Annotated in this window: 57 protein-coding genes, 1 tRNA gene and 2 pseudogenes; 42 read left to right on the top strand and 18 right to left on the bottom strand. The window is 62.4% G+C overall.

Going from position 1 to position 55096, the window contains the following annotated elements; all coding sequences use genetic code 11:
* Positions 1-90: 90 nt before the first annotated feature.
* Complete coding sequence (locus FJ979_RS27475; protein ID WP_140515292.1) at positions 91-2667, top strand: response regulator; 2577 nt, start codon at positions 91-93, stop codon at positions 2665-2667.
* Positions 2668-2722: 55 nt separating this feature from the next.
* Here FJ979_RS27475 and FJ979_RS27480 read toward each other — a convergent pair whose 3' ends face one another.
* The gene (locus tag FJ979_RS27480; protein ID WP_140584350.1) at positions 2723-3349 is read right to left on the bottom strand and encodes a TetR/AcrR family transcriptional regulator; all 627 of its coding nucleotides are present in this window, start codon (positions 3347-3349) and stop codon (positions 2723-2725) included.
* Between the two features lie 50 nt (positions 3350-3399).
* Between FJ979_RS27480 and FJ979_RS27485 the strand changes: the two genes are divergently transcribed.
* From FJ979_RS27485 to FJ979_RS27495, 3 genes and pseudogenes are all read left to right on the top strand, one after another.
* A complete protein-coding gene (locus FJ979_RS27485) occupies positions 3400-4242 on the top strand; it encodes an oxidoreductase (RefSeq protein WP_140584351.1) in 843 nt (280 codons plus the stop codon).
* Positions 4243-4324: 82 nt separating this feature from the next.
* Positions 4325-4444: pseudogene (locus tag FJ979_RS27490) on the top strand (IS5/IS1182 family transposase); the annotation flags it as partial.
* Between the two features lie 156 nt (positions 4445-4600).
* A complete protein-coding gene (locus FJ979_RS27495; protein WP_140515295.1) occupies positions 4601-5323 on the top strand; it encodes a DeoD-type purine-nucleoside phosphorylase in 723 nt (240 codons plus the stop codon).
* A gap of 70 nt (positions 5324-5393) precedes the next feature.
* Here FJ979_RS27495 and FJ979_RS27500 read toward each other — a convergent pair whose 3' ends face one another.
* Positions 5394-5699: a ribbon-helix-helix domain-containing protein gene (locus tag FJ979_RS27500; RefSeq protein WP_140498878.1), complete on the bottom strand. Its 306-nt coding sequence runs from the start codon at positions 5697-5699 to the stop codon at positions 5394-5396.
* Between the two features lie 246 nt (positions 5700-5945).
* Here FJ979_RS27500 and FJ979_RS27505 point away from each other — a divergent pair, with 246 nt between their 5' ends.
* The 3 genes from FJ979_RS27505 to FJ979_RS27515 all read left to right on the top strand — a co-directional run bounded on the left by FJ979_RS27505 (position 5946) and on the right by FJ979_RS27515 (position 8563).
* A complete protein-coding gene (locus tag FJ979_RS27505) occupies positions 5946-6341 on the top strand; it encodes a VOC family protein (RefSeq protein ID WP_140498876.1) in 396 nt (131 codons plus the stop codon).
* 72 nt (positions 6342-6413) lie between these two features.
* Positions 6414-6944, top strand: coding sequence for a gluconate 2-dehydrogenase subunit 3 family protein (locus tag FJ979_RS27510; RefSeq protein WP_140515296.1), 531 nt, complete (start codon positions 6414-6416; stop codon positions 6942-6944).
* A 47-nt stretch (positions 6945-6991) separates the two neighbouring features.
* Positions 6992-8563 (top strand): GMC family oxidoreductase, encoded by a 1572-nt coding sequence (locus tag FJ979_RS27515; RefSeq protein WP_140564484.1) that lies wholly within the window; start codon positions 6992-6994, stop codon positions 8561-8563.
* 66 nt (positions 8564-8629) lie between these two features.
* Here the strand turns inward: FJ979_RS27515 and FJ979_RS27520 are convergent, their stop codons facing one another.
* Complete coding sequence (locus FJ979_RS27520; RefSeq protein ID WP_140498872.1) at positions 8630-9028, bottom strand: hypothetical protein; 399 nt, start codon at positions 9026-9028, stop codon at positions 8630-8632.
* Positions 9029-9341: 313 nt separating this feature from the next.
* On the opposite strand from FJ979_RS27520, the gene urtA reads away from it, so the two are divergent.
* The 6 genes from urtA to FJ979_RS27550 all read left to right on the top strand — a co-directional run bounded on the left by urtA (position 9342) and on the right by FJ979_RS27550 (position 15526).
* Positions 9342-10652, top strand: coding sequence for an urea ABC transporter substrate-binding protein (urtA, locus tag FJ979_RS27525; RefSeq protein WP_140498870.1), 1311 nt, complete (start codon positions 9342-9344; stop codon positions 10650-10652).
* A 106-nt stretch (positions 10653-10758) separates the two neighbouring features.
* Positions 10759-12375 carry an urea ABC transporter permease subunit UrtB gene (gene urtB / locus FJ979_RS27530; RefSeq protein ID WP_140584352.1) on the top strand — a complete coding sequence of 539 codons (1617 nt, stop codon included), beginning with the start codon at positions 10759-10761 and terminating at the stop codon, positions 12373-12375.
* Positions 12372-13601 (top strand): urea ABC transporter permease subunit UrtC, encoded by a 1230-nt coding sequence (urtC, locus tag FJ979_RS27535; RefSeq protein ID WP_140584353.1) that lies wholly within the window; start codon positions 12372-12374, stop codon positions 13599-13601. The genes urtB and urtC overlap by 4 nt, the downstream gene beginning before the upstream one ends.
* Before the next feature lie 6 nt (positions 13602-13607).
* Positions 13608-14354 carry an urea ABC transporter ATP-binding protein UrtD gene (gene urtD, locus FJ979_RS27540; protein ID WP_140584354.1) on the top strand — a complete coding sequence of 249 codons (747 nt, stop codon included), beginning with the start codon at positions 13608-13610 and terminating at the stop codon, positions 14352-14354.
* A gap of 69 nt (positions 14355-14423) precedes the next feature.
* Complete coding sequence (urtE, locus tag FJ979_RS27545; RefSeq protein ID WP_140525360.1) at positions 14424-15119, top strand: urea ABC transporter ATP-binding subunit UrtE; 696 nt, start codon at positions 14424-14426, stop codon at positions 15117-15119.
* 230 nt (positions 15120-15349) lie between these two features.
* Positions 15350-15526: a hypothetical protein gene (locus FJ979_RS27550; protein ID WP_140498860.1), complete on the top strand. Its 177-nt coding sequence runs from the start codon at positions 15350-15352 to the stop codon at positions 15524-15526.
* Positions 15527-15577: 51 nt separating this feature from the next.
* Here FJ979_RS27550 and FJ979_RS27555 read toward each other — a convergent pair whose 3' ends face one another.
* The 9 genes and pseudogenes from FJ979_RS27555 to FJ979_RS27595 form a co-directional block, all read right to left on the bottom strand.
* Positions 15578-16729, bottom strand: a complete 1152-nt coding sequence (locus FJ979_RS27555; RefSeq protein ID WP_140525359.1) for a GGDEF domain-containing protein — start codon at positions 16727-16729, stop codon at positions 15578-15580.
* A 112-nt stretch (positions 16730-16841) separates the two neighbouring features.
* A pseudogene (locus tag FJ979_RS33190) lies at positions 16842-17099 on the bottom strand (hypothetical protein).
* Between the two features lie 138 nt (positions 17100-17237).
* Entirely contained in the window at positions 17238-18050 is an 813-nt protein-coding gene (locus FJ979_RS27565) for a DUF72 domain-containing protein (RefSeq protein ID WP_140515303.1), read from the bottom strand.
* 42 nt (positions 18051-18092) lie between these two features.
* Entirely contained in the window at positions 18093-18563 is a 471-nt protein-coding gene (locus FJ979_RS27570; protein ID WP_140498852.1) for a GNAT family N-acetyltransferase, read from the bottom strand.
* A gap of 28 nt (positions 18564-18591) precedes the next feature.
* The gene (gene uvrA, locus FJ979_RS27575; RefSeq protein WP_140498850.1) at positions 18592-21513 is read right to left on the bottom strand and encodes an excinuclease ABC subunit UvrA; all 2922 of its coding nucleotides are present in this window, start codon (positions 21511-21513) and stop codon (positions 18592-18594) included.
* Positions 21514-22221: 708 nt separating this feature from the next.
* Complete coding sequence (locus tag FJ979_RS27580; protein WP_140560963.1) at positions 22222-22503, bottom strand: hypothetical protein; 282 nt, start codon at positions 22501-22503, stop codon at positions 22222-22224.
* 96 nt (positions 22504-22599) lie between these two features.
* Positions 22600-23205, bottom strand: coding sequence for an ATP-dependent Clp protease proteolytic subunit (locus FJ979_RS27585; RefSeq protein ID WP_140498846.1), 606 nt, complete (start codon positions 23203-23205; stop codon positions 22600-22602).
* A 31-nt stretch (positions 23206-23236) separates the two neighbouring features.
* A complete protein-coding gene (locus FJ979_RS27590) occupies positions 23237-23740 on the bottom strand; it encodes an SRPBCC domain-containing protein (protein ID WP_140584355.1) in 504 nt (167 codons plus the stop codon).
* Positions 23737-24051 (bottom strand): metalloregulator ArsR/SmtB family transcription factor, encoded by a 315-nt coding sequence (locus FJ979_RS27595; protein WP_140498842.1) that lies wholly within the window; start codon positions 24049-24051, stop codon positions 23737-23739. Before FJ979_RS27595 ends, FJ979_RS27590 begins: the two co-directional genes overlap by 4 nt.
* Positions 24052-24287: 236 nt before the next feature.
* Between FJ979_RS27595 and FJ979_RS27600 the strand changes: the two genes are divergently transcribed.
* Genes FJ979_RS27600 through FJ979_RS27610 form a run of 3 tightly spaced genes read left to right on the top strand, consistent with a single transcriptional unit; the run spans position 24288 to position 25699 of the window.
* Positions 24288-24797 carry a single-stranded DNA-binding protein gene (locus tag FJ979_RS27600; protein ID WP_140584356.1) on the top strand — a complete coding sequence of 170 codons (510 nt, stop codon included), beginning with the start codon at positions 24288-24290 and terminating at the stop codon, positions 24795-24797.
* A gap of 40 nt (positions 24798-24837) precedes the next feature.
* Positions 24838-25251 carry a DUF2306 domain-containing protein gene (locus FJ979_RS27605; protein ID WP_140584357.1) on the top strand — a complete coding sequence of 138 codons (414 nt, stop codon included), beginning with the start codon at positions 24838-24840 and terminating at the stop codon, positions 25249-25251.
* Positions 25252-25273: 22 nt separating this feature from the next.
* Entirely contained in the window at positions 25274-25699 is a 426-nt protein-coding gene (locus FJ979_RS27610; protein ID WP_140584358.1) for an OsmC family protein, read from the top strand.
* Between the two features lie 5 nt (positions 25700-25704).
* Here the strand turns inward: FJ979_RS27610 and FJ979_RS27615 are convergent, their stop codons facing one another.
* Positions 25705-26334, bottom strand: a complete 630-nt coding sequence (locus tag FJ979_RS27615; protein ID WP_140498833.1) for a MarC family protein — start codon at positions 26332-26334, stop codon at positions 25705-25707.
* A gap of 173 nt (positions 26335-26507) precedes the next feature.
* Positions 26508-27044 (bottom strand): hypothetical protein, encoded by a 537-nt coding sequence (locus tag FJ979_RS27620; RefSeq protein WP_140498831.1) that lies wholly within the window; start codon positions 27042-27044, stop codon positions 26508-26510.
* Positions 27045-27131: 87 nt separating this feature from the next.
* Between FJ979_RS27620 and FJ979_RS27625 the strand changes: the two genes are divergently transcribed.
* Positions 27132-27962 carry an AraC family transcriptional regulator gene (locus FJ979_RS27625; RefSeq protein ID WP_140584367.1) on the top strand — a complete coding sequence of 277 codons (831 nt, stop codon included), beginning with the start codon at positions 27132-27134 and terminating at the stop codon, positions 27960-27962.
* Positions 27963-28145: 183 nt separating this feature from the next.
* Positions 28146-30944 carry a DNA gyrase subunit A gene (gene gyrA / locus FJ979_RS27630; RefSeq protein WP_140557758.1) on the top strand — a complete coding sequence of 933 codons (2799 nt, stop codon included), beginning with the start codon at positions 28146-28148 and terminating at the stop codon, positions 30942-30944.
* A gap of 67 nt (positions 30945-31011) precedes the next feature.
* Here gyrA and FJ979_RS27635 read toward each other — a convergent pair whose 3' ends face one another.
* Positions 31012-31164, bottom strand: a complete 153-nt coding sequence (locus tag FJ979_RS27635) for a hypothetical protein (protein WP_140498827.1) — start codon at positions 31162-31164, stop codon at positions 31012-31014.
* 194 nt (positions 31165-31358) lie between these two features.
* Between FJ979_RS27635 and coaD the strand changes: the two genes are divergently transcribed.
* The 7 genes from coaD (at position 31359) to tgt (ending at position 35936) form a co-directional block, all read left to right on the top strand.
* Positions 31359-31859 carry a pantetheine-phosphate adenylyltransferase gene (gene coaD / locus FJ979_RS27640; protein ID WP_140498825.1) on the top strand — a complete coding sequence of 167 codons (501 nt, stop codon included), beginning with the start codon at positions 31359-31361 and terminating at the stop codon, positions 31857-31859.
* A 110-nt stretch (positions 31860-31969) separates the two neighbouring features.
* Entirely contained in the window at positions 31970-32464 is a 495-nt protein-coding gene (locus FJ979_RS27645; RefSeq protein ID WP_224518951.1) for a peptidylprolyl isomerase, read from the top strand.
* A gap of 27 nt (positions 32465-32491) precedes the next feature.
* Entirely contained in the window at positions 32492-33004 is a 513-nt protein-coding gene (locus FJ979_RS27650; protein ID WP_140498821.1) for a peptidylprolyl isomerase, read from the top strand.
* Positions 33005-33016: 12 nt separating this feature from the next.
* The gene (locus FJ979_RS27655) at positions 33017-33466 is read left to right on the top strand and encodes a DMT family transporter (RefSeq protein WP_140515312.1); all 450 of its coding nucleotides are present in this window, start codon (positions 33017-33019) and stop codon (positions 33464-33466) included.
* A complete protein-coding gene (queA, locus tag FJ979_RS27660) occupies positions 33466-34554 on the top strand; it encodes a tRNA preQ1(34) S-adenosylmethionine ribosyltransferase-isomerase QueA (RefSeq protein ID WP_140584359.1) in 1089 nt (362 codons plus the stop codon). The genes FJ979_RS27655 and queA overlap by 1 nt, the downstream gene beginning before the upstream one ends.
* Positions 34544-34813 (top strand): hypothetical protein, encoded by a 270-nt coding sequence (locus tag FJ979_RS27665; protein ID WP_140498815.1) that lies wholly within the window; start codon positions 34544-34546, stop codon positions 34811-34813. The genes queA and FJ979_RS27665 overlap by 11 nt, the downstream gene beginning before the upstream one ends.
* Positions 34806-35936 (top strand): tRNA guanosine(34) transglycosylase Tgt, encoded by a 1131-nt coding sequence (gene tgt, locus FJ979_RS27670; RefSeq protein WP_140584360.1) that lies wholly within the window; start codon positions 34806-34808, stop codon positions 35934-35936. Before FJ979_RS27665 ends, tgt begins: the two co-directional genes overlap by 8 nt.
* 4 nt (positions 35937-35940) lie before the next feature.
* Here tgt and FJ979_RS27675 read toward each other — a convergent pair whose 3' ends face one another.
* The gene (locus FJ979_RS27675; RefSeq protein ID WP_140515316.1) at positions 35941-36360 is read right to left on the bottom strand and encodes a DUF4864 domain-containing protein; all 420 of its coding nucleotides are present in this window, start codon (positions 36358-36360) and stop codon (positions 35941-35943) included.
* A 264-nt stretch (positions 36361-36624) separates the two neighbouring features.
* On the opposite strand from FJ979_RS27675, the gene FJ979_RS27680 reads away from it, so the two are divergent.
* From FJ979_RS27680 to FJ979_RS27755, 16 genes are all read left to right on the top strand, one after another.
* Entirely contained in the window at positions 36625-36861 is a 237-nt protein-coding gene (locus FJ979_RS27680; RefSeq protein ID WP_010909609.1) for an Lrp/AsnC family transcriptional regulator, read from the top strand.
* Between the two features lie 170 nt (positions 36862-37031).
* Positions 37032-38444, top strand: a complete 1413-nt coding sequence (locus tag FJ979_RS27685) for a circularly permuted type 2 ATP-grasp protein (RefSeq protein WP_181165357.1) — start codon at positions 37032-37034, stop codon at positions 38442-38444.
* Positions 38445-38576: 132 nt separating this feature from the next.
* Positions 38577-39518 carry an alpha-E domain-containing protein gene (locus tag FJ979_RS27690; protein ID WP_140498807.1) on the top strand — a complete coding sequence of 314 codons (942 nt, stop codon included), beginning with the start codon at positions 38577-38579 and terminating at the stop codon, positions 39516-39518.
* A gap of 7 nt (positions 39519-39525) precedes the next feature.
* The gene (locus FJ979_RS27695) at positions 39526-40320 is read left to right on the top strand and encodes a transglutaminase family protein (protein ID WP_140498806.1); all 795 of its coding nucleotides are present in this window, start codon (positions 39526-39528) and stop codon (positions 40318-40320) included.
* 133 nt (positions 40321-40453) lie between these two features.
* A complete protein-coding gene (locus FJ979_RS27700) occupies positions 40454-41185 on the top strand; it encodes a peptidase (RefSeq protein ID WP_140498804.1) in 732 nt (243 codons plus the stop codon).
* Between the two features lie 99 nt (positions 41186-41284).
* Entirely contained in the window at positions 41285-42694 is a 1410-nt protein-coding gene (locus tag FJ979_RS27705; RefSeq protein ID WP_140584361.1) for an aspartate aminotransferase family protein, read from the top strand.
* Between the two features lie 128 nt (positions 42695-42822).
* Positions 42823-43590, top strand: coding sequence for a DeoR/GlpR family DNA-binding transcription regulator (locus FJ979_RS27710; protein ID WP_140515319.1), 768 nt, complete (start codon positions 42823-42825; stop codon positions 43588-43590).
* A gap of 124 nt (positions 43591-43714) precedes the next feature.
* Positions 43715-45241, top strand: a complete 1527-nt coding sequence (gene glpD / locus FJ979_RS27715) for a glycerol-3-phosphate dehydrogenase (RefSeq protein ID WP_140498798.1) — start codon at positions 43715-43717, stop codon at positions 45239-45241.
* A 36-nt stretch (positions 45242-45277) separates the two neighbouring features.
* Positions 45278-46357, top strand: coding sequence for an ABC transporter ATP-binding protein (locus tag FJ979_RS27720; protein ID WP_140584362.1), 1080 nt, complete (start codon positions 45278-45280; stop codon positions 46355-46357).
* A 10-nt stretch (positions 46358-46367) separates the two neighbouring features.
* Positions 46368-47435, top strand: a complete 1068-nt coding sequence (locus FJ979_RS27725) for an ABC transporter ATP-binding protein (RefSeq protein ID WP_140584363.1) — start codon at positions 46368-46370, stop codon at positions 47433-47435.
* Positions 47436-48302: a sugar ABC transporter permease gene (locus FJ979_RS27730; protein ID WP_140498792.1), complete on the top strand. Its 867-nt coding sequence runs from the start codon at positions 47436-47438 to the stop codon at positions 48300-48302. It begins immediately after the preceding gene.
* A 1-nt stretch (position 48303) separates the two neighbouring features.
* On the top strand, positions 48304-49224 hold the full coding sequence (locus FJ979_RS27735) for a carbohydrate ABC transporter permease (RefSeq protein WP_140498790.1): 921 nt from the start codon (positions 48304-48306) through the stop codon (positions 49222-49224).
* 2 nt (positions 49225-49226) lie between these two features.
* A complete protein-coding gene (locus tag FJ979_RS27740) occupies positions 49227-49514 on the top strand; it encodes a DUF2160 domain-containing protein (protein WP_140498788.1) in 288 nt (95 codons plus the stop codon).
* Positions 49515-49596: 82 nt separating this feature from the next.
* A complete protein-coding gene (locus FJ979_RS27745; RefSeq protein WP_140498786.1) occupies positions 49597-51321 on the top strand; it encodes an ABC transporter substrate-binding protein in 1725 nt (574 codons plus the stop codon).
* A 93-nt stretch (positions 51322-51414) separates the two neighbouring features.
* Positions 51415-52908 (top strand): glycerol kinase GlpK, encoded by a 1494-nt coding sequence (gene glpK / locus FJ979_RS27750; protein ID WP_140584364.1) that lies wholly within the window; start codon positions 51415-51417, stop codon positions 52906-52908.
* 26 nt (positions 52909-52934) lie between these two features.
* A complete protein-coding gene (locus tag FJ979_RS27755) occupies positions 52935-53402 on the top strand; it encodes a DUF6882 domain-containing protein (RefSeq protein ID WP_140498781.1) in 468 nt (155 codons plus the stop codon).
* A gap of 99 nt (positions 53403-53501) precedes the next feature.
* On the opposite strand, the gene FJ979_RS27760 is transcribed toward FJ979_RS27755, so the two are convergent.
* Complete coding sequence (locus FJ979_RS27760) at positions 53502-53972, bottom strand: BA14K family protein (protein ID WP_140669967.1); 471 nt, start codon at positions 53970-53972, stop codon at positions 53502-53504.
* 300 nt (positions 53973-54272) lie between these two features.
* Here FJ979_RS27760 and FJ979_RS27765 point away from each other — a divergent pair.
* Positions 54273-54348, top strand: a tRNA-Lys gene (locus FJ979_RS27765).
* A 44-nt stretch (positions 54349-54392) separates the two neighbouring features.
* Here the strand turns inward: FJ979_RS27765 and FJ979_RS27770 are convergent.
* The coding region (locus FJ979_RS27770; RefSeq protein ID WP_140584366.1) for an integrase core domain-containing protein at positions 54393-55096 on the bottom strand (704 nt) is incomplete at its 5' end.

The raw sequence follows: 55096 nt of genomic DNA on the forward strand, positions 1-55096 counted from the left end.
CCAGGAGAATATGATTCAACCCGACAGGGGCGGGCGTCGGCACACATTGCGGCGAGTATCGGAACACCGGACTTCAAGAGCAGGGGGCACATGGCCAAGGAAACGCGCGGCGATTTCTATCCGGTACCGATCGTCGATCAGAACACGCGGCCGGGCGCCGTTACCCGGCTCGTCATCTTCATTGCCGTCCTGACGGGGGCCGCGATCGTTTTCGGCCTGTTTCGCGAGCGGCTCGGCGACCCTTTCCTGCTGGGCATGCTCGGCGTGCTGGCGATGATCGGCGTCGGCTTCCTGTTCGCCACGGCGATCGGCTTCGTGCAGATCACTCCGCGCTCGACGGGCGACGAACTGTCGAAGGCATTCGTCGATTCGATGTCGCAGGGTCTTCTGGTCACGGACACCAAGGGCCGCGTGGTCTATGCCAACCGCGCCTATGCCGACATGACCGGAGCCTCTTCCGCGGCCGACCTGAAGACGGTCGAAGGGCTGCTTTCGGATGTTCCGGAAGCTTCGGTCACCATCTACCGACTGGCCTCCGGCCTGCGTGACGGCCAGCCGGGCGACGGCGAGTTCCGGCTCGCGCAGTCGATCAAGCCTGGCGCTGAGCCAGGCGCGCGCTGGTATCGCGCCCGCGCCCGCGCTTTCAGCGTGCCGGGCCAGCGGCCGCCGATGCTCGCCTGGCAACTTGCCGACATTTCGCAGGAACGCGCCGAGCAGGAGCGTTTCTTCCTGGACCTGCAGAAGGCGATCGATCATCTCGACCACGCGCCCGCCGGCTTCTTTTCCGCCGACCAGGAAGGCCGCGTCACCTATATCAACGCCACGCTCGCCGAATGGCTGGGCATCGACCTTGCCAGCTTCACGCCCGGCGCCGTCTCCCTGCCGGAGATCGTCGCCGGCGACGGCATGGCGCTGGTGCGCTCGGTCAAGGCCGACCCCGGTACGACGCGCAACGCGGTCATCGATCTCGACCTCACGACAATGACGGGCGAGGCGCTGCCGGTGCGCTTCATGCATCGCGTTTCAGCCAGCCGCGAAGGCCTCAACGGTCCGACGCGCACGATCGTGCTCAACCGCACGCAAGGCGAGGACGCCTCGGCGGACCTGCGCGCTTCGGAAGTGCGGTTCACCCGCTTCTTCAACTCGACGCCGATGGCGATCGCCGGCGTCGACGCCAGCGGGCGCATCCTGCGCACCAATGCGCCATTCCTTTCGCTGTTTTCATCGGTCGTCGACCGGGACGCCGTCGACCGCCGCATGCGGCTCGACACGGTCATCCACGAACGTGACCGCCCGGCCTTTGCCGCGGCCTTCGAAAAGGCACGGCAGCGGCAGGCCGATATCGAGCCGATCGACACGCTCCTGCCCGGCAATGAGGAGCGCCACATCCGTTTTTACGTCAATGCGGTCGCCGACGGCACAGGCGGCGAGGGGGCCGAGGAGTCGGCCATCGTCTACGCCGTCGAGACGACGGAGCAGAAGGCGCTCGAAGGGCAGATGGCGCAAAGCCAGAAGATGCAGGCCGTCGGCCAGCTTGCCGGCGGCATCGCACACGACTTCAACAATGTGCTGACCGCCATCATCATGGCGTCGGACCTGCTTCTGACCAATCATCGGCCGTCGGACCCATCCTTCCCCGACATCATGAACATCAAGCAGAATGCCAACCGGGCAGCCTCGCTGGTGCGGCAGTTGCTGGCCTTTTCGCGCAAGCAGACGCTGCGGCCGGAAGTGCTGAACCTTACCGACGTGCTCGCCGATCTCAGGATGTTGCTCGCCCGTCTGGTCGGCAACGACATCAAGCTGAAGATCGACCACGGTCGCGATCTTTGGCCGGTCAAGGTCGATATCGGCCAGTTCGAGCAGGTGGTGGTCAACCTGGCGGTCAACGCGCGCGATGCAATGCCGGCGGGCGGCGACCTCACGGTGCGCACCCGCAATGTGACCGCCGAGGAGTGCAAGACCTTTCCCTACCGGGAACTCACTCCGGCGGACTATGTGGTGGCCGAGGTCGAGGACACCGGCAGCGGCATCGCGCCCGACGTGCTGAAGAAGATATTCGAACCGTTCTTCACCACCAAGGAGGTCGGCAAGGGCACCGGCCTTGGCCTGTCCATGGTCTACGGCATCATCAAACAGACCGGCGGCTTTATCTTCTGCGATTCCGAGGTCGGCAAGGGTTCGGTCTTCCGCATCTTCCTGCCGCGCCACATCGCCGAGGCAAAGAAGGCAGGCGAACCCGGGGAAGCACCGGCAGCGGTGCCTGCCAAGTCGGCAGAGACAGGCAAGGATTTGTCCGGGTCGGCCACGGTGCTGCTGGTCGAGGACGAGGATGCGGTGCGCATGGGCGGCATGCGGGCACTGACCTCGCGCGGCTATACCGTGCACGAGGCGTCCTCCGGAGTCGAGGCGCTGGAAGTGTTCGAAGCGCTCGGCGGCAAGGTCGACATCGTGGTTTCGGATGTGGTGATGCCGGAGATGGACGGGCCGACGCTGCTCGGCGAACTGCGCAAGCGCCAGCCGGACATCAAGTTCGTCTTCGTGTCCGGCTATGCCGAGGATGCATTCGCCAGGAACCTGCCGGCGGACGCGCATTTCGGATTCCTGCCGAAACCGTTTTCGCTCAAGCAGTTGGCAACGATCGTCAAGGACATGCTGGAGTCTTAGGCCGTGAACCCGTAACTCGGTAAATGGCCGAGATTGGCGGTTCCCGAACGGCAGCTTAGGAGGCGGAATCGCCGAATAGCGGCCGTTCAGCAAATCCGAGCAGCAAGGTTTTTGCGATTTCTCGCGCCTTCCAGGCAAGCGCCTCATCCGGCAGTTCGCCGGCGGTCCAGAATGACAGGACCCCACGAAAGGCAAATGCGAGCTGTTCCGGCAGACTGCGCAGCGCCTCCTGCCTGCTGGCTGCGATCAAGCCTTCGCCCGCTCCAAGGGCCAGCGACCACAAGGTTGTGGAGTGCGCCAGGACCTTTCCGGGGGACGGGCCGGCCGTGCCGATCCATCCCATCACGGCCCGGTTAATCCCCGGCTCCTCCAGCATCACCTCGACCGCCGTATCGATGGCCAACAGCACGCGGCCTGCGGCATCGGCAGGCGGTGACATCCCGGCAAAGCGCTGGACCATCGTATCGATCCGCCGCCCCGAAAGGGCATGCATGATCGCGGCCTTGCTCCCGAACTGATTGAACGGCGTCGCGAAACTGACTCCGGCTTCGGTGGCGAGGTCGCGCATCGAGAAACCGGCCTTACCCTGTCGGAGCAGTCGCTCCGCCGCATCGATCACACGCCGGCGAAGCGGCTCACCCCGCGTGGCGGTCGGAGCAACCTTGGTCTTGTTTGGTGTCATGCTGTTATCTATATCATGATATAGTTTTCAATCATAGCCCGGAGTGAACCATGACTTCCACCCCTAAGACATTCCTCATCACCGGTGTCAGCTCCGGGCTGGGGCGAGCATTTGCAAGAGGCGCGCTTGAAGCGGGCCATCGGGTGATCGGCACCGTGCGGCGGGAAGCCGACGCCGAGATCTTCGCCGCGCTCGCGCCCGATCGCGCCCACCCGCTCTTGCTGGACGTGACCGATTTCGAGACGGTCCCGGCGGCTGTCACCGCGGCGGAACGGCAGGCGGGTCCAATCGACGTGCTGGTGAACAACGCCGGTTACGGCCATGAGGGCGTGCTGGAGGAGTCGTCCCTGGACGATCTCCAGCGCCAGTTCGCCGCCAACGTCTTCGGGCCCGTCGCGATGATCAAGGCGGTGCTGCCGGGCATGCGCGAGCGGCGTCGCGGCCATATCATCAACGTCACGTCCATGGGCGGCTTCATCACCATGCCCGGGATCACCTTCTATTGCGGAAGCAAATTCGCGCTCGAAGGCATTTCCGAAGCGCTCGGCAAGGAAGTGGCAGGCTTTGGAATTCGGGTGACGGCGCTCGCTCCCGGCCAATTCCGCACGGATTGGGCCGGACGCTCGATGGATCGCACGCCGCGCAGCATTGCCGACTATGACGCGGTCATGGACCCGATCCGCGCCGCGCGACAGGCCAAGAGCGGCAACCAACCGGGCGATCCGGCCAAGGCCGCGCAGGCGTTGCTCGTGCTGGTCGATGCCGCGAACCCGCCGGTACGGCTGTTCCTGGGCGACGATGCGCTGGGGCTGGTCGACCAGAAGCTCGACGCGATGCGGAGCGAAATCAGCGCGTGGGAGGAGCTTTCGCGATCAACCAGCTTCGCATCATGAGCGCTTGGAGTGCGTCGGCTGATGAAGACGCGCCGCGCGTTTTCATCAGCCTGCAATTGGGGCGGCTCGGCCTGACTGCCGGCCGAACATCCCGCCGAAGAGCAACCAAGTGAAGCCTTGCTTCAGCGGGCGGCTCTATCGCGAGCGCAACCTGATCGAGCGGTTCTCCTCCAAGCTGAAGCACTTCCGGCGTGTCGCCACCGCTACGACTTTGATAGAGTCGCCGACCGGTTTAACTCTTTGTTTTCGTGATATTGTCGTCCTGAAACGAAGTTTCCGTGTATTAGCGTTCCCGAATGCCTCTTGCGCAATACCGCGACAAGGCCATGATTGTGGATGAAACGGCAGGGACGAGCTGTTGACGCCACACATCGAAGCCAGCAAGGGTGACTACGCCGACATTGTGCTGTTGCCGGGCGACCCCCAGCGCGCCGAATGGATGGCCATGACATTCCTGGAGGCCCCACGCTGCATCAACCGCCGGCGCGGTGCCCTTGGCTTCACTGGCCTGTTTCGTGGTCAGCCGGTCAGCATCCAGGCGACCGGCATCGGCGTATCCTCCTTTCTGATCTATGCGCATGAGCTGCTGGACGGCTACGGTGTGCGGACTTTGATCCGTACCGGCACCTGCGGCGGGCTGACCGCTGAGGTAAAACTACGCAGCCTCGTCATCTCGCAATCGGTGCGGCCCGAAAGCGCCCGAAGCGGTCAGGTTTTCGGCCTCTATGACGCTGCAGCCGGGCCGGACCCGGCGCTGTTTGCTCGCGCATTGGCGAAGGCGGCCGAACTCGGCATCGACCATCGTGCCGGGCTGACGGCATGCAGCGACGTCTTCCACCATCCGCAGGGACGCGCCCGTTTTGCCGATGCGCAGGCAGCCGGCGCGCTGGCCGTGGACATGGAGACCAGTGCGCTCTATCGCATTTCCAGGCATTTCGGGGCCCGTGCGCTATCGATCTGCACGGTGGTCGACGATATCGACAGCGGCGAACAGACCCAATATGCGGAACGCCAGGATCTTTTTACCGACATGACGCGGCTGGCGCTGGAAATCGCCGCCGCCGATCGGCCCGGTGCGTGATAGGCCCGCCGAGCCGCCCCAGTTCCTGATGCATTCCGAACACAAAGCCGGGGGGCACTTTTCTGGATCTTCAGGCGGCTTCCCATTTCGGCGGCATCTGGTCTTCCATGCCCGGCCGGTGGCTGCGCAGATAGAGCGCGCAGGTGGTGCGCAGCATGGAGGCGAAGTTGGGAATCTCGCCATTGATCTCGATGGCCTCGTCATAGAGTTTCGAGATGAATTTCGGCGTCGTCAGGTCCTGGCTTTCGGCGATTTCGTCGAGCAGTGCCCAAAACGTCGCCTCAAGCTGGATGCTGGTCGAATATCCGTCGATGCGGATCGACCGGTTGATCTGACGATAACCTTCGGGGTCCTGGGCCGCAAATACCCTGCACATCCGACAACCTCCCACGTTCGTTGATTTTTGGCGTTGATTTTGGGTGGACAGATGCTTTTGCCGCCAGAGGCGACGCGGCCTTTGTCCCCGACAGCATTCTCCGGCAAAATCGGCTGAACAGCAATCGGACTTTCGTCCTTGCGATTGTCAGGCGAGTCGATCTTCGGAGCGTGGTAACCGGCTGCCACCATCTTTTGCCGTCGCCGCGCATAATCATCTTCGAAGCATCGAGTGGCGAGGACTGATTTGGCGAAGGCAATCCACACCATGATCCGGGTTCTCGACGAGACCCGCTCCGTCGATTTCTACAGAAATGCCTTCGGCCTCGATGTCGCCGAAAGGCTGGATTTCGACACGTTCACGCTCATCTACCTCAGCAATGCCGAGACGCAATTCGAAGTCGAACTGACCGTGAACAAGGGTCGGCAGGAGCCTTATGCGCTTGGCGATGGCTACGGCCATCTCGCGGTTTCGGTCGTCGATCTCGACGGCGAGCACGACCGGCTCGGCGCGCTCGGCCTCAACCCGAAGAAGATCGTCGAATTCAACCGTGACGGTTCGCTGATCGCACGCTTCTTCTTCATCGAGGATCCGGACGGCTACAGGATCGAGGTTCTGCAACGAGGAGGCAGGTTCCAGTAGAGATGGCGGCCGCGTGTGCGCGGCGCCAGCCAAGGCATCCCGTGGATGCAACCAGCAAGCAGGGAGGAAAATATGGTCACGATCTATGAAAGCAGGCCCGGGCTTTCGCGGCGCGAGCTTCTGAAGCGCGGCGGCGTCGGAGCCTTGCTCGTCATTTCCGGCAGCGCGGTCATCAGCCCGGAACATGCCTGGGGCCTCGAAACGTCGGCGCTGAAGCCGGAGACGATGGCGACGCTGATCCAAATGGGGCGGGACGTCTACCCGCACGATCAGCTTCCCGACAAATATTACGCCATCGCGGTCAAGAGCCATGACGATCAGGCCGGCAAGGATGCCGCACATAGGGATCTCATCGAGAACGGCATCGCCGATCTCGACAAGAGGTCCGGCAAGGGCGGCTACCGGAACCTTGGTTGGGAGGATCAGCGTGTCGCAGTGCTGAAGCAGGTCGAAGCCACGCCTTTCTTCCAGGCGGTGCGCGGGGGCCTCGTCGTCAGCCTCTACAACCAGAAGGAGGTCTGGCCGGTCTTTGGCTATGAGGGCGAATCCTATTCCAAGGGCGGCTATATCGCGCGCGGCTTCGACGACATCGAGTGGCTCTGAGCCGCTCCTCTCGCCACCCAGCAAAATCGAAATCATGGGAGGAAACCATGGCAGCAGCATTTGATCTGAAAAACGACAATTTGGTCGTCATCATCGGCTCGGGAGCCGGCGGCGGCACACTCGGCAATGAACTCGCCCAGAAGGGCATCGACGTCGTGATCCTGGAGGCCGGCGCTCGCCACGAATTCGACGACTTCATCAATGACGAGTGGGACTCCTTTGCCCAACTCGCCTGGAAAGACAAGCGCACGACTTCGGGCGACTGGCGCGTAGCCAGGGATTTTCCGAACCTGCCGGCCTGGATCGTGAAATCGGTCGGCGGCTCGACCACGCACTGGGCCGGCGCTTCGCTGCGCTTCCAGGAGCATGAGTTCAAGACCGCCTCGACCTACGGCAAGGTGGAGGGCGCGAACCTGCTCGATTGGCCGGTGACACTGGCCGAGATGGAGCCTTATTACGCCAAGGCCGAAGCCAAGATGGGCGTCACCGGCACCAATGACTGGCCGAGGCTGCCGGGCAACAATAATTTCAAGCTGTTGAAGGCTGGCGCCGACAAGCTCGGCTACAAGGAATGCCACACCGGCAACATGGCGATCAATTCGGTCGAGCGTGACGACCGGATGTCCTGCCAGCAGACCGGCTTCTGCTTCCAGGGCTGCAAATGGGGCGCCAAATGGTCGACGCTCTACACCGAGATCCCGAAAGGCGAAGCGACAGGCCATCTCGAGGTGAGGCCGAACGCCATGGCCGTCAAGATCAACCATGACGCCTCGGGAAAGGTGACCGGCGTCGTCTATGCCGACAAGGACGGCAAGCTGCAGGAGCAGAAGGCCCGCATCGTCGCCGTCGCCGGCAATTCGATTGAAAGCCCGCGCCTGCTGCTCAATTCGGCTTCGAGCAAGTTCCCTGACGGCCTCGCCAATTCATCGGGGCAGGTGGGCAAGAACTACATGCGCCACACCACCGGCTCGGTTTATGCCATCTTCGACAAACCGGTGCACATGTATCGCGGCACCACGATGGCCGGCATCATCCGCGACGAGGCGCGGCATGATCCATCGCGCGGTTTCGTCGGCGGCTACGAATTCGAGACGCTTTCGCTCGGCCTGCCGTTTATGGCGGCCTTCCTCGATCCCGGCGCTTGGGGCCGCTCCTTCACCACCGCACTCGACCACTACGACCACATGGCAGGGCTGTGGATCGTCGGCGAGGACATGCCGCGCGAAGAAAACCGCATCACGCTGCATGCCGACGAAAAGGACGAGCACGGCATGCCGATCGCCGATGTGCATTTCGACGATCATCCCAACGATACGGCGATGCGCGATCATGCCTACAAACAGGCCACGGCGCTCTACGATGTGGTTGGAGCGACGCGTACTTTCCCGACGCCGCCTTATCCTTCCACCCATAATCTCGGCACAAACCGGATGAGCGAGAAGGCGGCCGAAGGCGTCGTCAACAAGCACGGCCAGACGCACGACATCAAGAACCTGTTCGTTTCCGACGGCAGCCAGTTCACGACAGGCGCGGCCGAGAACCCGACGCTGACGATCGTCTCGCTGGCGATCCGGCAGGCCGATTACATCGCCAGCCAAATGTCAGCGAGAAGCATCTAGTTCCACCTCCCGACTGCCTGCTGGCGCGGAGCCCCGACCGGGGTTCCGCGCCATTTTTCTCGACTTTCAGCCCTTGGTGCAGGTCGAGGCGGTGAAGGCGCCGTCGGGCTGTCTCATGATGATGTCGAACGAGGGCGGGCCCTGACCATCCAGAGTTGCCTGAGTGAGGGACAACGAGTTGCCGCCGGCGGTGTAGCCGCCGAGCGGTCCCAGCCAGGAGATCACCCCATTTGCGTCCATCTGGTAATTGTAGCCCTGCTGGGCGGTCCCGAAGGTGACTGGGCCGGTATAGACGTTTCCCTTGATGGTGATGTCGCCGAGGTTGAGGAACATGCCGAGCAGGTAGACCTCGCAATGATAAATGCCGTCGGGCATCTTGCCGTCGCTGAAGTCGGCTCGCGCCGCCCCGGTCGCCGCCGCCAGAAACAATAGGCCGGTAGAGATGCGTGAAATTCCGGATGCCATGACGTCGCTCGGTTGAGGGGCGAACTTGCCCCATTTGTGTGCCGTACCGCAATATTTGTCGCGTGCGGCCCGCTTCCGGAGATCAAAATCTAGGCATTTGGAGAAATTGGACGAAAATTAGGCAAAAACCGTGTGCGCTGCGCAAATTTCCCTCAACCAATTTTTAACCGGCCCTCACGCTTTCTCTAAGCACGATATGTCAATCCACTGATAATATTGAGCATTAACTCCTTCCACGAAACCGCCTCGGCGATTGGCATGGGGGTTGCTTCGTAGTGTTGCGTTGCAATCAATCAGCTTGGGAGTGTCAGGCATGAGGGGTAATTTCTCGACAATAACAAAAATGTTTTCGGCGGGCGTGGTCGCTGCCGGCCTGTCGATGTCGGCGCCCGCGAAGGCGGCCGACGACACGATCAAGGTCGGCATCCTCCATTCGCTGTCCGGCACGATGGCGATTTCGGAGACGACGCTGAAGGATGCCATGCTGATGCTCATCGACGAGCAGAATGCCAAGGGCGGCCTGCTCGGCAAGAAGCTCGAAGCGGTCGTCGTCGATCCGGCGTCCAACTGGCCGCTCTTCGCCGAGAAAGCGCGCGAGCTGATCTCCAAGGACAAGGTCGCGGCGGTGTTCGGCTGCTGGACCTCGGTGTCGCGCAAATCGGTGCTGCCGGTGTTCTCGGAACTCGACAACATCCTGTTCTATCCAGTCCAGTATGAGGGCGAGGAGAGCGAGCGCAACGTGTTCTATACGGGCGCGGCGCCGAACCAGCAGGCCATTCCGGCCGTCGACTATCTGATGAGCGAGGATGGCGGCTCGGTGAAGCGATGGGTGCTGGAAGGCACCGACTATGTCTATCCCCGCACCACCAACAAGATCCTCGAGGCCTATCTGAAGGCCAAGGGCGTCGCGGCGGAAGACATCATGGTCAACTACACGCCGTTCGGTTTCTCGGACTGGCAGACCGAAGTCTCGGCAATCAAGAAGTTCGGTTCGGCCGGCAAGAAGACCGCCGTCGTCTCCACCGTCAACGGCGACGCCAACGTGCCGTTCTACAAGGAACTGGGCAACCAGGGCATCAAGGCCGAGGACATCCCGGTCATGGCCTTCTCGGTCGGCGAGGAGGAGCTTGCCGGTCTCGACACGGCGCCGCTGGTCGGCCATCTCGCCGCCTGGAACTACTTCGAGAGCGTCGACACGCCCGAGAACAAGAAGTTCATCGCCGACTGGCACAAGTTCATCAAGAACGACAAGCGCACCACCAACGACCCGATGGAGGCCCACTATATCGGCTTCAACATGTGGGTGAAGGCGGTCGAGAAGGCCGGCACCACCGATCCGGACAAGGTGATTGACGCCATGGTCGGCGTCTCGGTGCCGAACCTGACCGGCGGCTATTCGACGATGATGCCGAACCATCACATCACCAAGCCGGTGCTGATCGGTGAAATCCAGGCCGACGGCCAGTTCGAGACGGTCTCGCGCACGCCGGGGCTGGTGATGGGCGACGAGTGGTCGGATTACCTGCCCGACTCCAAGGACTTGATCTCCGATTGGCGGGCGCCTCTGTCCTGCGGCAACTTCAATGTCGCCACCGGCAAATGCGGCGGCAAGGGCACAAACTGATCCTCCCGGGCTGGACCTTCAGGTCCATGCCCATGACCGCGAGCGTCCGGACGGTTCCTTCGCCGTCCGGACGTCCAACTCAACCCTGAAGAGTCGCCTGACGCCGATGAACCTTTTCCGCGCACTTGGCCTGACACTGCTGTTCTTGCTGGCGACGCTGTCGTCATCGGGCGCCGGCGAAGCCGATCTGCGTGGCATCATCGCCAAGTTCGCCGCCGCCAAGGGTTTTTCGGAGACGGGAGCTGTCGTTCACGACCTGGCGGCGACCGGCGATCCGGCAGTGGAGCGGCCTCTTGCGGCACTCGCCGATGGCAATCTCTACATCCACAAGATCGATTCCCTGGTCTTCGTCGGCAAGGAAGGCGGCGAACGGGTCCAGCTTTTCGACCCGCTGAGCGGTGAGCCATCCGGTGAAGCAGCCAAGGACGACATCACCAAGATCAAGGTCAACAACACGCTGCGCCGCACCATCCGCGATGCGCTGGGCACGCTGACGCTTGGCGCCAAGGATCCGGCCGTGCGGCTCGCCGCCGCCGACACCATGTTCAAGACGCCCGATTCCGCAAACATCGAGCCGCTCGACGCTGCGATCGCCAATGAGACGGTCGCCAGTGTCAAGACCTTGCTGGAACAGGCTCGTGCCGCGTCGATCCTGAGCTCGGATCGGCCTGATGCCGACAAGCTCGCGGCAATCGCCCTGATCGGCGCGCGCGGCGACCGCGATGCGGTATCGCTGCTCACCTCGGCAGGGGCCAATGCCTTGGGCGCAGTGCAGGAAGCCGCGACGGCGGCTATCGCCAACATCAATTCGACGCTGGCCCTGTGGGACGCCGGACAGAACATCTGGTATGGCATTTCGCTGGGCTCGGTGCTGCTGCTGGCAGCGATCGGGCTTGCCATCACCTTCGGCGTCATGGGCGTCATCAACATGGCGCATGGCGAGATGGTGATGCTCGGCGCCTACACGACCTTCGTCGTCCAGCAGGTGATCCGCACGTCGTTTCCCGGCCTGTTCGACTGGTCGCTGGTCATCGCGCTGCCACTTGCCTTCCTGGTCGCGGGGCTTGTCGGCCTCGCCATCGAGCGCGGCATTATCCGCTTCCTCTACGGCCGGCCGCTGGAGACGCTGCTGGCGACATGGGGCGTTTCGCTGATCCTGCAGCAGGCAGTGCGCTCGATCTTCGGGCCAACCAACCAGGAGGTCGGCAATCCCTCCTGGATGTCGGGTTCGTTCGATGTCGGCCAGCTTGCCATCACCTGGAACCGGCTCTGGATCCTGGTCTTCGCGCTTAGCGTCTTTGCCGTGCTGCTCTATGTGATGAAGCGCACCCCCTGGGGCCTACAGATGCGCGCCGTCACCGCCAACCGCCGCATGGCCGCCTCCATGGGCATCAGGACGCCACGGGTCGACGCGCTGACCTTCGCGCTCGGCTCCGGCATTGCCGGCATTGCCGGCGTGGCGCTCAGCCAGATCGACAATGTCTCGCCCAATCTCGGCCGTGGCTACATCATCGACAGTTTCATGGTCGTCGTCTTCGGCGGCGTCGGCAATCTGTGGGGCACGCTGGTCGGCGCCTTTTCGCTGGGCATCGTCAACAAGTTCCTGGAACCCTATGCCGGCGCCGTGCTCGGCAAGATCGTCGTGCTGGTGCTGATCATCCTGTTCATCCAGAAGCGCCCGCGCGGCCTGTTCGCGCTCAAGGGCAGGGCGGTGGAAGCATGATGTCGGGACGCTTCTTCGCCGCGGGCGCGGACCGCCGCATCGCCATCACCATCCTCATCCTGCTGGCGGCGGCCATCATCGTGCCGCTGCTCAATCTTGCGGTATTACCGACGAGCGCCTTCTACATTCCGCCCTATATCGTGGCGCTGACCGGCAAATATCTCTGCTACGCGCTGCTTGCCTTGGCGCTCGATCTTGTCTGGGGCTATTGCGGCATCCTCTCGCTCGGCCACGGCGCCTTCTTCGCGCTCGGCGGCTACGCGATGGGCATGTATCTGATGCGCCAGATCGGCTCGCGCGGCGTCTATGGCAATCCGGTCCTGCCTGATTTCATGGTGTTCCTGAACTACAAGGAACTGCCCTGGTTCTGGACCGGCTTCGACCATTTCTGGTTCGCCGCGATCATGGTGCTCGCGGTGCCTGGCCTGCTCGCCTTCGTCTTCGGCTGGTTCGCCTTCCGCAGCCGCGTCACAGGCGTCTATCTCTCGATCATCACACAGGCGATGACCTATGCGCTGCTGCTCGCCTTCTTCCGCAACGACATGGGCTTCGGCGGCAACAACGGCTTGACCGATTTCAAGGACATTCTGGGCTTCAACGTCCAGGCCGACGTGACCCGCTCGGCGCTGTTCGCGGCCAGCGCGGTGATGCTTGCGCTCGGCGTCTTCGTCACCTGGGCGATCGTCGGCTCCAAATACGGCAAGCTGCTGATGGCGGTGCGCGATGCCGAAAGCCGCACCCGCTTCCTCGGCTGGCGGGCTGAGAATGTGAAGTTGTTCGCCTTCACGGTTTCAGCTGTCATGGCCGGCGTCGCGGGCGCGCTTTACGTGCCGCAGGTCGGCATCATCAATCCGGGCGAATTCGAACCCTCCAATTCGATCGAGGTGGTGATCTGGGCCGCGGTCGGCGGGCGCGGCACCATCATCGGGCCGATCATCGGTGCGCTGCTGGTCAACGCCGGAAAATCCTGGTTCACCGGCGTGCTGCCTGAACTGTGGCTGTTCGCACTCGGCGGCGTGTTCGTCGCCGTGACGCTGCTCTTGCCGAAAGGCATCATCGGCATGTGGGATAGCTGGCGCGGCAACGCCAAGGCGCTGCGCGCGGCATCGTTGGCCGAGGAGGCCGGCGCCGATGGTGAAATCGCGCCGTCCAAAGTCGTGCAGGCGGCGGCCAGAACACCCGGCGAATGGTCCTCGTCCAGCCTCGAACCACAGCCGGCGGAGTAACGAGCGATGTCGAAGTCGAACACCATTCTCTATCTCGACGGCGTCTCGGTTTCCTTCGACGGCTTTCGCGCCATCAACAATCTGTCGCTGGTGCTGGACAAGGGCGAGATGCGCGCCATCATCGGCCCCAACGGCGCCGGCAAGACCACGATGATGGACATCGTCACCGGCAAGACACGGCCCGACGAGGGCGAGGTGTTCTTCGACGGCCAGGTCGATCTCACCCGCCATGACGAGGCCGAGATCGCCATGATGGGCATTGGCCGCAAATTCCAGAAGCCGACGGTTTTCGAAAGCCACACCATCGAGGAAAATTTGATGCTGGCGCTGAAGGGGCCGCGCTCGATCTTCCCGGCGCTGTTCCATCGACGCTCGCCCGCCGAGACGCGGCGGATCGATGACATCCTCGGGACCATCCGGCTCGGCGACAAACGCGACGAGCTCGCCGCCTATCTCAGCCATGGGCAGAAGCAGTGGCTGGAGATCGGCATGCTCCTGGCGCAGGACCCGAAGCTGCTGCTGGTCGACGAGCCGGTCGCCGGCATGACCGACGCCGAAACCGAGGAAACCGCGCGCCTGCTCAAGGAGATCGCCCGCGACCATTCAGTGATCGTCGTCGAGCATGACATGCATTTCGTGCGCGAGCTCGGCGTCAAGGTCACCTGCCTGCATGAGGGCTCGGTGCTTTCAGAAGGCACGCTCGATTTCGTATCTGCCGATGAACGCGTCGTCGAAGTCTATCTGGGGAGATGAGCATGGTTTGGCGGGTGCAATTCCATCGCTTCGATCTTGCCTTCCTTCGGTTCTGGAGAAGGCGCTGACATGCTCGAAGTTTCCGATGCCACGCTCCACTACGGCGCCGCCCAGGCGCTGCGCGGCGTGTCGCTGAAGGCGGGCGCCGGCAAGATCACTTGCGTGCTCGGCCGCAATGGCGTCGGCAAGACCAGTTTGATGAGATCGATCGTCGGCCACCACAGGCTGACGAGCGGAAGCGTTGCCTTCGAGGGGAAGGCGCTCGACCGGAGCGCGGCGTATGACCGCGCCCGGTCGGGCATCGCATTCGTGCCGCAGGGTAGGGAGATCTTTCCGCTGCTCAGCGTGCGGGAAAACCTTGAATCAGGATTCTCGCCCCTGAAACGGGCCGACCGCAACGTGCCGGCGCATGTCTTCGAATTGTTTCCGGTGCTCAAGCAGATGCTTGGCCGCCGCGGCGGCGATCTCTCCGGCGGCCAGCAGCAGCAGCTCGCCATCGGCAGGGCGCTGGTGATGCGGCCCAAGCTTCTGGTGCTCGATGAGCCGACGGAAGGTATCCAGCCGTCCGTTATCAAGGACATCGGCCGCGCCATCCGCTATTTGCGCGACCAGGTCGGAATTGCGGTTCTTCTCGTGGAGCAATATCTCGACTTCTGCCGCGAACTCGCCGACGAGGTCAACATCATGGACCGCGGCCAGATCGTCCATACTGGTCCTGCCGAAGATCTCGACCGGGCGGATGTCAGGAAGTTCCTGACGGTGTAAATCCATCTCCTGATGAAAGATTGCTCAATCTTTCTTCAACACCCGCTGGCACGCTCAATACTACATGCTAGTCTTCTGATGGCTTTGTGAGTCGGCCGCTTCCGTATCAGTCTGGTTTGTCGCAGATCGAGGTGGGCGACGGGCAAGTTCCGCGCAAGCATGCGTTCCTAGCATCCTCCCTGCGATCTCTGTCGTTCAACGCGTTTGGGCATACAGGCCAAGGGGCAGCCATGGAACGTTACGTCGAGGACTACCAGAAGCGGCGGCTCACAGAGCGCGTCGACATCATCACAGCCATCAACATTCTGAAGTCCCAGGGCTATGACCACGACGAGCTGATCGAGGAGATCACCAAGGTCTTCTATGTCGACCTCGATGCCTTCAATGAAATTGTCATGGCGGCGTAAAAGCCGCATTCGGCCATTCAACAATGATGGGCACGGCATTGATGCGCTTGGTCAGCTAGCGCGCCGGAATGGAGAGGCGGTGACGCGGTTGCGGCCGCCGCGCTTGGCGGCATAGAGCGCCTTGTCGGCGGCGCTGAGCACCTTGTCGAAGCTCAGGCCCTCTTTGGTGCCGAAAGCAAAGCCGGCGCTGACGGTGCACGTCAGGGGACCGTTCTCGGTGTCGATGCGGCGCGCGGCGAATGAGGTTCGTATCGCCTCGGCCGTGTTTTCCACTGTTTCGGGCAAAGTCCGCTTCAACACCACCGCGAACTCCTCGCCGCCCATGCGCGCGGCGACATCGGTGGGGCGAAGGTTGCCGGCAAGCTCCTTGGCGAACACTTTCAGCACCTCATCGCCCGTCGCGTGGCCGAACTGGTCGTTGATGGCCTTGAAGCTATCGAGGTCGAACACGACCACGGCGGTGAAGGCGCCGACGGGAGAATCGCCAAAGAGGTCGAACAGCGCGCGGCGGTTGAGCAGCCCGGTCAGCTGATCCGTCAGCGCGTTGCGGCGATGATGCCCCGCCAGACGCCCCTGGTTGAGGGCCAGCGACAAGGCGCCGATGCCGGTCATGCTGGCGATGACGACGATGAGGCTGAGATCCTCGGCCCAGTTCCTTGGCGCATGGCTCAGGATCAGCTTGCCGTCCCATGCCAAAACCGTCGCGCAGAGCAGGAAGGACATGGCGGTCGCCGAATAGAGTGCGGCGGCGCCGATGGTAAGCGCTGGGGCCTCGGCGCGGCCCTTCCAGTATTCGGCGGCGGTTGCGAACAGGAGCAGGGCCGCGAACAGATTCTCGAACATGAAGCCGAGCCCGTCATAGCCGAGAGCCATGGGCGGCAGCGCCACTGCCAGCGAAATGCCGCTGCCGATCAAAACTCTGGGGATCGGCGAGCCGCCGCTTCTGAATTGGTATGCGGCGCCCAGCATCATGGAGAAGCCGACCAGCAGCAAGGTGAAGGTGGCGATGCCGAGGCCGCGCCTGGGCGCGTCGATATAGGCGTCATAGGTGAAGACCTCGCCCACCACCAGCATGGCGCTGAGCGCCCAGGTGAGCAGGAACTTGTCGGTGCGGGCGGTGAGCCATGTGCCGAACAACGTCAGGCTCAGGCAGGCAGCGGAGAAACCGACCGCCAGCAGAAGTGAGTTGTAGTCGAGCGACATGCCCCTCGTTCCTTGCCCGCGACGACCCTGCAGCCTGACGTTGCTGGAGTCATGACGCAAGGAAGTGTCGATAAGGTTACGATCGCGGCGAAAAAGCCAAGCTTGCACGGCGTTAGAGGACTACCGCCGACAGGAGCAGAACGGCACCGACCGCCATCATCAGCAGACCCGGCCAATTCTGTGACACGCCTAGGAAACCGAGGCCGCGGCGGCGTGGCTCAAGCGTCGGGGCCTACGTTGCGAGATTTGGCATCCGTCGATCCGAAGCTGCAGGTGCCGGATCGCTGAGCCGTCCACGCCTGAGAGCTGCGCCCGCCGTATACACAACGCCGGCGACGATGAGAAACGCACCGATAAGGATGACAGCCATCCTTCCTCGCTTTTCTGCTGGTTTTCCCGCGCGGGAACCCGCCACCAAGGCAAAACGACGATGACGCCTTGAGGTTCCGACAGAGGCTGTTGACGCCGGCAATTCATGCAAATGGAAATAGCCGCAGAGGCTTGCCGCTTAGCTGGTTTCTGTCACTCGCTTCATCAGCGCCATGGCGCCGAAGGGCGCGCGCACCTTGCCCTCGGTGATGAAGTAGACGAACACGTCGCGCGGTTGCACCGGCGCGTCGGTAGCAGGGTCGGCGCGCCGCAAATCGGCCGGCTGCTTGCCTTCCGCCCAGACCTTGGCCCGCGCCGCCCATTCATCGAGGCCTTTTGGCGTGTAGCAGTCGGGATTGTCATCCGAGCCGGTCTGCAGCCGCGCATAGATGAAATCGCCGGTGATATCGGCGATATCAGGATATTTTGCGTGATCGGCATAGACGATGGCCGCCTTGTATTTGCGCGCGAGCGCCGGGAATTCCGGCACGATGAAACTGTCGTTGCGAACTTCGAGCGCGTGGCGCAACGCGACACCGTCTTGGCTTTCCGGCAACAACTTCAGAAACGCCTCGAAATCGTCGGGATCGAATTTCTTTGTCGGCGCGAACTGCCAAAGGATCGGTCCAAGCTTGTCGCCGAGCGCGGCGACGCCGGAGCCAAGGAAACGCATCATCGATTCACCGGCTTCGCCCAGCACGCGGCGGTTGGTGACGAAGCGGTTGCCCTTCAGCGAGTAGACGAAACCGTCGGGGGCCTCATTGGCCCATTTGACGAAGGTCGGTTCCTTGAAGCTGGAATAGTAGGTGCCGTTGACCTCGATGCTCGGTACCTGCCGGCTGGCGTATTGCAACTGCTTGGCCTTGGGGAGTTTTTCCGGGTAGAAGGACGTGTCCCACGGCTCGAAGGTCCAGCCGCCCATGCCGGCGCGGATTGTTCCCGATTTGCTCATTGTCGTCCTCCCGTTTCAGAAATCTGGCCGCGTTCAGAAAAATCAGGCCGCCGTGACCTCGTCGACCGGCTTGGCCATGTCGACGAGCACCCATCCTGGCCGGTAGGGATTGGGCCGGCGACCCGTTTCGCGATAGCCGTAGGCCAAATAGAGCGCGATGTTGCGCTCCATTTTCGCATTGGTGTAGAGCCGCACCTCCGGCACGCCCCACAGGCGCGCCTGCTGATCCGCATGTTTCAACAATGCGATGCCGAAGCCCTTGCCCTGAAATCCTGGCGCCACCGCGACGGAGAAGATCATCGCGTGGTCTTCGTGCCGCTCCAGGACGATCAGCCCGGCCAGGTCGCCGCCGCTCTCCAGCAGCCAGGCCTCGCCGCGTTCGATGCGTGGCGCATAGTCTTCGGTGACCGGGATCGGCGGCGCGCCCAACAGCGCGGTGTAGGGTGCGTAGGCATCCGTGGTCAGAGTCATGACGGCGGTGACATCCGGGGCGAGGGCTTTCCTGATCTTCATTCCGGAGATTCCCAACGCCAGCCCGCCATCACTCCGCTGCTTCGCGCTTGCCTCCGGGGCGTCGCTCCAGCAATTCCTTGAGGAATTGGCCGGTGTAGCTGCGTTTTTCGCGCACGATCGCTTCCGGCGTGCCGGAGGCGACCAGTTCGCCGCCGCCATCGCCACCCTCGGGGCCGAGGTCGAGCACCCAGTCGGCGGTCTTGATCACTTCGAGATTGTGCTCGATGACCACCACCGTGTTTCCCTGGTCGACCAGTTCGTGCAGCACTTCCAGCAGCTTGGCGACATCGTGGAAGTGCAGGCCGGTTGTCGGCTCGTCGAGAATGTAGAGCGTCTTGCCGGTCGCCTTGCGCGACAGCTCCTTGGCGAGTTTTATCCGCTGCGCCTCGCCGCCCGACAACGTGGTTGCCTGCTGGCCGATATGGATGTAGCCGAGGCCGACCTGCTTCAGCGTGTCGAGCTTGTCGCGCACACCGGGCACCGCGGCGAAGAAATCAACGCCTTCCTCGACTGTCATGTCGAGCACGTCGGCGATCGACTTACCCTTGAACAGCACGTCGAGCGTCTCTCTGTTATAGCGCTTGCCGTGGCAGACGTCGCAGGTGACGTAGACGTCGGGCAGGAAGTGCATCTCGATCTTGATGACGCCGTCGCCCTGGCAGGCCTCGCAGCGGCCGCCCTTGACGTTGAAGGAGAAGCGGCCCGGTTGGTAGCCGCGCGCCTTGGCTTCCGGCAGGCCCGCGAACCAGTCGCGGATCGGCGTGAAGGCGCCGGTATAGGTGGCGGGGTTGGAGCGCGGGGTCCGTCCGATCGGCGACTGGTCGATGTCGATGACCTTGTCGAGGAATTCCAGGCCCTCGATGCGGTCGTGCTCGGCCGGATGCTCGCGCGAGCCCATGATGCGGCGCGAGGCCGCCTTGAAAAGCGTTTCGATCAGGAAGGTCGATTTGCCGCCGCCCGATACGCCGGTGACGGCGGTGAAGGTGCCGAGCGGAATTTCGGCGGTGACGTTCTTCAGATTGTTGCCTCGCGCGCCGACGACTTTCAGGCGGCGGTTCTTCTTCGCCTCGCGGCGAACCGCTGGTGTCGCCACTTCGAGCTCGCCCGAAAGGTATTTGCCGGTGATCGAATTCGGGTTGGCCATCACCTGCTGAGGCGTGCCCTGGGCAATGATTTCGCCGCCATGGATGCCGGCGGCCGGGCCGATGTCGACGACGTAGTCGGCATGCAGGATGGCGTCCTCGTCATGCTCGACCACGATGACCGTGTTGCCGATGTCGCGCAGGTGCTTCAGCGTGTCGAGCAGGCGTGCATTATCGCGCTGGTGCAGGCCGATCGACGGTTCGTCCAGCACGTAGAGCACGCCGGTGAGGCCGGAGCCGATCTGCGATGCCAGCCGGATGCGCTGGCTCTCGCCGCCCGACAGCGTGCCGGAATTGCGCGACAGGGTGAGATAGTCGAGGCCGACGTCGTTGAGGAAGCGCAGCCGCTCGCGGATTTCCTTGAGCACGCGCACGGCGATCTCGTTCTGCTTGTCGTTGAGCTGCGCCGGCAGGTCGGTGAACCACTGGTCGGCCTTGCGGATCGACTGTTCGGTCACTTCGCCGATGTGCTTGCCGGCGATCTTCACCGCCAGCGCTTCCGGCTTCAGCCTGTAGCCACGACAGGCCGGGCAGGGGGTGGCCGACATGAAGCGCTCGATTTCCTCGCGCATCCAGGCGGATTCGGTCTCTTTCCAGCGCCGCTCGAGGTTGGGGATGACGCCCTCGAAGGTCTTGGTCGTTTTGTAGGAGCGCAGGCCGTCATCATACTGGAAGGTGATCTCGCGCTCGCCGGTGCCGCGCAGGATGGCTTCCTGGGCTTCCCTGCTCAAATCCTTGAACTTGTCGCCGAGCTTGAAGCCGTAAGCCTTGCCGAGCGCCTCCAGCGTCTGCACGTAGTAGGGCGAAGTCGATTTCGCCCATGGGCTGACGGCGCCATCGCGCAGCGAGACGTTCTCGTCGGGAACGACCAGATTGGGATCGATGGCGCGCTGGCTGCCCAGCCCGTCGCAGGTCGGGCAGGCGCCGAACGGGTTGTTGAACGAGAACAGCCTGGGCTCGATCTCGGGAATGGTGAAACCGGAGACCGGACAGGCGAATTTTTCCGAGAACAGGATGCGCTCATGCGTCTCGTTCTTCGACTTGTTGACCGAATCCTCGCCCGTCTGACTGGCATCGAGCGGCTTATCGGCGAACTCCGCCACCGCCAGCCCCTCCGCGAGCTTCAGCGCGGTCTCCATGGAATCGGCAAGGCGCGTTGCGAGGTCGCCACGCACGACGATGCGGTCCACGACCACGTCGATGTCGTGCTTGTATTTCTTGTCGAGTGGCGGCACATCAGCGATCTCATAGAAGACGCCGTCGACCTTGACGCGCTGAAATCCCTTTTTCTGCAGCTCGAGCAATTCCTTGCGGTACTCGCCTTTGCGGCCGCGCACGATCGGCGCCAGGATGAACAGGCGCGTGCCTTCCTCGACCGCCAGCACGCGATCGACCATCTGCGACACCGTCTGGCTCTCGATCGGCAGTCCGGTGGCGGGCGAATAGGGTACGCCGACACGCGCGAACAGAAGCCGCATGTAGTCGTATATCTCGGTGACGGTGCCGACCGTCGAGCGCGGGTTCTTCGAAGTGGTCTTCTGCTCGATGGAGATGGCCGGCGAAAGGCCGTCGATCTGGTCGACATCCGGCTTCTGCATCATTTCGAGGAATTGCCGCGCATAGGCCGACAGGCTCTCGACATAGCGGCGCTGGCCTTCGGCATAGATGGTGTCGAAGGCAAGCGACGATTTGCCGGAGCCCGACAGGCCCGTCATGACGATCAGGCTGTCACGCGGCAGGTCGAGATCGACATTCTTCAGATTGTGTTCGCGCGCCCCGCGAATGGAAAGATATTTATGGTCGGCCATTGCCGGTCGCCGCCTCAGATCTGGAATTTGTGGGATCGGCGGGTTTTCCCCGGCCGTCCCCTATGTAGGTATTTTTGCCGCCGCGTCGAGAGACGCCACAATTCTCGACCAAGTCGTTTAACCGTCTTTCGCACGAACGGGCAAGCGGAAAGAACAAAGACCGAACACGCTCCTGACAAAAGCGGTGGAGCAGGCGGCGTGGTTCCCATCAGGGGATATCTCGCTCGATCACATTTTTTCCGATCGGACATCGAGCGGTTGACGTCCCTGGCTGAGGGGAGCAGACTCCACACGTCAATGAAGCCGGCTGTCTTTCGATGGCCTCGCCGCCCAAAGGCGGTCTGCGAGACGCCGCGGGCTATTGCGATCAGTGCTTCTGACGACGATTGTCGCAATGGACACAGGAGTGGAGCATGACGCCACCGGACAGTCCCTTGAGGCTCCAGCAGTGACTGGAGCCGCGGCAGGCATGAATGCCAGGGAGACGCGAGCGCCTTCCGACGTGACCCTGCCGGATGCACCAAAATCAGAGACTACTGGTCGGATCGTCGGCTGAACGCCGCGAAGCATCCGAAATCGAAAGCCGGTAAAACATTCCCGGCGAAAGATTGGATTATAGATCCAGAAAAGCCCCGTCCGTTTGCTAAAAGCACGGCGGGGCTGCTCTTTTGGGGGAACGCGCAGGTACTGACGGCCCCGACATGTCAGCTACCGCGGCGGTTTGATCCCGCCGGCGCCGACATCGACCGTGATGCTGCCGGAAATCCTGACATCGGTATCGCCGATCTTGAACCGGCCGTTGCCGTTGGCGGGGAAGGCGTCATCGGGTTCGGGCTGCGGGGCCGGCTTGGCGATGCGATAATCGCCGGCCACACCGGGCAGGCTGCCTTTCTGGCTGTCGTTGGCAAAGGCGCCGCCGGCCAGCATGAGCGCACCGGCGAAAATAGTGACGGCAAGACGCCAAGGTTGGAATAAGCGGCTGTCGATCATCGGCCGGTTATAGCGCCGCCCCGCCGAGGTGGCCAGACCGGCGGTCATCAAATCGCCGGACGGCGGGGCCGTCGCAATTCATCGTGCTTGTGCCGGTCACGCCGCCTTTTTGCGGGTATCGTAGACATGATCGACGAGACCCCATGCCTTCGCTTCCTCGGCGGTCATGAAATAGTCCCGGTCGAGCGTGCGCTCGACCTCTTCATAGGTGCGGCCGCAATGGCGCGCATAGAGCTCGGTCATCTGCCGCTTGGTGCGCAGGATGCCTTCGGCGTGACGCTGGATGTCCGATGCCTGACCCTGGAAGCCGCCAAGCGGCTGGTGCAGGACGAGGCTGGCGTTGGGCAGCGCGATGCGCCGTCCCGGCGTGCCAGCCATCAGCAGGAACGAAGCCATCGAGGCGGCAAAGCCCATGCACACCGTCGACACCGGACAGCTGACATATTGCATCGTGTCGTAGATGGCGAAGCCGCTGGTCACCACGCCGCCAGGCGAGTTGATGTAAAGCGAGATCTCCTTGTCGGGATTATCCGATTCCAGCGACAGAAGCTGGGCGCAGACCAGCGCCGACATGCCGTCGTTGATCTCGCCGTTGATAAAGACGATGCGCTCGCGCAGCAGCCGCGAGAAAATGTCGAAGGCGCGCTCGCCGCGGCTCGATTGCTCGATCACCATCGGCACCAGATTGGCAAAACCGGTCATCGTCTCTCTCCGTTTCTCATGTGTCGGCCACTCAAGCGGCGCGCTGCAGAAGGCAAAATGAATTGGCGGCGGCCGTACGGCCGGAGGCGCTCGCAGCGAATGAAAGCCGGCAGCCGACACCTGCCATGGTCACCATGGGCCTGGCGGCGGATGTCGCCACACGGGCAAAGCCTTCATGGATAATATGCAGATGCGTGCCGCCCGAAACGGTGCGGGCGAGCGTGAAGGTGACGATGCTGTCGAGCGGGTTCCGTTCCTCGTCGGGCCGCGGCTGTTCCCGCCAGGAATAGCGAAGCCTTTTTCCGGGCTCGGCATCGAGGATCTCGCATTCGATCGGCGCATCCGGCCCGGCAAAGGCGAAATTGCTGCCGATCTCAGGATTGATGTCGTTGGGCATCATCCAGGCCGCAAGCAATTCGGGCACGGTCAGCGCCCGCCATACCTTTTCCGGCGGCTCGGGGAGATCGCACTCGAACTCGATCGCGTCGGGGGCGGTCCGCGCATGGCTTTCGCCGGTCACTGGTGCGTGCGTCATTGGTCCATGTCCTTGAGAACCGTCTTCAGTTTTTCGATGCGCTCGGGCCAGAAGGTCCGGTAGCGTTCGATCCAGCCGAGCAGCGGGTCGAGCCCTTGCGGATCGGCGCGGTAATAGGCATTGCGGCCCGCCCGCCGTTCGACCACCAAGCCTGCGCCGCGCAGCACCGCCAGGTGCTGCGACACAGCCGGCTGCGATACCGTCATGCCGGTGCGCAGCTGCGACACCGTCATCTCGCTGGTGGCGAGGCGTTCATAGACGGCGCGTCGGGTGGGGTCGGCCAGCGCCCGGAAAATTTCCGCTTCGATCATGGTGAAAGCATAAGTCGATACTTATTGGTTTGGCAAGCGGTCTTTTGCGGCCCATATAAAAGGAAGCTGGCGGCTCCGGCATTGCTGCCAATCCTTGACAATGAGCGGCGATGCATATAGGAACGAAAAGAGAACAAAAACCTTGTGGGAAAAGGCAGCCACAGCAGGCAACGGGTGTGCGCAACCTGTAAGGTGCTGCGACAAAAATTTGTTTCGGACGAGCGCGGAGAAGTATCATGGCGGGTAGCGTCAATAAGGTCATTCTGGTCGGCAATCTCGGAGCGGACCCGGAGATCCGCCGCCTGAATTCTGGCGAGCCGGTCGTCAACATCCGCATCGCAACATCGGAAAGCTGGCGCGACAAGAATTCCGGCGAGCGCAAGGAAAAGACCGAGTGGCATAATGTCGTCATCTTCAATGAGGGCATCGCCAAGGTCGCCGAGCAGTATCTGAAGAAGGGCATGAAGGTTTATGTCGAGGGCCAGTTGCAGACACGCAAATGGCAAGACCAGACCGGTGCCGACAAATACACGACGGAAGTCGTGCTGCAGAGATTCCGCGGCGAGCTGCAGATGCTCGACGCGCGCGGCCAGGGCGAAGGCGGCCAGGTCGGCGGTTATTCCGGCGGCGGCAGCCGTGGTTCCGATTTTGGCCAGTCCGGCCCGAACGAAGGCTTCAATCGTGGCGGCGGTGCTCCCAAGGGCGGCGGTTCGTCGCGCGAGCTGGACGACGAAATTCCGTTCTGAGCGTCGACACGGCGTGACGGGCATTTGAGGAGAGGGCGCGATGTCGCTCGGACCGCTCCTATCGGCACGTCCTCCGATCCCATGGCATGCGCTCGCGGCCTTTGCCGCGCTGGCGATAGGCGGCGTGCAGCTGGCGCTGCCGAAAGGCACGCTGCGCCACCGCGCGATAGGCTATCTCTGGGCGGCGCTGATGCTGGCCGTCGCCATCTCGAGTTTCTGGATCCAGCAGATACGGCTCCTTGGCCCTTTCAGCCCGATCCATCTCTTGTCGATCCTGGTGCTGGTCACGGTGCCGCTGGCGGTCTGGCATGCACGCAATCACCGTGTCGCCAAGCACCGCAAGGCGATGATTGCGTTGTATATCTTTGCACTGGTGGGTGCCGGTGTCTTTACGCTCGTGCCCGGCAGAATCATGCACGACGTGGTCTTCGGCGTCGCGCAAGCCAGACCGTGATCCCGAGTGGAAGGAATATCAGTTGAAAGCACGCATCAAATGGGTCGAGGAACGCACCTTCGTCGGCGAGTCCGGCACAGGCCATAAGGTCGTACTGGGGACCGCGTTCGGCCCTGAAGGGAGAACGCCGGGGCCGAGCCCGATGGAGCTGGTGTTGATCGGCACCGGCGGCTGCTCGGCCTATGATGTCGTCCATATCCTCGAAAAGGGGCGCGAAGCGGTCGAGGACTGCATTGTTGAACTCGACGCCGATCGGGCCGAAACGGACCCCAAAGTGTTCACCCGCATCCATATGCATTTCATCGTCAAGGGCAGGGCGCTGTCCAGCGACAAGGTCAGGCGGGCAATCGACCTGTCGATCGAAAAATACTGTTCGGCTTCCGCCATGATGGCCAAGACCGCCGCGATCACCCACGATTTCGAAATTATCGACACGACGGCAAAATAAGCGGCCTATGAGGCCATCAGCGCCTTGATGCCGTCCGCCACGAACTGCACGGCAAGTGCCGCCAGGATGACGCCGAGCAGGCGAGTCAGGATCGAGCGGCCGGTCTGGCCGAGGATGCGGTCGATGCGCTCCGACAGCACGAACACCAGATAGGTGATGGCGAGGCAGACGAAGATGATGCCGACCAGTGCCGCCTGGGCGCCAAAGCCCTGAAACGAGCCGGAGAGCAGGACAGTCGCCGAAATCGCGCCGGGGCCGGCGATCAGCGGGATCGCCAGCGGGAAGGCGGCGATGTTGTGGATCATGTCCTTGGTGATGGCGACGTCGCCGATCTTCTCCTTGCGGTCCTGCCGGCGCTCGAACACCATTTCGAAAGCGATGAAGAAGAGCAAAAAGCCGCCGGCGACCCGGAAGGCCGGCAGCGTGATGCCGAACACCGACAGGATCGAGGCGCCGGCAACGGCGAACAGCGCCATCACCAGGAAGCCGATGACCGAAGCGCGGACCGAGACCTGCTGGCGCTCCTCGCGGTTCATGCCGCGCGTTATCGCCAGAAACAGCGGCGCCAGCCCGGGCGGGTCGATGGTCACCAGAATGGTGACGAAGGCGTTGAACAGGCTGTCGAAACTCGGCATCTCTCACCCCTCCCGCCGGGCCGAGCCCGCATCCCGACATTGGTAGAGCAAAGCAGGGACGGAGGAAACCGGCTGGGGAGAGGCGGCTCGCGAACTCTGCGAAAGCCGGCTGGGCCGAGGGAGACGCGAAAGAACGCAGGGAGTGCCTGAGTTTGCGTCGCGGGCTTGCTTGATCAGGTACGGCCAGAGCGCCGCGCCAGGAACTCCACTTCGAGCCGCCATGTCGCGCCATTGTCGTGCGAGCGCTCGCCGAGCCAGCGGAAGGAATTTTCGGTTATTCGTGAAAAGCTCCAACGTACGGAGGAACCGGTGCCGTCGGCGCCCACTTGGACAATCGTGTCGCCTTCGGCGCGACCGAGTTGGCGGCTGTAATACTGGTTGCGCGGATCGCTCCAGAAAATATGCCAGGCATTTGCGCCGGGATCGTAGACGCGCAAGGTCGTGCCATAAAAGGTCCATTTGCCGAGAGAAGGCGAGGGGCCGGCATCGCGCGCGGGCAGGATCCAGACGTCCTGAATCGCGCGGCCTTCCAGCACCCAGCCGAAATGCACCTCGCCGCGTCCGGTCAGCACGGTGCCGTCCTCGAGATGACGGCTGGCATCGAAAGTCCAGGCGCCGACGAAGCGGCCGTAGAGATCCAAATTCTCGGCAAAGCCGGGGGCTGGCCCGTCGCTGTGCAGGGCTTCGGTAAAAGTGGGCTGGTTGGTCATGGCTGGTGCCTTCATGCTGTCAGGAGGCCGCAAGCGATAGGCCGGGGCAGGGTTCTGCGCTTGGGAAAAATTGCTATCTTTCAGGCTATGACGACGAGCCACAGGATCATTGCCTCGGGGCCAGGCTGGCAGGTGTCGGACGTGGTGTGCACGGCCGGCGCCGGCGACCGGCCGTTCGAGGAGGAGCACCGGACATTCTGCGTCGCCGCGGTGACCAGCGGCACCTTCCGCTATCGCGCCAGCCAGGGTACCGCGATGCTCGCGCCAGGCGCGGTGCTGCTCGGTAATCCCGGCACATGCTACGAATGCGGCCACGAGCACGGCGCCGGTGACCGCTGCCTCTCCTTCCATTTTGCTCCGGCCTATATGGAACGGATCGTGGAGGACGTACCGGGCGCCAGAATGCTGGCCTTCAAGACGCCGCGCTTGCCGCCCCTGCCGGCGCTGATGCCGCTGCTGGCCGAAGCGGAGGCCGCGCGCGATGTGGGCGAAACCGCTGCTTTCGAGGAACTCGGCTTGCGCATTGCCAGCGCAGCAGTCGCCGCAAGCTCAGGGCGCACCAAGATGGCGCGGACACCCAGCGGCCGCGACCAAAAACGGGTCGCGGAGGCGGTTCGGCGTATCGAGATCGATGCCGATCAGCCGCTTTCGCTGGCCGTGCTGGCCCGGGAGACGGCGACCAGTCCGTATCATTTCCTGCGCACATTCCGGCAGATTGCCGGAATGACCCCCTACCGGTTTCTGCTGAGGACCAGGCTGCACCGGGCAGCAGTGCGGCTCCACGCTTCGGACAAGGCGATCTCGACGATCGCCTTCGAGGCGGGCTTCAACGACCTGTCAACTTTCAATCGCCGCTTCCGGCGCGAAATGGGCGAGACGCCCGGCAGCTATCGCGCCCGCCGCGCGGGCCGCCGCTAACACGAGATGGCGGGCCTTTGCGTCGACGGCTCCGAAAAGCACATCGGCCATATCGTCGCAATCACCGGTATCCTTTTGAAATCACCGCCAAAATCGACACTGGAAAAGTGCCGTCGACATTGGAGTTTCGGCCCGGCTTCCTATATATACGGCAAGTGATTCCTGTTTAGATTGTGATCCGATTTGACCGACCAAAAAACACCGCGCGGCGCCGACGGCGGCCCCACCGGCATCGAGCCGATTTCGATCATCGAGGAGATGCAGCGATCCTATCTCGATTACGCCATGAGCGTGATCGTCAGCCGCGCGCTGCCCGACGTGCGCGACGGCCTGAAGCCGGTGCATCGCCGCATTCTCTTCGCCGCGCATGAGAGCGGCTATCACTGGAACCGCAAATATGTGAAGTCGGCGCGCCCGGTCGCCGACGTGATGGGTAAATACCATCCGCATGGCGACGCCTCTATCTATGACGCCCTGGTGCGCATGGCGCAGGACTGGTCGCTGCGCGTGCCGCTCATCGACGGGCAAGGCAATTTCGGCTCGATCGACGGCGATCCGCCGGCGGCCATGCGCTACACCGAGTCGCGGCTGACCAAGGTCGCGCATGAACTGCTGGAGGATATCGACAAGGATACGGTCGATTTCCAGGACACTTACGATGCTTCCGGCAGCGAGCCGAAGGTCCTGCCGGCGCGCTTTCCCAATCTGCTGGTCAATGGCTCGGGCGGCATCGCCGTCGGCATGGCCACCAACATCCCGCCGCACAATCTGGGCGAAGTCTGCAACGCCGCGATCGCGATCATCGACAATCCGGCCATCGACCTGCCGGCGCTGATGGAAATCATTCCGGGGCCGGATTTCCCGACCGGCGGCATCGTGCTCGGCCGCTCCGGCATCTACAGCGCCTATTCGACCGGCCGCGGCTCCATCGTCATGCGCGGTAAGGTCAACATCGAGGCCCGCGGCAATGACCGCGAATCGATCATCATCACCGAAGTTCCCTACCAGGTGAACAAGTCGTCGATGATCGAGAAGATGGCCGAACTGGTGCGCGACAAGCGCATCGAGGGCATTTCCGACATTCGCGACGAGAGCGACCGCCAGGGCTATAGAGTCGTCGTCGAGCTGAAGCGCGACGCCGTGGCCGACGTCATCCTCAACCAGCTCTATCGCTTCACGCCGCTGCAAACCTCTTTCGGCGCCAACATGGTGGCGCTCAATGGCGGCAAGCCCGAACTGCTGACGCTGACCGACATGCTGAGAGCATTCGTGTCCTTCCGCGAGGAGGTGGTCACCCGACGCACGAAGTTCCTGCTGCGCAAGGCGCGCGACCGGGCCCACGTGCTGGTCGGCCTCGCAATCGCAGTCGCCAACATCGATGAAGTGATAAAACTGATCCGCACCGCGCCGGACCCGCAGACCGCGCGCGAGCAGTTGATGGAGCGGCGCTGGCCGTCCGGCGACGTCGAATCGCTGATCCTCCTGATCGACGACCCGCGCCACCGCATCAACGAGGACGGCACCTACAATCTGTCCGAGGAACAGGCGCGCGCGATCCTGGAGTTGCGCCTGCAGCGCCTGACGGCACTCGGCCGCGACGAAATCGCCGATGAGTTGAACACGATCGGCGCCGAGATCGTCGATTATCTCGATATCCTGTCGTCCCGCGCCCGCGTCCAGCAGATCGTCAAGGACGAGCTCGCGGCCGTGCGTGACGAATTCGGCACGCCGCGCCGCACCGAGCTGAGCGAAGGCGGCGCGGACATGGAAGACGAGGACCTGATCCAGCGCGAAGACATGGTCGTGACGGTGAGCCATTCCGGCTACATCAAGCGCGTGCCGTTGTCGCTCTACCGGGCGCAACGCCGCGGCGGCAAGGGTCGCTCGGGCATGTCGACCAAGGAAGAGGATTTCGTCACCCGCCTGTTCGTGGCCAATACGCACACGCCGGTGCTGTTCTTCTCCTCGCGCGGCATCGTCTACAAGGAGAAGGTCTGGCGCCTGCCGATCGGCAATCCGCAGTCACGCGGCAAGGCGCTGATCAACATGCTGCCGCTGGAGCAGGGCGAGCGCATCACCACAATCATGCCGTTGCCGGAAGATGAGACGAGCTGGGGCGAGCTCGACGTGATGTTCGCCACCACGCGCGGCACGGTGCGCCGCAACAAGCTCTCTGACTTCGTCCAAGTCAACCGTAATGGCAAGATCGCCATGAAGCTGGAGGAGGAGGGCGACGAGATCCTCGGCGTCGAGACCTGCACCGACAATGACGACGTGCTTCTGACCGCCAGCTCCGGCCAGTGCATCCGCTTTTCCGTCGGCGATGTGCGCGTCTTCCAGAGCCGCAACTCGGTCGGCGTGCGCGGCATCGCCATGGCCGAAACCGATCGCGTCATTTCGATGGCTGTCATCGAGCATGTCGATGCGCCGCCGGCCGAACGCGCCGCCTATCTGAAGCGCGTGGTGGCCGAACGGCGCCTGGCCGCCGGCATCCCGGCAGGTGAGGAGGAAGAGATCGCGTTGACCAACGAAGAGGTCGGCGAGGAGGCGGAGCTGTCGGACGAGCGCTATGAGTTCCTCAAGGCGCATGAGCAGTTCGTGCTGACGGTGACGGAATACGGCTACGGCAAGCGCTCATCGTCCTATGATTTCCGTCTGACCGGACGCGGCGGCAAGGGCATTCGGGCCACCGACGTGTCGAAGACGGCCGAGATCGGCAGGCTGGTGGCAACCTTCCCGGTCGGCAATGACGACCAGATCATGCTGGTGTCCGACGGCGGTACCGTTATCCGGGTGCCGGTCAATGGCATCCGCTTCGCCAGCCGCGCCACCAAGGGCGTGACCATTTTCAACACGGCGGAAGGCGAGAAGGTGGTTTCGGTCGAGCGGATTTCCGAGCCGCAATCGGACGAGGAAGAAATCGTCGAGGTTGGTGCCGAGATCGATCCGGCGGCCGATGCCGGCCTGGATGATGCGCAATAAGTCTGGCTTGGACAGACATGGCAACGCCGGCCAATCGGCCGGCGCGTCGCAACAAATTCAGGCTAACTCAATAGTGACGGTGAGGCTTGCGGGGCCCGAACCCTTCGAAGCGTTTGGCGTTGGTCTTGATGCGGACGCGCTGGGCCTCCTGATGCAGCCCGAATACAGTGGCGATCAGCATGGCGACGGTCATTGCAGTGGCGAGCATGTAGATCAGCATGTGCGTGTTCTCCTGCGCTCTACAACGCTTACATGGGACTTTGGTTTCATCTTCTTAAAGGGGCAAGGTAGTGAACGCTGCGTGAAGCGTTCGTGATCGGCGCATTCATCTGTCGTTCATCCCTGCAAAAAGGTTCAAGGGGATCGCATCAATGAGATTTGCCTTCCGTCCGCGCGCCCGTTAGAAGCACCGGCATGACCGAGCGCATCGCCCTTTATGCCGGCTCCTTCGACCCGTTGACCAACGGCCATCTCGACGTGCTGAAGGCGTCGCTGGCCGTGGCGGACATCGTCTATGCGGCGATCGGTATCCATCCCGGCAAGAAGCCGCTGTTTTCCTTCGAGGAGCGGGTCGAACTCATCGAGGCCGCGACCAAGGCCGAATTCGGCCGCGACGGCACACGCATCAAGGTGGTCGCCTTCGACGGGCTGGTCATCGATGCGGCCAGGAAACAGGGAGCCTCGATCATGATCCGCGGCCTGCGCGACGGCACCGATCTCGACTACGAGATGCAGATGGCCGGCATGAACGAAACGATGGCGCCTGAGCTGCAAACGGTTTTTCTGCCCGCCAGCCCCTCGGTTAGAACCATTACCGCCACACTTGTCCGCCAGATTGCCTCGATGGGCGGCGACATCCGCCCCTTCGTGCCGGCCGCGGTCGCCGGTGCGCTCACCGCTAAATTCGCAAAATAGGTTTCTCGGAGAAGACCATGCAGCTGAAAAAGCTCGCCTCGTTCCTCGTCGTGCTTGCCGGTCTCGTGACCGCATCGGTCTCAGCCTATGCCGCCGACCCGGAAAACACCATGATCATAACGTTGAAGGACGGCGACGTGACCATTGCACTGCGTCCCGATCTCGCGCCCAAGCATGTCGCGCAGATCAAGAAGCTGGTGCGCGAGCATGCCTATGACAACGTCGCCTTCCACCGCGTCATCGACGGCTTCATGGCGCAGACAGGCGACGTCAAATTCGGCAACATGAACAAGGGCTTCAACGCCCAGGCTGTCGGTACCGGCGGCTCCGACCTGCCGGACCTGCCGGCGGAATTCTCGCAGACCGAGCACTACAAGCGCGGCGTGGTCGGCATGGCACGCTCGCAGGATCCGAACTCGGCAAACTCGCAGTTCTTTATCATGTTCGCGCCGGCGCCGCCGCTCGACGGCCAGTACACCATCGTGGGCAATGTCGTCAGCGGCATGGAACTCGTGGACCACATCAAGAAGGGCGACGAGGCCGACAACGGCACGGTCACCGATCCCGACCGGATGATCAAGGTGCGCATCGCCGCCGACAAATAGTTCTGTTTTTTGAAAAGGATATCAGACATGGCCGACATCAAGGATCGCGAAAACGCGCTCATCATGGAAACGACCAAGGGCAAGGTCGTCATCGAAATGCTTCCCGACCTGGCGCCCGGCCATGTCGCCCGCATCAAGGAACTGGCCCGCGAAGGCGCCTATGACGGCGTGGTCTTCCACCGCGTCATCGAGGGCTTCATGGCGCAGACCGGCGACGTCAAGTTCGGCAATTCGAGCAAGCCCTCTTTCGCGCCTTCCCGCGCTGGCATGGGCGGTTCCGACAAGCCGGATCTCAAGGCCGAATTCTCCAATGCCAACCACAGCCGCGGCACCTGCTCGATGGCGCGCTCGCAGAATCCGAACTCGGCCAATTCGCAGTTCTTCATCTGCTTCGACGATGCAGCCTTCCTCAATCGCCAGTACACGGTCTGGGGCCAGGTCATCGAAGGCATGGACAATGTCGACAAGATCAAGCGCGGCGAGCCGGTGCAGGATCCCGACAAGATCGTGTCGCTGAAGGTCGCGGCCGACGTCAAGTAAGGCGGCAGGACAATGATGGGCGTCGTCTGGTCGCTTCTCGGCATCTTGTCCGGCGCCTTCATTGCCATTCAGGCGCCGATCAATTCGCAGTTGGCGCGCGGCCTGGGGCTCCCGGTCGCGGCTGCCGCGTTTTCGTTCCTGTCGGGCGCCATCGTGCTCGGCATCATTGCCGTCGCGGTGGTGAGGCTGCAAGGCATCTCGCTCGACTGGAAGGCGCCCGCGCCGTGGCTGTTCATCGCCGGCGGCATGCTGGGCGGCTTCTACGTCACACTGTCCACCATCCTGACGCCACGCATCGGCGCCGCCGCGCTGATGGCGTTCCTGGTGGCGGGCCAGTTGCTGGCGGGCATGCTGATCGACCGCGTCGGATTCCTCGGCGTCGCGGTTCGCGAAATCTCGCTCGGCCGCGTGGCCGGCGCGGTGCTGCTTCTGGCCGGGGCGCTGCTTATCAGGCTCTTCTGATGCGTGTCGATCTGTTCGATTTCGACCTGCCGGAAAAGCGTATCGCGCTTCGCCCGGCAGAGCCGCGCGACAGCGCAAAGATGCTGGTGGTCAGGCCCGGCGAGGGGGTTTCGAACCGGGCGGTCAGCGACCTGCCTTCCCTGCTCCAGGCCGGCGACGTGCTGGTCTTCAACGACACCAAGGTTATCCCGGCGCAACTCAAAGGTATCAGGCGGCGCGGCGAGGCGGCGGCGCAGGTCGAAGCCACATTGCACATGCGGATGGCGCCGGACCGTTGGCTGGCCTTCATGCGGCCGGGCAAGCGCGTTGCCGTCGGCGACCGCATCCATTTCGGCCATGACGGCAATTCCTGCTTCCTCGGCCAGCTTGACGCCACGGTGATCGAAAAGGGCGAGGCGGGCGAGGCGCTGCTCGGCTTCGACCTGTCGGGCCCTTTCCTCGATGAGGCGCTGCATGCGGTCGGCCACATCCCACTGCCGCCCTACATCGCCTCGAAGCGGGATGACGACGAGCGCGATCGGGCCGATTATCAGACCATCTATGCCCGGGAGGAAGGTGCCGTAGCGGCGCCGACGGCCGGTCTGCATTTCACGCCGGAGCTGTTTGCCGCACTCGACGCAAAGGGGATCGAACGCCGCTTCGTCACGCTCCACGTCGGCGCCGGCACGTTCCTGCCAGTGAAGGTGGACGACACCGCCGACCACAAGATGCATGCGGAGATCGGCTCAGTCAGCGAGGCAACAGCCGACGCGTTGAATGCGGCAAAGGCGAGGGGCGGGCGCGTCATTGCCGTCGGTACGACCTCGCTGCGCCTGCTGGAAAGCGCCGCGCGAGAGGATGGCGTGCTGGCTGCATGGTCCGGCCCGACCGACATCTTTATCACGCCCGGCTACCGTTTTCGCACCGCCGACATGCTGATGACCAATTTCCATCTGCCGCGTTCGACGCTGTTCATGCTGGTTTCGGCCTTCAGCGGCCTCGATACGATGCGCGCCGCCTATGCACACGCCATTGAGCACGATTACAGATTTTACTCCTACGGAGATGCAAGCCTGCTGTATCGAGCGGAGATGAGCGATGGACGATGACCTCGACAGGCTGGACCGGAGCAGTTTGATCGCCGAAGTCAAAAAATTGCGCGCCGGCATTCGCCAGCATCGCGATGCATCGGGGCACGATCTTTGCTGGCATCATCCCGATTTGTGGGACCTGCTGCCCGAGAAGATCGATCCGGCAATCGCCGTGCCGCCCTGGCCAAAATTCATGCGCGGCTGCATCCATTATCGCCAGTCGCTGGACGAACAGGCTCCGGGCGCACCGGCACACGACAAGGAATTCAATGGCTGAGACGTTCACCTTCAAGGTGCTGGCGACCGAAGGTAAGGCGCGGCGCGGTTTGATCAGCATGCCGCGCGGCGAAATCCGCACGCCGGCCTTCATGCCGGTCGGCACCGGCGGCACGGTCAAGACGATGTACATGGATCAGGTGCGCGGCGTCGGCGCCGATATCATCCTGGGCAATACCTACCATTTGATGCTGCGGCCCGGCGCCGAACGCGTGGCGAAGCTTGGCGGCCTGCACGAATTCGCCCGCTGGCCGCATCCGATCCTGACCGACAGCGGTGGCTTCCAGGTGATGTCGCTGTCAAAGCTTCGGAAATTGACCGAGAAGGGCGTCACATTTCGCTCCCATATCGATGGCGCTGCATACGAAATGTCGCCGGAACGTTCGATCGAGATCCAGGGCCTGCTCGATTCAGACATCCAGATGCAACTCGACGAATGCACGGCGCTACCGGCCGCGCTCAAGGAGATCGAGCGCGCCATGGAATTGTCGCTGCGCTGGGCTGAGCGCTGCAAGACGGCGTTCGGCGACCAGCCCGGCAAGGCGATGTTCGGCATCGTGCAAGGCGGCGACAATGCGGATTTGCGCGTGCGTTCGGCGCAGGCGCTGAGCGCGATGGATCTGAAAGGCTATGCGGTTGGCGGTCTTGCCGTCGGTGAACCGCAGGCGGTCATGCTCGACATGCTCGACATCACCTGCCCGGAACTGCCCGATGACAAACCCCGCTATCTCATGGGGGTCGGCACGCCGGACGACATCTTGAAATCGGTGGCGCGCGGCATCGACATGTTCGACTGCGTGATGCCGACGCGGGCCGGCCGGCATGGGCTTGCCTATACAAGGCGCGGCAAGGTCAATCTGCGCAACGCCCGCCATGCCGACGATCCGCGCCCCCTCGACGAGGAAAGCGACTGCCCGGCGGCACGCGATTATTCCCGCGCCTATCTGCACCATCTCGTGCGCTCGCAAGAGGCGCTCGGTGCGATGCTTCTGACCTGGAACAATCTGTCCTATTATCAGAAGCTGATGCAGGACATACGCGCCGCGATAGAGACCGGCACTTTCGAGGCACGCGCTGCCGAAATTACCGAGGGCTGGGCGAGGGGCGATATCCCAGCGCTGTAACGGTTCAGGTGCTCAGCGAATTCGACGCGCGCAGGCTGCAGCCGGTGATTTGGAACTTGCCGTCGGGCTGTCGCTCCAACGTGTAGACAGCTTCGTAGTCCTTGCCGTCAGGGCCGACGATCAGCACCTGCTGGATGATCGAGGTCGGACCCGTCTCCTCGACCTTGCCGAACGAGTAGCTCCGTGGGTTGCGCACCGGCGCGTAGCCGTTGGTCACCATGTTCATGAAGGTGTCGACGGTCGGGAAGATCCGCTTCACGTTCGGTGCGGCGAAGCTGTAGGCCGTGACGCCGTCATCGGCCAGGAACGCTCTCAGCTGGCCGTCAATGGCCGCTTGCGCCGCCTTGATCTCGGCCTCGCCGGCAAACGCCGACAAGGGCAGGAGGAGAGGAAGGAATGCGAATGCGAAAAGCGTGCGGCGCATAGCCTGTTTCCCTTGTCTTTCGAGAACTTGCCTTTCGAAAAATCCTGCCCGTGCAGGCATCCTAACATACGTTTGGTGGCGCTTCAGGGTTTCACCGGCGGCGAATATTCAGTGTTGTCGCGCGACGAAGTCCAGGCAGCCTTGGCGGAATTGCGGGAGGCGTGGCCAACGCTCGAACCGGCTAAGTACCGTTCCAGCGCTTGAAAGCCCGCCTCCAGTCTGCCAGAAGGGCCGCTTGGATTGGACGTTTAGCAGGGCGGAGCCATGAAGGCGTTTTTCGTGCAGATCAAATGCGAACTGGGCAAGTCGTATGAGGTTGCCAGCGCGCTCGCCGACGCCGAGATCGCCTCGGAAATCTACTCCACTGCCGGCAATTACGATCTGCTCGCCAAGTTCTATGTCGACGACGAGGAGGATGTCGGCCACTTCGTCAACGAGAAGGTGCAGATTCTCCCCGGCATCAAGGACACGTTCACCGTCGTCACCTTTCGCGCCTTCTAGCGTCGGAGCCCATTGCCCGAGCATGAGGCAAAGCGTGACCAAGCTCATATTTCCGCTGCCTCAATTTTAGGCAGGGGCGACATACTGATCGCCCGCATCCCTCAAATCACCGATTGCGCTTGATTTTCTCCGGCGGCGCCAGTGAAATGGCGTCACAGGGGAGTATGCGATTGGCAGCGTTCGATGAAATGCTTCCGGAGGTCTCCGGACTTAGAAGACCGTATTCGGCTTACGATCGCTGGCTGAAAGAGCAGGACCCGGCCAGGCTTACCGAGAAAATGCAGGATGCCGAACGCGTCTTCCGCAAGACCGGCATCACCTTCGCCGTCTATGGCGAGCAGGAAGCCTCCGAGCGGCTTATCCCCTTCGACATCGTTCCGCGCATCATTTCTGGCAATGAGTGGCGCCGCCTCACGCAAGGCATCGAGCAGCGCGTGCAGGCGCTGAACGCCTTTCTCGACGATATCTATCACCGCCAGGAAATCCTGCGGGCCGGACGCGTTCCCCGTGACCTGATCGCCAGGAACGAAGCCTTCCTGCCCGAGATGATCGGGGTCAGGCCGCCCGCCGGCGTCTACACCCACATCATCGGCGTCGACATCGTGCGCATCAGCGAAAACGAGTTCTACGTGCTGGAGGACAATGCGCGCACCCCATCGGGCGTTTCCTACATGCTGGAAAACCGCGAGACGATGATGCAGCTCTTCCCCGAGTTGTTCCAACAAATCAAGGTGCGGCCGGTGGAGAACTATCCGCAGCTTTTGCGCCAGTCGCTGGCGGCGGTGCGGCCGCAGAACGCCAAGGGCACGCCGACCATCGCCGTGCTGACGCCCGGCAGCTACAACTCCGCCTATTTCGAACATGCCTTCCTGGCCGATCAGATGGGGGTGCAATTGGTCGAGGGGCAGGATTTGCGCGTGGTGGATGGTCATGTCGCGATGCGCACGACCGAAGGCTACAAGCAGATCGACGTGCTCTATCGCCGGGTGGACGATGCCTTCCTCGATCCGCTGACTTTCCGGCCGGACTCCGCGCTCGGCGTGCCTGGCATCATGGATGTCTACCGGGCCGGCAACATTACGATCGCCAATGCGCCGGGAACCGGTATCGCCGACGACAAGGCGATCTATTCCTACATGCCCGAGATCGTCGAATTCTACACCGGCCGCAAGGCGATCCTCGGCAATATTCCGACCTGGCGCTGTTCGGAGCCGGACAGCCTGAAATATGTACTCGAACACATCGATGAGCTGGTGATCAAGGAAGTGCACGGTTCAGGCGGCTATGGCATGCTGGTCGGACCGGCGGCGACCAAGAACGAATGCCAGGATTTCGCCAAGAAGCTGCAGGCCAAGCCGTCCAATTACATCGCCCAGCCGACGTTGGCGCTCTCGACCTGTCCGATCCTGACCGAAAAGGGCCTGTCGCCGCGCCATGTCGATCTGAGACCCTATGTGCTGGTCTCCGACCGCATCCAGATCGTGCCGGGCGGGCTCACGCGTGTCGCGCTTAAGGAGGGCTCTCTGGTGGTCAATTCCTCGCAAGGCGGCGGCACGAAGGATACCTGGGTGCTGGATGATTGAGATGAGTAGTCAGTAGGCAGTAGGCAGTAGTTGGTATCAGAGGGGACAGAACGATGCCGTATCCAATCGAAATTCGAACATTCCCTACTCGCTACTCACTATTCCCTGCTCACTAGCCCGAAGGGCCACTCCATGCTTCTCGGCCGCACCGCCAACGGGCTCTACTGGATGAACCGCTATATCGAGCGGGCGGAAAACATGGCGCGTCTGGTCGATGCGGGCCTGCGCATGGCGCTGACGCGCACGCAGAGCGCGTCGGAAGAGTGGAATTCGGTGCTGCTCAGCGCCGGCTCCGACGTCGCCTACACGCAGAAGTATCAGGACTATACGGCGGCCGATGTAGCCGACTTCTTGTTGCGCGACACGTCGAACCCGTCGAGCACGATGTCGTCGATCGAGACGGCACGCAACAATGCCCGCATGGTGCGTACCGCGCTGACGCGGGAGACCTGGGAAAGCATCAACGAGGCCTGGATGGCGCTGAAGCGCATGCTGGCAAGGCCGATCGACGAGCGTGACCTGCCAAACGTGCTCGATGCGATCAAGCGCGAAACGGCGCTGATCCGCGGCTCGTTCTACGGCACCATGCTGCGCAACGAGATCTTCGATTTTTCGCAGCTCGGCACCTATGTCGAGCGCGCCGACAATACGGCGCGCATTCTCGACGTGAAGTACTACGTGCTCTTGCCGTCGATCTCCTGGGTCGGCTCGACGCTCGACAATTACCAGTGGGAATCGATCCTGCGCTCGGTATCGGCGCACCGCTCCTACCGCTGGGTCTACGACGCCGACTACAAGCCGACCAACATCGCCGACTATCTGATCCTCAATGTGCGCATGCCGCGATCGCTGACCTTCTGCTATCGCTTCCTGGCCGAGCACCTGAAGTTCCTCGGCGACGACTATGGCGGGCGCCATCCCTGCCATGCGACGGCGGAAAAGACCCAGGCCATGCTGCAGGCAGGCTCGATCAAGGATATTTTCGACGCCGGCCTGCATGAATTCCTTGCCGGCTTCATTCGCGACAACACCAGGCTCGGCGACGAGATCGCGCAGGATTACAGGTTCTATTGAGGAGGCCATGCGGCTCAAGATCACCCATCGGACCGAATACCGTTACGACGCACCGGTGCAGTACCTGCTGCAGCGGCTGCGGCTGCTTCCGGTGAGCGGGCGCACGCAGACCGTGCTGTCCTGGGCCCTGAAGGTAGAAGGCGCGCGCGAGGAAGTGCGATTTGCCGACCACTACGGCAATGACACCCGATTGTTGAGCGTCGAGGGTGACCATGATTTCATTACGGTCGAGGCGTCAGGCGAGGTGGTGACGCGCGATACATCGGGGGTTTGTGGGCCGCATCAGGGATTCGCGCCGCTCTGGCTGTTCGCACAGGAGACGCCTTTGACCATGATCGGCGATGGCATTCGCGCACTCGCCGAGGCAGCCGGCAAGGGCACCGATATCGAAAGACTGCACCGTCTGATGGCTATCATCTCCGAGCGGGTCGCCTATGCGCCGGGCACCACCAATGCGACGACCCCGGCTGAAGAGGCTCTCGCGCTGAAAACCGGGGTCTGCCAGGATCATAGCCATATCTTTGCCGCCACCGCCCGCGCCATGGGTTTCCCGGCACGCTATGTCAGCGGCTATCTGATGATGGACGCGGCCATCGAGCAGGCGGCAAGCCATGCCTGGGCCGAAGCGCATGTTCAGGGCCTCGGCTGGGTTGCCTTCGACCCCTCCAACGGTATCTCTCCTGATGAGCGCTATGTGAGAGTGGCGACGGGGCGCGACTATCGCGATGCGTCGCCGGTTTCGGGGATTCTGCTGGGAGAGGCGCAAGAGCGGCTTGCCGTCACCGTCACGGTGGAGCAGTAGTCACCCGATGCAGGTCGTCCAACGCCACCTTGGTTTGGGTGACGACATGCATGAAAACAAGGACCTGAGCGCGCCGCATGGATCCGTTCCGACGCGACGCGGTTTTTACGGTTCGCTGCCGGAAGAGTAAACCATGACCTATTGCGTCGGCCTCAAGATCGATCGCGGGCTCGTGTTCATGTCGGACACGCGCACCAATGCCGGCATGGACTCGATCTCCACCTTCAAGAAGATGCATGTCTGGGAAGATCCCGGTGAGCGCGTCATCGTGCTGATGTCGGCCGGCAATCTGGCGACGACGCAAGCCGTGATCAGCGTGCTCGACGAGCGCACCAAGGCGGTTGGCGACCGGCACGCGGCAGTGCTCGAAACGCCGTCCATGTACCAGACGGTGCGGCTGGTCGGCGAAACCGTCAAGGACGTCATCGCCCATTCCTCGCCCGCCGGCGACAAGGCCGATTCCTACTTCAACGCCTCCTTCATCCTGGGCGGCCAGATAAAGGGCAGCGCACCGCGCCTGTTCATGATCTATCCCGAGGGCAATTTCATCGAATCGACCGATGACACGCCCTTTTTCCAGATCGGCGAGACCAAATACGGCAAGCCGATCATCATTCGCGCTTATGACCGGTCGATGAGTCTCGCGGAGACCGTGAAGCTGCTTCTGGTATCGTTCGATTCCACGCTGAAGTCGAACCTGTCGGTCGGGCTGCCGCTGGATCTGCTTTTCCTGGAAAAGGATGCCTTCCAGGTCGGGTTGAAGAAACGGATCGGTCATGACGACCCGTACTACCGCACGATCTCCGAGGGATGGTCGAGCGCCTTGAAGACGGCGTTTGCCAGTCTGCCGGATTTTCCGGGATAAGGACGCGCCGGATTTCTCCGGTGGTTGCAAATGTTTAACAGTGGTTTTTGACAACCGGGGCGAAGGGCGCCGGTGAAGCGATCATGTCGGGAGGACAGGATGAACAGTGACGATTTCCGGCAATGGTCGCGGCGGGTCGCCGACTGGGGCGCCGACTACCGTGAAACGCTGCGCCAGCGCCCGGTGCGGCCGCGGATCGAGTCCGGCGACATATTCAGGAGCATAGAAGCGTCGCCGCCCGAAGACGCGGAGCCGATGGACAGGATCTTCGCCGACTTCGAGGAGAAGATCGTGCCGGGCATGACGCATTGGCAGCATCCTCGCTTCTTCGCCTATTTTCCGGCCAACGCGGCACCAGTTTCTGTGGTGGCTGAGTATCTGGTCTCGGCAATGGCCGCGCAGTGCATGCTGTGGCAGACCTCGCCGGCGGCGACAGAACTCGAAACTCGGACTGTCGATTGGATGCGCCAGGCGCTCGGCCTGCCGGAAGGTTTTTCCGGCGTCATCCAGGATTCTGCCTCCTCGGCGACGCTGGCGGCGGTGCTGACGATGCGCGAACGCGCGCTCGACTGGCAAGGCAACAAAAAGGGCCTGGCGGGGCAGGCGCGGTTGCGCATCTATTCGTCGGATCAGGTGCATACCTCGATCGACCGGGCGATCTGGGTGGCCGGCATCGGCGAGGACAATCTCGTGCGCATTCCAGTCGCCGGTCGCTTTCGCGCCATGGACATAGCGGCCCTCGAGGCGGCGATCGTCGCCGACAAGAAGGCAGGCCTGCTGCCCGCGGGTATCATCGCCTGCGTCGGCGGCACCAGCACCGGTGGCACTGACGATATCGCCAGCGTCGCCGCGATCGCCAAACGCCACGGGGTCTATCTTCACGTGGATGCCGCCTGGGCGGGATCGGCGATGATCTGCCCGGAATACCGGCATTTCTGGGCCGGTGTGGAGCAGGCGGATTCTATCGTCTTCAACCCGCACAAATGGCTGGGCGCGCAGTTCGACTGCTCGATCCAGTTCCTGCGCGACCCCGAAAGCCATGTCAGAACGCTCGCCATCAAGCCGGATTATCTGAAGACGCACGGTCATGACGGCATCGTCAACTATTCCGAATGGTCGGTGCCGCTCGGCCGCCGCTTCCGCGCGCTGAAACTGTGGTTCCTGCTGCGTGCCTATGGACTGGAAGGCCTGCGCACGATGATCCGCAACCACGTCGCCTGGAGCGAAGGCCTGGCAGCGCGCCTGGCCGACGAGCCGGACTTCGAGATCGTCACCGAGCCGATGCTGTCGCTGTTTTCGTTCCGGCACAAGGCGGAGGGAGCCGATGCCGACGAGCACAATCTCCGGCTGGTCAATGCGATCAATGATGACGGACGCATCTACCTGACACAGACCAGGGTGAACGGGCGCGTCGCCATCCGCTTCCAGGTCGGCCAGTTCGAGGCGACCGCGGCGGATGTCGATTCGGCTTTTGCCGCCATCACCGAAATCGCGCGCGGATTAACCTGAGGCTGCTGAGTCGGAACTGCGTCCAAGTTTGCCTTTGCTATCATGCGGTTTCCATTAGCCGGCTTACGCCTTTTCATTGCTTTCGTTTTCGTCTATGATCAAGAAAAACGAAAGCAAAAGGTCTTCAGATGTATCTGTCGCCGCGCCATGCCGAAATCGTCCAAATGGCCAAGGATCACGGCCGCGTTCTGGTCGACGATCTGGCCACCCACTTCAACGTCACGCCGCAGACCATCCGCAAGGACCTCAACGATCTTTGCGACCAGCGGTTGCTGTCGCGCATCCATGGCGGCGCCTTGTTTCCTTCCGGCATCGAGAACATGGAATACGAAGCCAGGCGCAAGATCGCCGCCGAGGAGAAGGAGGCGATCGGCAGCGCGGCCGCCAGGCTGATTCCGGACAACGCCTCGTTGTTCATCAATATCGGCACCACGACGGAGTCGGTCAGCAAGGCGCTGCTGGATCACAGCGGCCTCATGGTCATCACCAATAACATCAATGTTGCCAACAGGATGCGCATCTATCCTTCGATCGAGGTGGTGATCGCGGGCGGGGTGGTTCGCGGCTCGGATGGCGGCGTCGTCGGCGAGGCGGCGGTGGATTTCATCAGGCAGTTCAAAGTCGACTACGCCGTCATCGGCGCCTCGGCGATCGACCATGACGGCGCCTTGCTCGATTTCGATTTCCGCGAGGTCAAGGTCGCGCAAGCCATTATCGCCAATGCCAGGCACGTCATCCTAGTGTCCGACCGGACCAAATTCGAGCGCACGGCGCCGGTTCGCATCGGCCATCTGTCGCAGGTCAACACCTTCATCACCGACCGCTGCGATATCCCCTCGGTGCGCAAGATCTGCCAGGAGGCCGAGGTTCAACTGATCGAAACCTCGCTCGATTGAGGACGTTGCAGCGCTTTCACGAGCTTGTGATATTTCGTTTGACATTCGTTATGAGTTCGAAATAATTCCGCCACGGTTTCGCAAAAGAGCCAAATGGTGCAATGCGAAATCGCTGGAGGAATTGGTGGACGCATCTTCGATCCGTGACATTTTCGTCATAGGCGGTGGCATCAATGGCTGCGGCATTGCCCGTGACGCCGCCGGCCGCGGGTTTTCGGTATTTCTGGCCGAGATGGACGATCTCGCCAGCGGAACCTCCTCAGGCTCGACCAAGCTGATCCATGGTGGCCTGCGTTATCTCGAATTCTACGAATTCCGCCTGGTGCGCGAAGCGCTGATGGAACGGGAGGTACTGTGGAAGAACGCGCCGCACATCATCTGGCCGATGCGCTTCGTGCTGCCCTATGCCAAGGGCCTGCGTCCGGCCTGGCTGATCAGGCTCGGCCTTTTCCTTTACGATCATATTGGCGGGCGCAAATTGCTGCCGGCGACCAGGACCCTGGACATGGCCACCGACCCTGCCGGCAAGCCATTGAAACCATTGTTCAAGAAGGCCTTCGAATATTCCGACGGCTGGGTCAACGATGCGCGGCTGGTGACGCTGAACGCGCGTGACGCCGCCGACCGGGGCGCGACCATCCGCACCCGCACCAAGGTGGTCGGGGCGCGCCGCGAAGGCGGGCTGTGGACGATCAGGATCGAAAATCTGCGGACCGGCGAGACCGAAGAGGTCAAGGCGCGGCTGCTGGTCAATGCCGCCGGCCCCTGGGTCGATCATGTGCTTTCCGGCGTCGTCGGCCTCAACGATGTGCACAATGTCCGTCTCGTGCAGGGCAGTCACATCGTCATCGCGAAGAAATTCGACGATCCACGCGCCTATTTCTTCCAGAACAAGGATGGCCGCATCATCTTCGCCATTCCTTACGAGGACGAGTTCACGCTGATCGGCACCACCGACCAGGACTACCCCGGCGATCCGCACGACGTGAAGATCAGCGACACCGAGATCGACTATCTCTGCGCGGCGGCAAGCGAGTATTTCGCCCAACCCGTCAAGCGCTCGGATATCGTCTGGACCTATTCGGCCGTGCGTCCGCTCTATGACGATGGCGCTTCCAAGGCGCAGGAGGCGACACGCGACTATGTGCTGAAGGCCGATGGCGGCGAGGGCACAGCCCCGATCGTCAACACGTTCGGCGGCAAGATCACCACTTATCGCCGGCTGTCGGAATCTATGCTGGAGAAGATCGAAGGCTTTCTCGGCAGGCGCGGCAAGCCGTGGACGGCAAATGCGCCGCTGCCGGGCGGCGATTTCGCGGCGACCGGTTTTGATGCGCAAGTGGCGAGGCTGAAGAGCGCCTATCCCTTTCTCGACCAGCGTTTGGCACGTCGGCTCACGCGGCTCTACGGCACGCGCGCGCAGATGTTGCTTGGCCTTGCCAAATCGAATGCCGATCTCGGCCGCAATTTCGGCGCCGACCTTTACGAGGCCGAGGTGCGCTACCTCGTCGAGAACGAATGGGCCGTCACATCGCAAGATGTGCTGTGGCGCCGGACCAAGCGCGGCCTGCATTTCAGCCGCGAGCAGACGGCGGCGTTGGATGAATTCATGCGCGGCATAAGCCGCCGCCACGTCGCGGCCGCGGAATGAAGGGCTGCTGATGCACACGGCCTGGGAGGAGGCATCATGCTGGAACTGAGGAACGTCACCAAGACGATCGGCGCGGTGGAGCATGTCCGCGACGTGTCGCTGACGCTCCAGCATGGCTCGCTGAACGTGCTGCTCGGGCCGACGCTGTCCGGCAAGACCAGCCTGATGCGGCTGATGGCCGGCCTCGACGCGCCGACTTCCGGCTCGGTCTGGTTCGACGGCAAGGACGTCACCGGACAGCCTGTTCAAAAGCGCAAGATCGCCATGGTCTACCAGCAGTTCATCAACTACCCTGCGATGAGCGTCTACGAAAACATCGCTTCGCCACTGCGGGTGGCGGGAGTCGAGAAGGCCAATATCGACAGCCAGGTACGTGAAGCCGCTGCCCTGCTCAAGCTGACGCCCTATCTCGACCGCACGCCGCTCAGCCTGTCCGGTGGCCAGCAGCAGCGCACCGCGCTGGCGCGCGCCATCGTGAAGAACGCGAGCCTGGTGCTGCTCGACGAGCCGCTCGCCAATCTCGACTACAAGCTGCGCGAGGAACTGCGCGCCGAACTGCCGAGGATTTTCGCCGCCGCCGGCACCATCTTCGTCTATGCCACGACCGAACCACACGAGGCGCTGCTGCTCGGTGGCAATACGGCGACGCTGTCGCAAGGCCGCATCACCCAGTTCGGCCCGACCATCGAGGTGTTCCGCAAACCGGTCGACCTGGTGACGGCCAGGACCTTCGCCGATCCGCCGCTCAACACGATCGTGCTGGCCAAGAACGGGCCCGATTTCCTGCTGGAGGGCGGCGTCAAGCTGCCGGTGCCGCCGGAACTTGTCGGCATTGCCGACGGCAATTACACGATCGGCTTCCAGCCGCACCATCTGTCGCTCGAGCGACCGAATGCGAGTGCCGTGCCAGTGCGGGCAAAGGTCACCATCACCGAGATCACCGGCTCGGAAAGCTTCATCCATCTTGATTTCGCCGACGCGCGCTGGGTGATGCTGACCCATGGCATCCGCGATTTCGAGACCGACGAAGTGGTCGAAGTGTTCATCGACCCGCGTCACATCATGGTTTTCGACCAACACGGCGTCGCCGTGGCCGCGGCAAAGCTGGCGGCCTGAGGAGAAAACGATGGCGCGCATCGACGTCAACCATGTCAGGCACTCATATCTGCCGAACCCGCGCACCGATGCGGATTTCGCGCTGCGGGAGGTGCACCACACTTTCGAGGACGGTGGCGCCTATGCGCTGCTAGGCCCATCCGGCTGCGGCAAGACCACGCTGCTCAACATCATTTCCGGCCTGCTCCACCCCTCGCACGGCCAATTGCTGTTCAACGGCAGGGATGTCACGAGACTGTCGACGCAGGAGCGCAACATCGCGCAGGTGTTCCAGTTCCCGGTCATCTACGACACGATGACCGTCTACGACAACCTGGCTTTCCCGCTGCGCAACCGCGGCGTTCCGGAGGCCGACGTCGACCGCAAGGTGCGCGAGACGCTCGACATGATCGACCTGGCGGACTGGGCCAGGAAGAAGGCGAGGGGCCTGACCGCCGACCAGAAGCAGAAGATCTCGCTCGGCCGCGGACTGGTGCGCTCGGATGTCAATGCGATCCTGTTCGACGAGCCGCTGACCGTCATCGACCCGCACATGAAGTGGGTGCTGCGCTCGCAATTGAAGCAGCTTCACCGCCGCTTCGGCTACACCATGGTCTATGTCACGCATGACCAGACAGAGGCGCTGACCTTCGCCGACCAGGTGGTCGTCATGTATGATGGCGGCATCGTGCAGATCGGCACGCCGGCCGAGCTGTTCGAGCGGCCGCGCCACACCTTCGTCGGCTACTTCATCGGCTCGCCCGGCATGAACGTCATGCCGGTAGCGATCGATGGCAAGACAGCGACGCTTGGTTCCCAGCGCATCCAATTGCCAGGCGCGCCGAAGGCCGGAAGCGGCGTCGTCGAACTCGGCATCCGTCCTGAATATGTCAGGCTCGGCCGCGATGGCATGGCCGTCCACATCAGCAAGGTCGAGGATGTGGGCCGCCACAAGGTCGTGCGCGCCAGTCTGGAAGGCCGCGAGATCGCCGCCGTCATCGGCGAGGACGAAACCGTTCCCGCCGATCCAAAAGTGCGGTTCGACCCAGCCGGCATCAACATCTATGCCGATTCCTGGCGTGTCGAGATGGGGGCGTAAATGGAAAAGCCCTGGAACAACAAGGCCTGGTTCCTCGTGCTGCCGATGCTCGTGCTGGTGGCGTTCTCGGCCGTTATCCCGCTGATGACCGTCGTCAACTACTCGGTACAGGACACGTTCGGCAATAACGTCTTCTTCTGGGCGGGGACCGAATGGTTCGAGGAGTTGCTGCATTCCGATCGCTTCTGGGAAGCCATGGTGCGCAACCTGATCTTCTCCTTCATCATCCTGGCGATCGAAGTGCCGCTCGGCATCTTCATTGCCCTCAACATGCCCAAAAAGGGCTGGGGCGTGCCGGTCTGCCTGGTGCTGATGGCGCTGCCGCTCTTGATCCCGTGGAATGTCGTCGGCACGATCTGGCAGGTGTTCGGCCGCAACGATATCGGCCTGCTCGGCTATTACGTCAACGCGCTCGGCATCGACTACAATTACGTGCAGGATCCGTTCGACGCCTGGGTCACCGTCATCATCATGGACGTCTGGCACTGGACCAGCCTCGTCGTGCTGCTCTGCTATGCCGGCCTGGTCTCGATCCCCGACGCCTTCTACCAGGCGGCCAAGATCGATGGCGCCTCGCGCTGGGCGGTGTTCCGCTACATCCAGTTGCCGAAGATGAAGCGCGTGCTTCTGATCGCGGTGCTGCTGCGTTTCATGGACAGTTTCATGATCTACACCGAGCCCTTCGTCGTCACCGGCGGCGGTCCGGGCAATTCGACGACCTTCCTGTCGATCGACCTCGTCAAGACCGCGCTCGGACAGTTCGACCTCGGTCCGGCGGCGGCGATGTCGCTGGTCTACTTCCTGATCATCCTGTTGTTGTCGTGGGTGTTCTACACCGTGATGACCAACTACGACGCGGAGCGCTGATATGGCTGGCGCCAACGAACGCACCGAGCGCAACCTGGTGAACGGGACCGCCGCCTCGGAAAGACTCGCCAGTTCGCTGTCGCAGAGCGAGCTGGACAGGCGCATGCGCCGCCGTGGCGAGGAATCGCGCTGGTGGTGGATCGTGCCGACGCTCTACATCATCGTCCTGCTGCTGCCGATCTACTGGCTCATCAATATGAGCTTCAAGACCAACGCGGAGATCGTCAATTCGCTGACGCTCTATCCGCATGCGCCGACGCTGCGCAACTACACCATCATCTTCACCGATGCGTCCTGGTATTCGGGCTACATCAATTCGATCACCTATGTGGTGATGAACATGGTAATCTCGGTCGCCGTGGCGCTTCCGGCGGCTTACGCCTTTTCGCGCTACCGGTTCCTCGGCGACAAGCATCTGTTCTTCTGGCTTTTGACCAACCGCATGGCACCGCCGGCGGTGTTCGCGCTGCCGTTCTTCCAGCTTTATTCGGCATTCGGCCTCATCGATACGCATATCGCGGTGGCGCTGGCGCACTGCCTGTTCAACGTGCCGCTGGCGGTGTGGATCCTTGAGGGCTTCATGTCCGGAGTGCCGAAGGAGATCGACGAAACGGCCTACATAGACGGCTATTCGTTTCCGCGTTTCTTCGTGAAGATATTCATGCCGCTGATCGCCAGTGGCATCGGCGTCGCCTGCTTCTTCTGCTTCATGTTCTCATGGGTGGAACTGCTCATCGCCCGCACGCTGACCACCACCGATGCCAAGCCGATCGCCGCTACCATGACCCGCACCGTGTCGGCGTCGGGAATGGACTGGGGGCTGCTGGCAGCCGCCGGGGTGCTGACGCTGATCCCCGGGGCGCTCGTCATCTGGTTCGTTCGCAACTACATCGCCAAGGGCTTCGCCCTGGGGAGGGTGTGACCATGAACCTCGACTTCTCCTGGATGGCGTGGACCTGGCCGACGGCCGCCTTCTTCGCCGTCATAGCGCTGCTGCTGGTCGGCATGGGTGTCTGGGAATATGCCTCGCCCGGCGGCGATCCGCGCATCGGCGTGCTGCGTTTCAAGACGACGCGCGGCGATCGTCTCTTCGTTTCGCTGCTTGGCAGCGCCTTCATCCATCTCGCTTGGCTGGGTCTTGTCGGACCCAGCCTGTGGTGGGCTCTCGCTCTCTCCGTGGTCTACGCCATCGGCGTCTTCCGCTACGTATAGAGGGGGAAACTGTTGGAGCGGCCGCTTGTTGGCGGCCTCTCCAGATCGCACTTGAAGTCTTTTCAAACGTGGAGGAAACACAATGCGACGGCAATTATTGACATCTACGACCGCCCTTGTCCTCTTGCTCGGCGTGGGCAACGCCTATGCCGGCATGGACGAGGCAAAAGCCTTTCTTGACAAGGAGATAGGCGATCTGTCGACGCTTTCGCGCGCCGATCAGGAAAAGGAAATGCAGTGGTTCGTCGACGCCGCCAAGCCGTTCGCCGGCATGGATATCAAGGTCGTGTCGGAAACGCTGACGACGCATCAATACGAGTCGCAGGTTCTGGCTCCGGCCTTCACCGCCATCACCGGCATCAAGGTCACGCACGACGTCATCCAGGAAGGCGACGTCGTTGAAAAGATCCAGACCCAGATGCAGACTGGCCAGAACCTCTATGACGGCTGGGTCAACGATTCCGACCTGATCGGCACCCACTGGCGTTACCAGCAGGTGCGCAACCTGACCGACTGGATGGCGGGCGAAGGCAAGGATGTCACCAATCCGAACCTCGATGTGAAGGATTTCATCGGCACCTCCTTCACCACCGCTCCGGACAAGAAGCTCTATCAGCTTCCCGACCAGCAGTTCGCCAACCTCTACTGGTTCCGCTACGACTGGTTCAACGACGAGAAGAACAAAGCCGACTTCAAGGCCAAGTACGGCTACGATCTCGGCGTTCCCGTCAACTGGTCGGCCTATGAGGACATTGCCGAGTTCTTCACCGGCCGTGACGTCGATGGCAAGAAGGTCTACGGCCATATGGACTATGGCAAGAAGGACCCGTCGCTCGGCTGGCGCTTCACCGATGCCTGGCTGTCGATGGCCGGCAATGGCGACAAGGGTATCCCGAACGGCCTGCCGGTCGACGAATGGGGCATCAAGGTCAACGAGAAATCGCAGCCGGTCGGCTCCTGCACGGCCCGGGGCGGCGACACCAACGGCCCGGCCGCCGTCTACTCGATCCAGAAATATCTCGATTGGCTGAAGGCCTACGCACCGCAGGAAGCGCAGGGCATGACCTTCTCGGAATCCGGTCCGGTTCCCGCGCAGGGCAATGTCGCCCAGCAGATCTTCTGGTACACGGCGTTCACCGCCGACATGGTCAAGCCCGGCCTGCCCGTCATGAACGACGACGGCACGCCGAAATGGCGCATGGCTCCGTCGCCGCACGGTGTCTACTGGAAGGACGGCATGAAGCTCGGCTACCAGGATGTCGGTTCGTGGACGCTGATGAAGTCGACCCCGACCGACCGTGCCAAGGCCGCCTGGCTCTACGCCCAGTTCGTCACCTCGAAGACGGTGGACGTGAAGAAGAGCCATGTCGGCCTCACCTTCATCCGCGACTCCACCATTCACGACAAGAGCTTTACGGAGCGCGCGCCGAAGCTCGGCGGCCTGATCGAGTTCTATCGCTCGCCGGCCCGCGTGCAATGGTCGCCGACCGGCACCAACGTGCCGGACTATCCGAAGCTGGCACAGCTGTGGTGGCAGGCGATCGGCGATGCCTCGTCGGGCGCAAAGAGTGCGCAGGAAGCGATGGATTCGCTTTGCGCCGAGCAGGAGAAGGTCATGGGCCGCATCGAGAGGTCCGGCGTCCAGGGCGATATCGGGCCGAAGCTCGCCGAGGAACATGATCTCGCCTACTGGAATGCCGACGCGGTCAAGGCCGGCAATCTCGCTCCCCAGCTCAAGATCGAGAACGAGAAGGAGAAGCCCCAGACCATCAACTATGACGAGCTGGTCAAGAGCTGGCAGAAGTAGGACTGACCTATGCGGGCGTTCGCGCCCGTGTAAAATTCAGGGAGGCGGCACGTTGCCGTCTCCCTTCTTTGTGTCGTGACGGAGGAAGTGCGAATGAATGGCTTTGTCCTGGCAATCGACCAAGGCACCACGTCGAGCCGGTCGATTCTGTTCGACGGCGACATGAAAGTCGTCGGCAGCAGCCAGCAAGAATTCACCCAGCACTATCCTGCTTCCGGCTGGGTCGAGCATGACCCGGAAGATATCTGGGCCAGCGTCGTGGCGACCGTGAAGGGCGCATTGAAGAATGCCGGGCGGGAGGCATCGGACGTCGCCGCGGTCGGCATCACCAACCAGCGCGAGACCGTCGTCATTTGGGACAGGGCGACCGGCAAGCCGATCCACAACGCCATCGTCTGGCAAGACCGGCGCACCGCGCCGCTATGCCGGAAGCTGAAGAAGCAGGGATTGGAAAAGACCTTCACCAGGAAGACCGGCCTGCTGCTCGATCCGTATTTCTCCGGCACGAAGATAGCCTGGATGCTGGACAAGGTGAAAGGCGCCAGGAGACGCGCCGAGAAAGGCGAATTGCTGGCCGGCACCATCGACAGTTTCCTGATCTGGCGCCTGACCGGCGGCAGGGTGCATGCCACCGACGCCACAAACGCCTCCCGCACGCTAGTCTACAACATCGAGAAGAATGCCTGGGACGACGAGCTGCTGGCCATCCTGAACATTCCGGCAAGGATGCTCCCCGAGGTGAAGGACTGCGCCGATGATTTTGGAATCACGCAGAAAAATCTCTTTGGCGCCGAGATAAGGATCCTCGGCGTTGCCGGCGACCAGCATGCCGCGACTATCGGCCAGGCCTGTTTCGAGCCCGGCATGATGAAATCGACTTACGGCACCGGCTGTTTCGCGCTGCTCAACACCGGCACCGACCTGGTGCGCTCGAAGAACCGGCTGTTGACCACGATTGCCTACCGGCTGAACGGCAAGACCACCTATGCGCTGGAAGGATCGATCTTCATCGCCGGCGCCGCCGTGCAGTGGTTGCGCGACGGCATCAAGGTGATCGGCAAGGCCGAACAGAGCGGCAAGCTGGCGGCCGAGGCCGATCCGACCCAGGACGTGTATCTGGTGCCGGCCTTTGTCGGGCTCGGCGCGCCCCACTGGGATGCCGAGGCGCGGGGCGCGATCTTTGGCCTGACCCGCAATTCGGGGCCGGCGGAGTTTGCCTGCGCCGCGCTCGAATCCGTGGCCTACCAGACCCGCGACCTGCTCGATGCCATGCGCAAGGATTGGAAAGGTACGGCGGCCAAGACGGTGCTTCGGGTCGACGGCGGCATGGTGGCGTCCGACTGGACCATGCAACGGCTGGCCGACATTCTCGACGCCCCGGTCGACCGTCCGACCATTCTTGAGACGACCGCGCTTGGTGCCGCCTGGCTCGCCGGCTCGAAGGCGGGCGTGTGGCCTAAGGCGCGGGAGTTCGCCAAGACATGGGCGCTCGACCGCCGCTTCAGACCAGACATGGAGCCTGCGGCGCGCTCGGCCAAGCTGGCGGGGTGGCGCGATGCTGTTCGCAGGACGCTGAGCGTATCATAATCAACAGTCAGATTGGGCGAGGGGAAATGAAGCCAAACTGGTACTCTGCTTGGCGCGCCGAGGCTATCAAACAACTGAAGGCCAAGAATAAGCGCTTGGAGGAAGAATTCCGCATCGGCCACTGGTCGCGCTATGACTTGAGCAACGGAAAGCTCTTGTTTTCCAAGGACGGGGCGATCGAGGTGATCACCGAAATCCAGATCGCCGGTTCCACGAATGCCAAGGCACAGAACTGGCTCTGGGCGTGGGCAAATTCAAATTTGCCCGATAGTCTTCTCAGAGACGCAAAGCTGGTTCGGTCCTTCGGCGAGAAGAACGGCATTGACGAACTGGCTCAGGCTTACGTGATAGATGGGGATCAGCTGGAAGTGCTGGGTTGGGAATTGGCGGCCGTCACGGTCCGAATTTGCGATGCCGTCGGAGCGTACCGATCACCCCGTGGTGAAGGTGGCGCGCTTTATTATATCTTCAAGACCATTAATTGGGCCAGCTGATCACAGCCTGCCCGGGGACCGTCCTCGCACGACAGAAAGCCCGCGCCATTTCCGGCACGGGCTTTGACTTTCTATCCCTCTGACGAACACTGTCGCCCATCAGTAGGGTGAAATGCACTGCTGGCGCGGGCCGTTATACGGCTGGAACGTGTTGTCGGATGCGCGGTAGGAACGGTAACGGTCATAGCACCACTGCACATGCGAATTGCCTTCATAGACGCGGTTCCGGTTGTTGGCGATCGCGCCGGTTATCAGCGCGCCAGTGGCGAAAGCAGCCAGCGGGAACCAGAAATCGCCGTGACGGCGATAGCCCGGGCGATATTCACGGTAGCCGCGATGGCCGTTCCAGTAGGCTCCGCGGTTGTCGCGGTAGAAGTTGCGGTTGCCGCGAAACTCGCCGCGGAAGTTACGGCGCCGCTCCCAGGGCCTGTACTGCACGGTCTGGACATCGGACGAGACCGATGCAGGCTGCGGTACATAGGCCGGTGCGGCTTCGACCGGCATGGCAGCCGCCACTGCGAAGGAAGCTGACAGTGTGGTCGCCAGCAAACCCGACAGGACTTTGTTCATGATCTTCTCCTTGAGAGGTTGACGTCCCTTGTGGCGGAGGAAACGGGCACGCTCGCGAATTGTTCCTGGAAAAAAAGGCAAGTTGCTGATTTGTAATGTTTCTCCGGTTTGGGATCGACGGAGGCCACAGGGTCTTTCGCCTGCCTGGCAAAGGTTCGGCATGTCCTTGCGGAAACGGCCGGCCGGGAGAGCCGGCACGGCGGGAACGCATGGCTTGGTGGCCCGTTTTTTCCGGTTGACCGGTCGAGGCACTCTCCCTATGTTCCGCGCAATTTCGAGGGCGCCGTTTCCAGCCCACGGGAGCGCGTAGCTCAGCCGGTAGAGCAACTGACTTTTAATCAGTAGGTCATGGGTTCGAATCCCATCGCGCTCACCACTCAGTCCCGTGTACGGCCCGGAGACATAGGTAACAGAATGTACCTAAGACATGGGTGACAACCTCGTGCCGAACGGGTTGTCGATGGTCTGCAAGGTCCTCTGTTCCAAGTCGATATACCCCAGATCATAGTGCATGAAGGAGACGAGCCAAATGCCGTCGTCGACTTCGCTGATTCCGAGCCTCTGGCCGGCGAGCACGGTGGAGATGTTGATTTTCTTCCTGTGCATGCAGATGCGGCCGCAGGCGGTGACGAGGATGTCCTTGTCATGGAAGGGATATTCCAGCCCGGGTAGACCTTGATAGGCTCTTGAAGAAGCTGTGTAGAGCTCGGCTGGCACCTTCATGCCGATGGCCTCGTGGGGCCTCTCGTCATTGAATTCGCTCATGAAAGCATCGAACCTGGCCTGCTGCTGGAGGGTGTTCATGCCCGGCGGCCGGGTCGTTTCGGCCTTGAGCGTGCGGTGCATGCGCTCATGGCGAGCGTTCTCGTGCGGGTTGCCAGGCCGGATGCGCTCGATGGCGATGCCGAGCCTCAGCCAGAAGACCGACAGCCTGGAGAGATTGTAGAGGCCGTTGGGGCTTGCGAAGGGAAGGCCATTGTCGCTTCTAATCGCTTCCGGCAGGCCACGTTCCTTGAAGAGCCGGACGAAAGCCTCGATGACTGGAACCTCCTTTGTCGCTTCAAGGGCTTCGCAGGCCAGCAGATAGCGTGAAGCCTGGTCGGTGACGGTCAGGGGGTAACAGT

This window comes from Mesorhizobium sp. B1-1-6 (assembly GCF_006443035.1).
Classification (GTDB): Bacteria; Pseudomonadota; Alphaproteobacteria; order Rhizobiales; family Rhizobiaceae; genus Mesorhizobium.

What these genes read in the sequence shown, in the direction of transcription:
- FJ979_RS27475 (WP_140515292.1), top strand. Translation starts at nt 91, where the DNA reads ATGGCCAAGGAAACGCGCGGCGATTTCTATCCGGTACCGATCGTCGAT.
- FJ979_RS27480 (WP_140584350.1), bottom strand. Translation starts at nt 3,349, where the DNA reads ATGACACCAAACAAGACCAAGGTTGCTCCGACCGCCACGCGGGGTGAG.
- FJ979_RS27485 (WP_140584351.1), top strand. Translation starts at nt 3,400, where the DNA reads ATGACTTCCACCCCTAAGACATTCCTCATCACCGGTGTCAGCTCCGGG.
- FJ979_RS27500 (WP_140498878.1), bottom strand. Translation starts at nt 5,699, where the DNA reads ATGTGCAGGGTATTTGCGGCCCAGGACCCCGAAGGTTATCGTCAGATC.
- FJ979_RS27510 (WP_140515296.1), top strand. Translation starts at nt 6,414, where the DNA reads ATGGTCACGATCTATGAAAGCAGGCCCGGGCTTTCGCGGCGCGAGCTT.
- FJ979_RS27515 (WP_140564484.1), top strand. Translation starts at nt 6,992, where the DNA reads ATGGCAGCAGCATTTGATCTGAAAAACGACAATTTGGTCGTCATCATC.
- FJ979_RS27520 (WP_140498872.1), bottom strand. Translation starts at nt 9,028, where the DNA reads ATGGCATCCGGAATTTCACGCATCTCTACCGGCCTATTGTTTCTGGCG.
- urtA (WP_140498870.1), top strand. Translation starts at nt 9,342, where the DNA reads ATGAGGGGTAATTTCTCGACAATAACAAAAATGTTTTCGGCGGGCGTG.
- urtB (WP_140584352.1), top strand. Translation starts at nt 10,759, where the DNA reads ATGAACCTTTTCCGCGCACTTGGCCTGACACTGCTGTTCTTGCTGGCG.
- urtC (WP_140584353.1), top strand. Translation starts at nt 12,372, where the DNA reads ATGATGTCGGGACGCTTCTTCGCCGCGGGCGCGGACCGCCGCATCGCC.
- urtD (WP_140584354.1), top strand. Translation starts at nt 13,608, where the DNA reads ATGTCGAAGTCGAACACCATTCTCTATCTCGACGGCGTCTCGGTTTCC.
- urtE (WP_140525360.1), top strand. Translation starts at nt 14,424, where the DNA reads ATGCTCGAAGTTTCCGATGCCACGCTCCACTACGGCGCCGCCCAGGCG.
- FJ979_RS27550 (WP_140498860.1), top strand. Translation starts at nt 15,350, where the DNA reads ATGGAACGTTACGTCGAGGACTACCAGAAGCGGCGGCTCACAGAGCGC.
- FJ979_RS27555 (WP_140525359.1), bottom strand. Translation starts at nt 16,729, where the DNA reads ATGTCGCTCGACTACAACTCACTTCTGCTGGCGGTCGGTTTCTCCGCT.
- FJ979_RS27565 (WP_140515303.1), bottom strand. Translation starts at nt 18,050, where the DNA reads ATGAGCAAATCGGGAACAATCCGCGCCGGCATGGGCGGCTGGACCTTC.
- FJ979_RS27570 (WP_140498852.1), bottom strand. Translation starts at nt 18,563, where the DNA reads ATGAAGATCAGGAAAGCCCTCGCCCCGGATGTCACCGCCGTCATGACT.
- uvrA (WP_140498850.1), bottom strand. Translation starts at nt 21,513, where the DNA reads ATGGCCGACCATAAATATCTTTCCATTCGCGGGGCGCGCGAACACAAT.
- FJ979_RS27580 (WP_140560963.1), bottom strand. Translation starts at nt 22,503, where the DNA reads ATGATCGACAGCCGCTTATTCCAACCTTGGCGTCTTGCCGTCACTATT.
- FJ979_RS27585 (WP_140498846.1), bottom strand. Translation starts at nt 23,205, where the DNA reads ATGACCGGTTTTGCCAATCTGGTGCCGATGGTGATCGAGCAATCGAGC.
- FJ979_RS27590 (WP_140584355.1), bottom strand. Translation starts at nt 23,740, where the DNA reads ATGACGCACGCACCAGTGACCGGCGAAAGCCATGCGCGGACCGCCCCC.
- FJ979_RS27595 (WP_140498842.1), bottom strand. Translation starts at nt 24,051, where the DNA reads ATGATCGAAGCGGAAATTTTCCGGGCGCTGGCCGACCCCACCCGACGC.
- FJ979_RS27600 (WP_140584356.1), top strand. Translation starts at nt 24,288, where the DNA reads ATGGCGGGTAGCGTCAATAAGGTCATTCTGGTCGGCAATCTCGGAGCG.
- FJ979_RS27605 (WP_140584357.1), top strand. Translation starts at nt 24,838, where the DNA reads ATGTCGCTCGGACCGCTCCTATCGGCACGTCCTCCGATCCCATGGCAT.
- FJ979_RS27615 (WP_140498833.1), bottom strand. Translation starts at nt 26,334, where the DNA reads ATGCCGAGTTTCGACAGCCTGTTCAACGCCTTCGTCACCATTCTGGTG.
- FJ979_RS27620 (WP_140498831.1), bottom strand. Translation starts at nt 27,044, where the DNA reads ATGACCAACCAGCCCACTTTTACCGAAGCCCTGCACAGCGACGGGCCA.
- FJ979_RS27625 (WP_140584367.1), top strand. Translation starts at nt 27,132, where the DNA reads ATGACGACGAGCCACAGGATCATTGCCTCGGGGCCAGGCTGGCAGGTG.
- FJ979_RS27635 (WP_140498827.1), bottom strand. Translation starts at nt 31,164, where the DNA reads ATGCTGATCTACATGCTCGCCACTGCAATGACCGTCGCCATGCTGATC.
- coaD (WP_140498825.1), top strand. Translation starts at nt 31,359, where the DNA reads ATGACCGAGCGCATCGCCCTTTATGCCGGCTCCTTCGACCCGTTGACC.
- FJ979_RS27645 (WP_224518951.1), top strand. Translation starts at nt 31,970, where the DNA reads ATGATCATAACGTTGAAGGACGGCGACGTGACCATTGCACTGCGTCCC.
- FJ979_RS27650 (WP_140498821.1), top strand. Translation starts at nt 32,492, where the DNA reads ATGGCCGACATCAAGGATCGCGAAAACGCGCTCATCATGGAAACGACC.
- FJ979_RS27655 (WP_140515312.1), top strand. Translation starts at nt 33,017, where the DNA reads ATGATGGGCGTCGTCTGGTCGCTTCTCGGCATCTTGTCCGGCGCCTTC.
- queA (WP_140584359.1), top strand. Translation starts at nt 33,466, where the DNA reads ATGCGTGTCGATCTGTTCGATTTCGACCTGCCGGAAAAGCGTATCGCG.
- FJ979_RS27665 (WP_140498815.1), top strand. Translation starts at nt 34,544, where the DNA reads ATGGACGATGACCTCGACAGGCTGGACCGGAGCAGTTTGATCGCCGAA.
- tgt (WP_140584360.1), top strand. Translation starts at nt 34,806, where the DNA reads ATGGCTGAGACGTTCACCTTCAAGGTGCTGGCGACCGAAGGTAAGGCG.
- FJ979_RS27675 (WP_140515316.1), bottom strand. Translation starts at nt 36,360, where the DNA reads ATGCGCCGCACGCTTTTCGCATTCGCATTCCTTCCTCTCCTCCTGCCC.
- FJ979_RS27680 (WP_010909609.1), top strand. Translation starts at nt 36,625, where the DNA reads ATGAAGGCGTTTTTCGTGCAGATCAAATGCGAACTGGGCAAGTCGTAT.
- FJ979_RS27690 (WP_140498807.1), top strand. Translation starts at nt 38,577, where the DNA reads ATGCTTCTCGGCCGCACCGCCAACGGGCTCTACTGGATGAACCGCTAT.
- FJ979_RS27695 (WP_140498806.1), top strand. Translation starts at nt 39,526, where the DNA reads ATGCGGCTCAAGATCACCCATCGGACCGAATACCGTTACGACGCACCG.
- FJ979_RS27700 (WP_140498804.1), top strand. Translation starts at nt 40,454, where the DNA reads ATGACCTATTGCGTCGGCCTCAAGATCGATCGCGGGCTCGTGTTCATG.
- FJ979_RS27705 (WP_140584361.1), top strand. Translation starts at nt 41,285, where the DNA reads ATGAACAGTGACGATTTCCGGCAATGGTCGCGGCGGGTCGCCGACTGG.
- FJ979_RS27710 (WP_140515319.1), top strand. Translation starts at nt 42,823, where the DNA reads ATGTATCTGTCGCCGCGCCATGCCGAAATCGTCCAAATGGCCAAGGAT.
- FJ979_RS27720 (WP_140584362.1), top strand. Translation starts at nt 45,278, where the DNA reads ATGCTGGAACTGAGGAACGTCACCAAGACGATCGGCGCGGTGGAGCAT.
- FJ979_RS27725 (WP_140584363.1), top strand. Translation starts at nt 46,368, where the DNA reads ATGGCGCGCATCGACGTCAACCATGTCAGGCACTCATATCTGCCGAAC.
- FJ979_RS27730 (WP_140498792.1), top strand. Translation starts at nt 47,436, where the DNA reads ATGGAAAAGCCCTGGAACAACAAGGCCTGGTTCCTCGTGCTGCCGATG.
- FJ979_RS27735 (WP_140498790.1), top strand. Translation starts at nt 48,304, where the DNA reads ATGGCTGGCGCCAACGAACGCACCGAGCGCAACCTGGTGAACGGGACC.
- FJ979_RS27740 (WP_140498788.1), top strand. Translation starts at nt 49,227, where the DNA reads ATGAACCTCGACTTCTCCTGGATGGCGTGGACCTGGCCGACGGCCGCC.
- FJ979_RS27745 (WP_140498786.1), top strand. Translation starts at nt 49,597, where the DNA reads ATGCGACGGCAATTATTGACATCTACGACCGCCCTTGTCCTCTTGCTC.
- glpK (WP_140584364.1), top strand. Translation starts at nt 51,415, where the DNA reads ATGAATGGCTTTGTCCTGGCAATCGACCAAGGCACCACGTCGAGCCGG.
- FJ979_RS27755 (WP_140498781.1), top strand. Translation starts at nt 52,935, where the DNA reads ATGAAGCCAAACTGGTACTCTGCTTGGCGCGCCGAGGCTATCAAACAA.
- FJ979_RS27760 (WP_140669967.1), bottom strand. Translation starts at nt 53,972, where the DNA reads ATGAACAAAGTCCTGTCGGGTTTGCTGGCGACCACACTGTCAGCTTCC.